The organism is Mesorhizobium sp. M0771, assembly GCF_040320155.1.
Classification (GTDB): Bacteria; Pseudomonadota; Alphaproteobacteria; order Rhizobiales; family Rhizobiaceae; genus Mesorhizobium.
Genome location: NZ_JAMYPC010000017.1, coordinates 111528 through 154950, shown reverse-complemented (window position 1 = coordinate 154950; position 43423 = coordinate 111528). Strand labels below are relative to the sequence as shown.

General features: G+C 63.6%; 46 protein-coding genes (1 of these 46 running past the window's edge). 29 read left to right on the top strand and 17 right to left on the bottom strand.

What is annotated here, in order from left to right:
* Positions 1–186: 186 nt before the first annotated feature.
* Complete coding sequence (locus tag NKI05_RS23885) at positions 187–1377, bottom strand: aq_1923 C-terminal domain (RefSeq protein WP_023697470.1); 1191 nt, start codon at positions 1375–1377, stop codon at positions 187–189.
* A gap of 404 nt (positions 1378–1781) precedes the next feature.
* Between NKI05_RS23885 and parC the strand changes: the two genes are divergently transcribed.
* Together parC and NKI05_RS23875 are read left to right on the top strand one after the other, a co-directional pair.
* Positions 1782–4034, top strand: a complete 2253-nt coding sequence (parC, locus tag NKI05_RS23880; RefSeq protein ID WP_023694915.1) for a DNA topoisomerase IV subunit A — start codon at positions 1782–1784, stop codon at positions 4032–4034.
* Positions 4035–4315: 281 nt separating this feature from the next.
* On the top strand, positions 4316–5530 hold the full coding sequence (locus tag NKI05_RS23875) for an AI-2E family transporter (protein ID WP_023727506.1): 1215 nt from the start codon (positions 4316–4318) through the stop codon (positions 5528–5530).
* On the opposite strand, the gene NKI05_RS23870 is transcribed toward NKI05_RS23875, so the two are convergent.
* The 3 genes from NKI05_RS23870 to NKI05_RS23860 all read right to left on the bottom strand — a co-directional run bounded on the left by NKI05_RS23870 (position 5518) and on the right by NKI05_RS23860 (position 7908).
* The gene (locus NKI05_RS23870; protein ID WP_023689526.1) at positions 5518–6414 is read right to left on the bottom strand and encodes a DMT family transporter; all 897 of its coding nucleotides are present in this window, start codon (positions 6412–6414) and stop codon (positions 5518–5520) included. The two genes, NKI05_RS23875 and NKI05_RS23870, sit on opposite strands and share 13 nt — an antisense overlap.
* A 119-nt stretch (positions 6415–6533) precedes the next feature.
* Entirely contained in the window at positions 6534–7298 is a 765-nt protein-coding gene (locus NKI05_RS23865; RefSeq protein WP_023682417.1) for an arginyltransferase, read from the bottom strand.
* A gap of 139 nt (positions 7299–7437) precedes the next feature.
* Entirely contained in the window at positions 7438–7908 is a 471-nt protein-coding gene (locus NKI05_RS23860) for an RDD family protein (protein ID WP_023673020.1), read from the bottom strand.
* A gap of 190 nt (positions 7909–8098) precedes the next feature.
* Between NKI05_RS23860 and sthA the strand changes: the two genes are divergently transcribed.
* Positions 8099–9487 (top strand): Si-specific NAD(P)(+) transhydrogenase, encoded by a 1389-nt coding sequence (gene sthA, locus NKI05_RS23855; protein ID WP_023682415.1) that lies wholly within the window; start codon positions 8099–8101, stop codon positions 9485–9487.
* A gap of 57 nt (positions 9488–9544) precedes the next feature.
* Here the strand turns inward: sthA and NKI05_RS23850 are convergent, their stop codons facing one another.
* Positions 9545–10216, bottom strand: coding sequence for an alpha/beta hydrolase (locus NKI05_RS23850; RefSeq protein WP_245261877.1), 672 nt, complete (start codon positions 10214–10216; stop codon positions 9545–9547).
* 217 nt (positions 10217–10433) lie between these two features.
* Here NKI05_RS23850 and NKI05_RS23845 point away from each other — a divergent pair, with 217 nt between their 5' ends.
* Entirely contained in the window at positions 10434–11669 is a 1236-nt protein-coding gene (locus NKI05_RS23845) for an OpgC family protein (RefSeq protein WP_023700562.1), read from the top strand.
* Positions 11670–11684: 15 nt separating this feature from the next.
* On the opposite strand, the gene NKI05_RS23840 is transcribed toward NKI05_RS23845, so the two are convergent.
* Positions 11685–12767 (bottom strand): LacI family DNA-binding transcriptional regulator, encoded by a 1083-nt coding sequence (locus tag NKI05_RS23840; RefSeq protein ID WP_023682412.1) that lies wholly within the window; start codon positions 12765–12767, stop codon positions 11685–11687.
* 146 nt (positions 12768–12913) lie between these two features.
* Here NKI05_RS23840 and NKI05_RS23835 point away from each other — a divergent pair, with 146 nt between their 5' ends.
* Positions 12914–13057, top strand: a complete 144-nt coding sequence (locus NKI05_RS23835; protein WP_023705079.1) for a hypothetical protein — start codon at positions 12914–12916, stop codon at positions 13055–13057.
* Between the two features lie 63 nt (positions 13058–13120).
* Entirely contained in the window at positions 13121–13264 is a 144-nt protein-coding gene (locus NKI05_RS23830; protein WP_023673014.1) for a hypothetical protein, read from the top strand.
* 39 nt (positions 13265–13303) lie between these two features.
* Here NKI05_RS23830 and NKI05_RS23825 read toward each other — a convergent pair whose 3' ends face one another.
* Positions 13304–13678: a DUF423 domain-containing protein gene (locus NKI05_RS23825; RefSeq protein WP_023673013.1), complete on the bottom strand. Its 375-nt coding sequence runs from the start codon at positions 13676–13678 to the stop codon at positions 13304–13306.
* Between the two features lie 43 nt (positions 13679–13721).
* Entirely contained in the window at positions 13722–14987 is a 1266-nt protein-coding gene (locus NKI05_RS23820; RefSeq protein ID WP_023815671.1) for a multidrug efflux MFS transporter, read from the bottom strand.
* A 149-nt stretch (positions 14988–15136) separates the two neighbouring features.
* On the opposite strand from NKI05_RS23820, the gene NKI05_RS23815 reads away from it, so the two are divergent.
* Together NKI05_RS23815 and NKI05_RS23810 are read left to right on the top strand one after the other, a co-directional pair.
* Positions 15137–15802 carry a GntR family transcriptional regulator gene (locus tag NKI05_RS23815; RefSeq protein ID WP_023815670.1) on the top strand — a complete coding sequence of 222 codons (666 nt, stop codon included), beginning with the start codon at positions 15137–15139 and terminating at the stop codon, positions 15800–15802.
* Positions 15803–15911: 109 nt separating this feature from the next.
* Positions 15912–16145 carry a DUF982 domain-containing protein gene (locus NKI05_RS23810; RefSeq protein ID WP_245259900.1) on the top strand — a complete coding sequence of 78 codons (234 nt, stop codon included), beginning with the start codon at positions 15912–15914 and terminating at the stop codon, positions 16143–16145.
* Positions 16146–16217: 72 nt separating this feature from the next.
* Here the strand turns inward: NKI05_RS23810 and NKI05_RS23805 are convergent, their stop codons facing one another.
* The gene (locus NKI05_RS23805; protein ID WP_023673009.1) at positions 16218–16376 is read right to left on the bottom strand and encodes a hypothetical protein; all 159 of its coding nucleotides are present in this window, start codon (positions 16374–16376) and stop codon (positions 16218–16220) included.
* A gap of 178 nt (positions 16377–16554) precedes the next feature.
* On the opposite strand from NKI05_RS23805, the gene NKI05_RS23800 reads away from it, so the two are divergent.
* A complete protein-coding gene (locus tag NKI05_RS23800; protein WP_023736464.1) occupies positions 16555–17526 on the top strand; it encodes a glycosyl transferase family 90 in 972 nt (323 codons plus the stop codon).
* A 20-nt stretch (positions 17527–17546) separates the two neighbouring features.
* Here the strand turns inward: NKI05_RS23800 and NKI05_RS23795 are convergent, their stop codons facing one another.
* Complete coding sequence (locus NKI05_RS23795; RefSeq protein ID WP_023736465.1) at positions 17547–18590, bottom strand: aldo/keto reductase; 1044 nt, start codon at positions 18588–18590, stop codon at positions 17547–17549.
* Between the two features lie 244 nt (positions 18591–18834).
* On the opposite strand from NKI05_RS23795, the gene ppk2 reads away from it, so the two are divergent.
* Positions 18835–19755 carry a polyphosphate kinase 2 gene (ppk2, locus tag NKI05_RS23790; protein WP_023736466.1) on the top strand — a complete coding sequence of 307 codons (921 nt, stop codon included), beginning with the start codon at positions 18835–18837 and terminating at the stop codon, positions 19753–19755.
* Between the two features lie 189 nt (positions 19756–19944).
* Here the strand turns inward: ppk2 and NKI05_RS23785 are convergent, their stop codons facing one another.
* Positions 19945–20589, bottom strand: coding sequence for a dihydrofolate reductase family protein (locus tag NKI05_RS23785; RefSeq protein ID WP_352793281.1), 645 nt, complete (start codon positions 20587–20589; stop codon positions 19945–19947).
* Between the two features lie 110 nt (positions 20590–20699).
* A complete protein-coding gene (locus tag NKI05_RS23780; protein ID WP_023682403.1) occupies positions 20700–21395 on the bottom strand; it encodes a winged helix-turn-helix transcriptional regulator in 696 nt (231 codons plus the stop codon).
* A 176-nt stretch (positions 21396–21571) separates the two neighbouring features.
* Between NKI05_RS23780 and NKI05_RS23775 the strand changes: the two genes are divergently transcribed.
* Positions 21572–21898: a DUF1330 domain-containing protein gene (locus NKI05_RS23775; protein ID WP_023693250.1), complete on the top strand. Its 327-nt coding sequence runs from the start codon at positions 21572–21574 to the stop codon at positions 21896–21898.
* A 34-nt stretch (positions 21899–21932) separates the two neighbouring features.
* On the opposite strand, the gene hemB is transcribed toward NKI05_RS23775, so the two are convergent.
* From hemB to NKI05_RS23760, 3 genes are all read right to left on the bottom strand, one after another.
* Positions 21933–22988: a porphobilinogen synthase gene (hemB, locus tag NKI05_RS23770; protein WP_023815667.1), complete on the bottom strand. Its 1056-nt coding sequence runs from the start codon at positions 22986–22988 to the stop codon at positions 21933–21935.
* A gap of 88 nt (positions 22989–23076) precedes the next feature.
* The gene (locus NKI05_RS23765; RefSeq protein WP_245260847.1) at positions 23077–23370 is read right to left on the bottom strand and encodes a hypothetical protein; all 294 of its coding nucleotides are present in this window, start codon (positions 23368–23370) and stop codon (positions 23077–23079) included.
* Positions 23330–23581, bottom strand: coding sequence for a pyridoxamine 5'-phosphate oxidase family protein (locus NKI05_RS23760; RefSeq protein WP_245260846.1), 252 nt, complete (start codon positions 23579–23581; stop codon positions 23330–23332). The genes NKI05_RS23765 and NKI05_RS23760 overlap by 41 nt, the downstream gene beginning before the upstream one ends.
* Positions 23582–23760: 179 nt before the next feature.
* Between NKI05_RS23760 and NKI05_RS23755 the strand changes: the two genes are divergently transcribed.
* The 3 genes from NKI05_RS23755 to ldtR all read left to right on the top strand — a co-directional run bounded on the left by NKI05_RS23755 (position 23761) and on the right by ldtR (position 25936).
* Positions 23761–24798 carry an enoyl-CoA hydratase/isomerase family protein gene (locus tag NKI05_RS23755; protein WP_023734151.1) on the top strand — a complete coding sequence of 346 codons (1038 nt, stop codon included), beginning with the start codon at positions 23761–23763 and terminating at the stop codon, positions 24796–24798.
* Entirely contained in the window at positions 24795–25217 is a 423-nt protein-coding gene (locus tag NKI05_RS23750) for a DUF6163 family protein (RefSeq protein ID WP_023734150.1), read from the top strand. The genes NKI05_RS23755 and NKI05_RS23750 overlap by 4 nt, the downstream gene beginning before the upstream one ends.
* A gap of 203 nt (positions 25218–25420) precedes the next feature.
* The gene (gene ldtR / locus NKI05_RS23745) at positions 25421–25936 is read left to right on the top strand and encodes a transcriptional regulator LdtR (protein WP_023672997.1); all 516 of its coding nucleotides are present in this window, start codon (positions 25421–25423) and stop codon (positions 25934–25936) included.
* On the opposite strand, the gene NKI05_RS23740 is transcribed toward ldtR, so the two are convergent.
* Positions 25937–26188 (bottom strand): hypothetical protein, encoded by a 252-nt coding sequence (locus tag NKI05_RS23740; protein ID WP_023711543.1) that lies wholly within the window; start codon positions 26186–26188, stop codon positions 25937–25939.
* Between the two features lie 127 nt (positions 26189–26315).
* Between NKI05_RS23740 and NKI05_RS23735 the strand changes: the two genes are divergently transcribed.
* From NKI05_RS23735 to NKI05_RS23665, 15 genes are all read left to right on the top strand, one after another.
* A complete protein-coding gene (locus tag NKI05_RS23735; protein ID WP_023711542.1) occupies positions 26316–27569 on the top strand; it encodes a L,D-transpeptidase family protein in 1254 nt (417 codons plus the stop codon).
* Between the two features lie 184 nt (positions 27570–27753).
* Entirely contained in the window at positions 27754–29400 is a 1647-nt protein-coding gene (locus NKI05_RS23730; protein ID WP_023700554.1) for a Na+/H+ antiporter, read from the top strand.
* 171 nt (positions 29401–29571) lie between these two features.
* Positions 29572–30885, top strand: a complete 1314-nt coding sequence (glyA, locus tag NKI05_RS23725) for a serine hydroxymethyltransferase (RefSeq protein WP_023669349.1) — start codon at positions 29572–29574, stop codon at positions 30883–30885.
* Between the two features lie 79 nt (positions 30886–30964).
* Entirely contained in the window at positions 30965–31549 is a 585-nt protein-coding gene (locus NKI05_RS23720) for an invasion associated locus B family protein (RefSeq protein ID WP_023815666.1), read from the top strand.
* Positions 31550–31687: 138 nt separating this feature from the next.
* Positions 31688–32197, top strand: coding sequence for a transcriptional regulator NrdR (gene nrdR / locus NKI05_RS23715; protein WP_023815665.1), 510 nt, complete (start codon positions 31688–31690; stop codon positions 32195–32197).
* 2 nt (positions 32198–32199) lie between these two features.
* Positions 32200–33330, top strand: a complete 1131-nt coding sequence (gene ribD / locus NKI05_RS23710; protein ID WP_352793276.1) for a bifunctional diaminohydroxyphosphoribosylaminopyrimidine deaminase/5-amino-6-(5-phosphoribosylamino)uracil reductase RibD — start codon at positions 32200–32202, stop codon at positions 33328–33330.
* A gap of 1 nt (position 33331) precedes the next feature.
* Positions 33332–33949, top strand: coding sequence for a riboflavin synthase (locus NKI05_RS23705; RefSeq protein WP_023815664.1), 618 nt, complete (start codon positions 33332–33334; stop codon positions 33947–33949).
* Between the two features lie 95 nt (positions 33950–34044).
* Complete coding sequence (gene ribH / locus NKI05_RS23700) at positions 34045–34539, top strand: 6,7-dimethyl-8-ribityllumazine synthase (RefSeq protein ID WP_023815663.1); 495 nt, start codon at positions 34045–34047, stop codon at positions 34537–34539.
* Positions 34536–35036 (top strand): transcription antitermination factor NusB, encoded by a 501-nt coding sequence (nusB, locus tag NKI05_RS23695; protein WP_023669355.1) that lies wholly within the window; start codon positions 34536–34538, stop codon positions 35034–35036. Before ribH ends, nusB begins: the two co-directional genes overlap by 4 nt.
* A complete protein-coding gene (locus NKI05_RS23690; protein WP_352793273.1) occupies positions 35033–36250 on the top strand; it encodes an MFS transporter in 1218 nt (405 codons plus the stop codon). The genes nusB and NKI05_RS23690 overlap by 4 nt, the downstream gene beginning before the upstream one ends.
* 177 nt (positions 36251–36427) lie before the next feature.
* Entirely contained in the window at positions 36428–37339 is a 912-nt protein-coding gene (osmF, locus tag NKI05_RS23685) for a glycine betaine ABC transporter substrate-binding protein OsmF (protein WP_023815661.1), read from the top strand.
* Between the two features lie 316 nt (positions 37340–37655).
* Complete coding sequence (locus NKI05_RS23680) at positions 37656–38819, top strand: ABC transporter permease (RefSeq protein WP_023669358.1); 1164 nt, start codon at positions 37656–37658, stop codon at positions 38817–38819.
* Entirely contained in the window at positions 38816–39754 is a 939-nt protein-coding gene (locus NKI05_RS23675; protein WP_023669359.1) for an ABC transporter ATP-binding protein, read from the top strand. The genes NKI05_RS23680 and NKI05_RS23675 overlap by 4 nt, the downstream gene beginning before the upstream one ends.
* Positions 39751–40518 (top strand): ABC transporter permease, encoded by a 768-nt coding sequence (locus NKI05_RS23670; RefSeq protein WP_023700549.1) that lies wholly within the window; start codon positions 39751–39753, stop codon positions 40516–40518. The genes NKI05_RS23675 and NKI05_RS23670 overlap by 4 nt, the downstream gene beginning before the upstream one ends.
* 260 nt (positions 40519–40778) lie before the next feature.
* Positions 40779–42920, top strand: a complete 2142-nt coding sequence (locus NKI05_RS23665; RefSeq protein ID WP_023689501.1) for a sodium-translocating pyrophosphatase — start codon at positions 40779–40781, stop codon at positions 42918–42920.
* Positions 42921–42997: 77 nt separating this feature from the next.
* Here the strand turns inward: NKI05_RS23665 and NKI05_RS23660 are convergent, their stop codons facing one another.
* Positions 42998–43423, bottom strand: the 3' portion of a protein-coding gene (locus NKI05_RS23660; protein ID WP_023826071.1) for a glycosyltransferase family 2 protein. 573 nt of this gene lie beyond the right edge of the window; the window shows 426 of its 999 coding nt (coding positions 574–999); the start codon falls outside the window, past its right edge; the stop codon is at positions 42998–43000.

The following is a 43423-nucleotide window of genomic DNA, read 5'->3' as shown; positions in this document are numbered from 1 at the left end:
AGACACTCCACAACAAACCGTAGCCGCTCGTCCATGATGCCAGTCTCTCGCCAAACCATTGCCGGTCCTCCGGCGGACAAGAAAACTGTCACCCACGCTATCGGTCCATTCTGTTACCTATCTATCCGGTTCGGACACCGGCACCTTCTCCCCGTATAGTGACGGGGAGAAGGGAGCGAACTTCGATCAGTCTTCGTTGGCCTTGACATGGACGCCGAGCGTCTTGGTCAGGTCGGCCGGGTTGGACATGGCACCGGCCATGATCAGCGCGAACGGCACCGCTGCCGGCGGCTCGGCCGAAATCTCGAGGCTCTTCGGATCGTCGAGGTACTTGCTCACCGCCGCCGTCACTTCGGCGGTCAGTTCGGGATTGTTGAGCTGTGCCATGCCGAACGGCACGATCGCCTTGGCCTGGTTGGCGATGTCCTTGCCCGACATGCCCTGCTGCTTGCCGACATACTCAAGCACTTTGCCGGTGAGCGAATCGTCATCGAAGCGGATCGATGCGCTGTTGAAGGAGAGCTGCTGCAACAGGCCGAGCAGGGCCATGCCTTGCGCCGAATTGTCAGCCCCTTCGGGCTGCGCCGCCATCTTCTTCTGCATCTCCTGCAGCGACTTGACGAAGTCGACCGTGTAGCCGCCGAGGCCGAAGGTCATGCCGAGCGTGCCGGCATTCTCGACCGAGATGTCGTATTTCGACAGGTCCATCTTGCCGTCGCTCGGCTGCCAGGTGCCGCCGATTTCGATATTGCCCGAGATGTTCTGGTAGCCGAGGGCCTCGATGGCTTCCTTGGATTTCGCATCGTCGACCAGGGTCAGGTCGGCGTTGAACTTTTCCGTGGTGGCGGAAAACTCCATCGCCTTGCCGTCGGCCGGCGGCGTGATCTGGACAGCAAGCCCATCCACCGAGAAGGCGGTCTTGTCGGCAACCTTGACCGTCAGGTTTTCGAGTTCGGCCGACTTGTAGATCATCATCGAGCCGAGCGGGCCTGTAGCGCCCTCAGCCGGGATGTTGGCGTCGTGGATGACGAAGGGGGTGAGGTTGAGCGTGACGCCGTCCTTGCTGTGCTCGAAGGCCGAAGTCGTGATGGTCGCGACATCGAAGCCGCCATTGGCTTCGGTCACGCCTTCGAGCTTGACGTCGCCGATCGGCAGCGCCTCCTTTTCGGCCGCCGGTTTGACCGACACGCCCTGCAGCACCATGCTGGAATTGTCGCCGGTAACGCCGGTCCAGGTGATATCGACGCCCTGGACGGCAAGTGCGGCCTTCAGTCGGTCGGCAACCGCCGTGTCTTGCGCAAAGGCGGCATTCAGCGGCAGCGTCAGCAAAAAGGTCGAAAAAGCAAGTTTCTTGAGTGTCGAACGTTGGATTGTCATCGCGAGTTCCCTGAGAGAGTCCTGAAAAAGTGTTTTCTCAATTCTACGCCATCACCATTCCGTGACGAACTGGACGGGAAAAAGGCGCTTTCCCGCAGAGTTGTCGAAAATCACGGCGAAAGGCAAATCGGAGCGGGAGCCTTCGCCCGATGCGGTGAATATGTCATGAAGGTCGGGCTCCCCTGCATACCGTCTCCTGCCTTAGAGAGGGCGTGTAACAGATTGATGTTGGTTGGCAACAGCACTGCTACCGCTGCTGTTGCACAGGGACGGCAAGGGGGAACATGAAGTCCGTCACATCCATTGTCGGACCTTGAGCCGCCCTCGTAAGCCCAAAGGCTGCAAAGTGCGGATTTCCGCAGCCCCGCCTTGCCGCGAATCACCCGCTCGGCTAGTCCAGCCGCATGGGAAAAAGGATTTTGCCGCCTGAAAATGGCGGTGGTGACCACATCGAACCGGTCGATCTGAAGAAGGCGCTGGAAGAGCGCTATCTCGCCTATGCGCTGTCGACCATCATGCACCGGGCGCTGCCTGACGTGCGCGACGGGCTGAAGCCTGTGCATCGCCGCATCATGCATGCGATGCGGCTGCTCAGGCTCAACCCCGACCAGGGCTTTGCCAAATGCGCCCGCATAGTCGGCGACGTGATGGGCAAGTTCCATCCGCATGGCGACCAGTCGATCTACGACGCGCTGGTGCGCCTGGCGCAGGATTTCTCCATGCGCTATCCCCTCGTCGACGGGCAGGGCAATTTCGGCAATATCGACGGCGATAACGCCGCCGCCATGCGCTATACCGAGGCGCGCATGACCGAGGTGGCGAGCGATTTGCTTGCCGGCATCACCGAGGACGCCGTCGATTTCCGGCCAACCTACAACGAGGAGGACGAGGAGCCCGTAGTGCTTCCCGGCGCCTTCCCGAATCTGCTCGCCAACGGTTCCTCCGGCATTGCGGTCGGCATGGCTACCTCCATCCCGCCGCACAATGCCGCCGAGCTTTGCAACGCGGCGCTGCAGTTGATCGAGCAGCCGGACGCGCCCGTGACAAAGCTGATGGAGTTCGTCCAGGGGCCGGATTTCCCGACCGGCGGCATCATCGTCGACAGCCGCGCATCCATCCTGGAGGCCTATGAGACCGGCCGCGGCGGTTTTCGCGTGCGCGCCAAATGGGGCCAGGAGGATCAGGGCAGGGGCACCTGGAGCATCGTCGTCACTGAAATCCCCTACGGCATCCAGAAGGCCAGGCTGATCGAGAAGATCGCCGAGCTTTTGATCGCGCGCAAATTGCCGCTGCTTGAGGATGTCAGGGATGAAAGCGCCGAGGACGTCCGCATTGTGCTCGTACCGAAAAGCCGTTCGGTCGATCCCGGCATTCTGATGGAATCGCTGTTCAAGCTGACCGAGCTCGAAAGCCGGTTTCCCCTCAACATGAACGTTTTGTCGCGCGGCAAGGTGCCCAACGTCCTGTCGCTGAAGGGCGTGCTGAAGGAGTGGCTCGACCATCGGCGCGATGTGCTGATCCGCCGCTCGAAGCATCGGCTTGGCGAGATCGAGAAGCGGCTGGAAATCCTTGCCGGCTACCTGATCGCCTATCTCAACATCGACGAGGTCATCAGGATCATCCGCGAGGAGGATGAGCCCAAGCAGGTGATGATGGCCCGTTGGTCGCTCACCGACACCCAGGCCGAAGCCATCCTCAACATGCGGCTGCGGGCCCTGCGCAAGCTGGAAGAGTTCGAGATCCGCAAGGAGTTCGACGGTCTCACCACCGAGAAGAAGCAGATCGAGGCATTGCTCGCATCCGACGCCAAGCAATGGTCGACGATCAAATGGGAAGTCACGCAGGTTCGCGACAAGTTCGGCCCCGAGACCGAACTCGGCAAGCGCCGCACCCAGTTCGCCGACGCGCCGGAGCATGATCTGACCGACATTGCGCACGCCATGATCGAGCGCGAGCCGGTCACCGTGGTGGTCTCGGAAAAGGGCTGGCTGCGGGCGATGAAAGGCCATCTGGCCGACCATTCCACGCTCACCTTCAAGGAAGGCGACAGCCTCAAGCTCGCCTTCCATGCCCAGACCACCGACAAGATCCTGGTCTTCACCACCGGCGGAAAATTCTACACCATCGGCGCCGACCGGCTGCCGGGCGGCCGCGGCCATGGCGAACCGATCCGCATCATCGTCGACATGGACAACGACCAGGACATCGTCACCGCCTTCGTCCACGACCCGAAGCGCAAGCTGCTGCTCGTCTCCTACGATGCCAATGGTTTCGTCGTGCCTGAGGAGGAAGTCGTCGCCAACACCCGAAAGGGCAAGCAGGTGATGAACGTCAAGGCGCCCGACGAGGCCAAGGCCTGCGTCCCGGTGTCAGGCGATCATCTCGCCATTGTCGGCGAGAACCGCAAGATGCTGGTGTTTGCGCTCTCCGAAATTCCCGAGATGGGCCGCGGCAAGGGCGTTCGCCTGCAGAAATACAAGGATGGCGGTCTGCTCGACCTGAAACCCTTCACGCTGGCGAGCGGCCTGTCCTGGCAGGATTCCGCCGACCGCACCTTCGTCAGGTCGCGCGAGGAGCTGGCGGAATGGATCGGCGCGAGAGCGTCGGCCGGACGGATGGTGCCGAAGGGATTCCCGCGGACGGGGAAATTTGGTTGAAGCTGCTGATCTCCCCCCAAGTGGGGGAGATGGCCGGCAGGCCAGAGGGGGGCGCTGTCCCGCCAGCGCATCAAATGGTCATGGCTCGCCACTCGGTCGCAACTCTTGGGTCTTCAATGTCGGGTGCCAGGCTGGCGATCCTTCGCGCCCCCCTCTGTCCTGCCGGACATCTCCCCCACAAGGGGGGAGATTGGCAGCTTCACCAACCATTTGGACTATCGTCACTATTGCTGCACTATAACAGTGCATAAACGCTGTGTAGGCCGGGGAGAATTGACCGTTTGAAGGAAGCGAAGATCCAGAAGCCGGAACGTCAGCAGCGCCTGTTCGGCCTGTCGACACCGCTGCGGGCCGCCGTCATCCCGCCGCTGTCGGCGGCGCGCTGGCTGTTGGTGCTGATCGTCGCCGCCGGCGTTTATTTCTTCCACGGGTTCCTGTTTCCCGTGCTGGCAGCCCTCGTCATTGCTTTTGCCAGCTGGCCGCTCTACCGCCGGCTGCTTGCCGGTGTCGGCGGTAACCGCACCGTCGCCGCGACGCTCGCCATCCTGTTCATCCTCGCCTTCCTGGTGGTGCCGATAGCGCTCGCCGGCACCTACGCCATCAACGAGGTCCGCGAATGGGTCGGCTGGGCGATCGAGACCAACAGGCACGGCGCGGTCACACCGCACTGGATCACCTCGCTGCCTGTCGTCGGCGAGTGGCTGAACGAACAGTGGATCGACAATTTCGGCCATCCCGGCGGCATCGGCGAGCTGATCCAGCTGGTCAGCGGCGCCAATATCGGCAGCATCTATCGCGGCGTGCTGGCTGCCGGCGGCAGCGCCTTCGGCCTGTTGCTGACGCTGCTGTTCATGATGATCGCGCTGTTCTTCGCCTACCGCGACGGCGAACACTTTGCCAGCCAGATCGACCGGCTCGGCGAACGCATCCTGCCGACGCGCTGGGAGCGGATTTCGCGCGTCGTGCCGGCGACCATTTCCTCGACCGTTACCGGCATGACCGTGATCGCCATCGGCGAGGGGCTGGTGCTCGGCATCGCCTACTGGCTGGCCGGGGTGCCGTCGCCGGTGACGCTGGGCGCATTGACCGGCGTGATGGCGCTGATCCCCGGCGGCGCGCCGCTGTCGTTTACGCTTGTGTCGATCTACCTCGCCGCCAGCGGCTCGCCGATGGCGGGTCTGGCGCTGTTCATCTGGGGCGCAGTGGAACTGTTCATCGTCGACAAGACCTTGCGCCCGAAGCTGGTCGGCGGGCCGATCAAGCTGCCCTTCCTGCCGACCTTTTTCGGCCTGATCGGCGGCGTAAAGACAATGGGCTTTCTCGGCCTGTTCATCGGCCCGGTGCTGATGGCGCTGCTCGTCGCGATCTGGCGCGAATGGCTGCGCGAGGTGGAACTGGCCGAAGACACCGTTCCCGACGCGGCGGCCGAGCTCGAAGGCGGGCCGCCGCAGATCGAGATTGTCGCCGGCCCGGCGAAGAAAAGTCAGGCTGGGTAAGCGACGGCGAGCGCTGCCCGGCGCTTGCGCCCTTCATGCAACTGCCACAGGGAATGGGCAACCAGCGTGACGATCAGGATCACGCCGCCGATCAAGCTGTTGCGCGACGGCGTCTCGGCAAAGATCATCCATATCCAGACCGGCGCCAAAACCGTTTCCAGGAGATAGAACATCGCCACTTCCGGGCCTGAAATGTATTTCGGCCCGTTGGCTAGGCAGAAGAAGGCGAACGGCATGATGACGGCGCCGTTGAAAACGATCCACCATGGCGCTTCCACCTGGAAACCGGTCCTGGAGACCATGAGCGCCGCCAGCCCGAACGGCAGCAGGACGCCGGTCAGCGCGGTGAATCCCATATCCCTGCCGCTGGCGCGTGAAACGGTGATGGCGCAGGCAATCGCCAAGGCCGAACACAGCGCCATCACATCGCCGAACAGATTTCCCGTGCCGACGGAATCGCCGACGATGATCGCGATGCCGACGATCATCAGCGCCATTGCCGCAAGCGTCAGCGGCTGCGGTCGCTCCTTCAGAAACAGCCACGACAGCAGTGCCGAGAACATGGTGGAGAAGGCGAGGATGAAAACCAGATTGGCGGTCGAGGTGTTGTAGACGGCGGTGATGAAGGCGATTGCGCCGAGCCCGTAGAGTGTGGCGACCACGAGCCCCGACCAGCCGGGTATCAGCTGCGGAGCATTCTTGCTGAACGAGCGCCAGATGGCCCATACGATCAGCCCTGCCACGAAGGTGCAGCCGGTGCGCAGCAAAAGGATCGTCCAGGCTTCGCCATGGGCGAGCCGGATCAGGGGAATGTCGATGGTCAGCGCCAGCCCGCCAAGCGCGGTGAGCAGAAGTCCTTTGGTGTGGGCATTGTGAGAGGACATGCAACGGCTTCGCAATGAGTTGAGCAGATGCCGGTCGGCGCAATCGCCCCGCCAACGGGCGGAAGACCAGCATCGTCTCGGCTGAAAATGTTTAGATCAGGATCTGGTAAGAAGAAAAATCAGCGCGTGACCGCTTCGTGGTCGTAGCGTTCCCAGCCCTTCGGGCCGAGATGCTCCTGCGGCATGAAGCGCATTTTATAGTTCATCTTGCGCGAGCCGTTGACCCAGTAGCCGAGATAGACATGGGGCAAGCCCATGGCCCGGGCGCGGGCGATATGGTCGAGGATCATGAAGGTGCCGAGCGAGCGGTCCTCGAACTCGGGATTGAAGTAGGAATAGACCATCGACAGGCCATCGGCCATCTTGTCGGTCAGCGCCACGGCGATCAGCTCGCCCTGGCCCTTGCCGGTGATAAATGTGTCGGGGCCGCGGCGCCGGTATTCGATCACCTTGGTGTCAACATGGGTATCCTCGACCATCATGGCGTAATCGAGCACCGTCATGTCGGACATGCCGCCGCGGCGGTGGCGGGCGTCGAGATAGCCGCGAAACAGCGAATACTGCTCGGTCGACGGCTGCGCGTCGTGCATGGCGCCGATGAGATCGGAATTGCGCTGGATCACCCGCTTCATGTTGCGGCTGGCGGTGAACTCCTGCGCCAGGATGCGCACCGAGACGCAGGCGCGGCAGGTCTCGCAGGCGGGACGGTAAGCGATGTTCTGCGAGCGCCGGAAACCGCCTTGCGTCAACAGGTCGTTCATCTCCGGCGCCTTGTCGCCGACCAGATGCGTGAACACCTTGCGTTCGAACTGGCCCTCAAGATACGGACACGGCGATGGCGCGGTCAGGAAGAACTGCGGCGACTGGGTCGGATGGTGCGTCATCGAACCTTGGGAACACTCCTGCGAATCGCTCTACCTTTGGCTTGGCTGGCGAAAAATTCAACAGGATTGTGAAGGCGGGGTTGAACGGACCCCTTCACATACGCGCACAAATGCCTGTTGGCGTCGGTTGAACGCCGGTTCAACGGTCGCTGCGGCTGACGACGGTGCCAAGCAGCAGGTCGTGCAGTGTGCGCTTGCGATCGGAAAACAGCGTCACCAGGAGGACGAGCGGCGTCAGGATGACCGTGCTCGCCCAGAACAGCACCGAATGGACAACGGCGGTGAGGCCGTCGATACGGCTGCCGTCGAGACGATCGAGCCGAATGCCCATCATCTTCATGCCTGATGTGGCCTGGTTGCGACCGCCCAGCGTGTTCCAGATGTAGAGAATGGCGACCGCCGGCACGAGGATGGAATACAGCGCCCAGCCAAGACCGAATGTCAAAAGGCCAAGCACGGCCACCAGGATCGCGAACGGAATGGTGAGCAGCGCCACGATGCAATAGTCGATGATGAAGGCCAGGATGCGCCGCGTGCGCACACCGTCATAGGCCCTGACGTCGTCGAGCCTGCTGGTGATGATTTCGCCGTCAAGTACGCGCGCGTTCATGTCATGTCCTCATAACAGGCGCCACGCTAGGGTGCGCCGCCACTGAAATGGTGAAGACCGCGGGCGGAATCAAGATCGGTTCGTCCATCGGTCCGGCTCGGCAGTGTGACGCGGTTGAGCCGATTGAATTTGGTGGACGGATGGCGTTAGCTTGCTGCGGCGCAACAAGACGCCGAGGGGACGGGGTTACATGGATTACGACATGCTGGTCATCGGCAGCGGCCCTTCCGGGCGCCGCGCCGCGGTGCAATCGGCCAAGCTCGGCAAATCGGTGCTGGTGGTCGACAGGGGCCGGCGCCTCGGCGGCGTCTCGGTGCACACCGGCACCATCCCGTCGAAGACGCTGCGCGAGACGGTGCTGAACCTGTCCGGCTGGCGCGAGCGGGGCTTTTACGGCCGCGGCTACCGGGTCAAGCAGGACATCTCCATCGCCGACCTGGTCGAGCGGCTGCACAAGACGCTCGACCACGAGGTCGAGGTGCTGCAGCACCAGTTTATGCGCAACGCCGTCAAAAGCGTGCGCGCCATGGCGAAATTCGTCGGCCCAAACAAGGTCAGCCTGACGGCAGACAATGGCGACTACTCGGAGGTTGGTTTCACCAATGCGCTGATCGCGGTCGGCACCAGGCCGCACCGGCCGCGCGACGTGCCTTTCGACAAGATCCGCGTCTTCGACAGCGATGAGATGCTGGAACTCGACCATCTGCCGCGCACGCTGACGGTGATCGGCGCCGGCGTCATCGGCGTTGAATATGCGACGATCTTTTCGGCGCTCGACGTGCCGGTGACGCTGGTGGAGCCGCGCAACACCATCCTCGATTTCGTCGACCGCGAGATCGTCGACGACTTCATCCACCAGATGCGCGACCGCGGCATGACCATTCGCCTCGGCAGTACGGTCAAGGAAATCGTCTCAAAACCCGACTATGCCGAAGTGACGCTCGCCGATGGCCGCACCATCCGCTCCGAGATCGTGCTTTACGCCGCCGGCCGCAGCGGCAATCTCGGCAGCCTCGGCCTCGACGTGGTCGGCATCGAGGCCGATTCCCGGGGCCGCATCAAGGTCGATCCGCAGACCTTCCAGACCAGTGCGCCCAACATCTATGCCACCGGCGACGTCATCGGTTTCCCCAGCCTTGCCTCGACATCGATGGAGCAGGGCAGGGTGGCCGCCTGCCACGCCTTCGGCGTGCAACTGCCACCGCCGCCGGAAACCTTCCCCTATGGCATCTACGCCGTGCCGGAAATCTCCACCGTTGGTCAGTCGGAGGAGCAGGTGCGCGAGAGCGGCGCTGCTTATGAAGTCGGTCTGGCGCGGTTCCGCGAAACCTCGCGCGGCCACATAATGGGCGTCAACTCCGGCTTTCTGAAACTGCTGTTCTCGGTCGAAACGCGCCGCCTGCTCGGCGCCCACATCGTCGGCGAAGGCGCCACCGAACTGATCCATATCGGCCAGGCGGTGATCAACCTCGGCGGCACGGTTGATTTCTTCGTCAACAACACCTTCAACTATCCGACGCTGGCCGAAGCCTACAAGATCGCCGGGCTCGATGCCTGGAACCGGATGGGACAGGGCTAGGCGACGAGCATCTGCTCAGCCGTTCCGCCGGGCGCCGATGCGGTCTACCAAGGTCTCTTAGCCTGCCTGGCGTGCGACCAATGCTGGTCCCGCCAGCCATTGCCGGACGATGGCGGCATCCGGGTCGCCGATTTCGTGACCTGAAGGCACGATGCGCGCATCGACCTCGGCGCCATGTTTGTTGAGCAGCCTCACCAGTGGCGGCGCAAACGGCCCGTAGGTCTCATCGGCGGCACCGGCGACAATCAGGACGCGCCTTCCGGTCAGATTGGTTGCCGGCGCATCGTCAAGCACGGGCATTGCTCTCAGCAACGCCGCTTTTCGGACGAGGCCGGAGTTGAGCAGCATCAGGCTGGAAACCAGATTGGCGCCGTTGGAATAGCCGAGGAAAGTCGCCCGGGCGAGGTCGAGCCCGTGGCGCTTTGCGGCCTCGCTTGCGAAGGCGGCAAAGGCCAATGTTTCGGCACGGATGCTCGCCTGTTCGAAACTGGTCGGCGTGATCCGCTCGAACCAGCGGAAGCCGTCTTCTTGGCGGATGCGGCCACGCACCGCGACCAGCGTGGCGTTAGGGGCGATCTGCCTCGCAATCGGGACCATCGTCGTTTCGTCGACACCCGATCCGTGCAGTAAAAACAGGCTCTCGCCGCCGGCATTCTCCGGCTTGAGGAGGCGGTAGGGAAAGGCCAGATCCTGGTGCAGAAAGGCGTTCTCGTCGCTATATCGATGCACGCTCATATCTCGTTGTTTTCACGGAGACATTGGTCCTTTGCCAGCTTCAAAACGGAATATTTTCACGCTCCGCCAAATGTGATTGCAACAGGCTCATTTCAGACCGTTTCTGCGCCGATATGCTCCCTGCGGGAGGAATCGAAGCGGTGTGCGCCGATGGTCGCATCCCGGCATGAACAACGCGAGCATCCTTGCTCTCCTTTGAGGCCTTTTGTCGATGACCCTGCCAGTCCCGCCCGATCGCGCCCCGCGTATCGCCGATCGCGCTCCGCGTATCGCCGATCGCGCTCCGCGTATCCCCGATCGCGACACGCGCATTGACGTGTTCCGTGCGCTCGCACTCCTGACCATCTATATCGACCACGTGCCGGGCACCGTCTTCGAAACGCTGACCTACAAGAATTTCGGATTCTCGGACGCGGCGGAAGCCTTCGTGCTGATTTCCGGCATGTCGGTCGCACTCGCATATGGCACCAAGTTCCAGCCGGGCGGCCGGCTGCTGGCGATGTTGAAGATGTGGCGCCGGGCCGGCGTGCTTTACAGCGCCCACATCGTCACCACCATGGTTGTGATGGCGTTGTTCTGCGCCGCGGCGGTGTTCGGCCGGCGGCCGGAACTGCTCAAGCTGATCAACATCGAGCCGCTGATGAAGAACACGCCGGAGGTCATGATCGGCATTGTCACGCTCGGCCACCAGCTTGGCTACAACAACATCCTGCCGGTCTATGCGGCGCTGCTGTTGATGGCGCCGCTCTTCCTGCTCTTCGTCAGCTACCGGCCGCTGCCGGCGCTGGTCTTTTCCGGCGCGCTGTGGCTCGTCGCCGGCCTCTGGCAGATCGCGCCGCCGAACTATCCCGAGCCCGGCTTCTGGTTCCTCAACCCGCTGTCCTGGCAATTCCTGTTCAACATCGGCCTTGCCGGCATGCTGCATGTCAGGCGCGGCGGCACAATTCCCGTCAATCGTTGGCTGGTGGGCGCCGCGGCGACCTATGTCGCGGCAGCGGCGGTCTGGGTGCACAGCCCGCTCTGGGGCGAGATAACGTGGTTTAACCTGCCCGTGGTGATCGGCGGCTTCGACAAGACGTTCCTGTCGCTGCCGCGGCTCCTGCACATATTGGCGGTGAGCTATCTGATCGTCGCCCTGCCGGCTTTCTCGAACCTGTTCCGTCTCAGCCCGGACCATCCGCTTGCCCTGCTCGGCAAGCGCTCCTTGCCGGTGTTCCTCGCCGGCACGCTGATCGCCATGGCGGCGCAGGTGATGAAGCTGATCAATCCGGGCGGCTTTGCCTATGACGTCTTGCTGATTTCGGCCGGCATCGCCATGCAATTCGCGCTCGCCTTCTATCTTGAGTGGCTGTCCGGCATCGGCTTGGGCAAAAAGCCGGTTCGCAAAGAAGCGCCAGCCGTTCACCAGACCTTCGGCATGCCCGCGATGCCAAGGCTAAGCCGATGATCCCACATCAGCCGCCTAGCTAGCAGGCGAGGGGCCGGACGACCCCCGCACCACAAGATCGACCGGCAGCAATTGCCGGTGCTGCGAGCCGTCATTTTCGAGGATCGCCTTGACGGCCAGCCGGCCCATCTCGGCGATCGGCTGGGCGACAGTGGTTAGTGGCGGCTCGGAGTCGGCGCCTTCCGGCACGCCGTCGAAGCCGACGATTGACACATCGCCCGGCACGGCAATGTTACGCTCGCGCAGCCAGTCGAGCGCATGCAGCGCGATCTTGTCCGACATGGCCAGGATTGCCGTCGGCGTCTGCGGCAGCGCGAAAATATGATCGAGGCCGGCCCGAACGCTCGCCTCGTCATTGAGGGTTTCGTAGATTGGCACTTGCGAGACGTCGATGCCGAAGCGGGAGAGCTCGCCGAAATAGCCACGCAGACGGTCGCGTGTGCCCGAGTAGAGGGATGTCGTCTCGACTTGCTCCTGCGTGACGGGACCAAAGCCAGCGTCGGCAGATTCCAGGGCGAGTACGGCAAAGCTGCGATGGCCGAACTCGGCCAGATGGCGCGCCGCCAGACCCGCGCCGGCGACGTTGTCGACGCCGATCGCAGCGACCGCCTCATTTTCCGAATCGAGATCAAGCGCCACGAAAGGCAGTTTGCGTTCGCGCGCCAGTTCGACCAGCCGCGACCCACCCTCGATGCAGAACACGATGAAGCCGTCGACCAGGGCGCTCTGGATGTTCCAGGCGAGCTGCTCGCTGTTGGCGGCCGAGACCAGCGAAATTCCGGCGCCGGTGGCGTCGCAGGCCTGCGAAATGCTGGCCATCATGACGCGGGCAAAGGGATCGTCGAAGAAATAGGACAATGGTTCTGCCGTTGCCACGCCGATGGCGTTGACCTTGCCGGCGCGCAGCAGCCGGCCCTTGGGATCCGGGCCGGCATAGCCCATCGCTTCCGCCGCCGCCTTGACCCGCTCGCGGACCTCTTCGCGCACGATTTCCGGGCGAGCGAACACGTTGGACGCGGTACCGTGCGAGACCCCGGCCGCCTTGGCGATGTCGGCAAGCCGCACTGGTCTCGTCTTGCCGGAGGTCAATGCCGTCATTTTCGTCTCCTGAACCGGAGCCTGTTTAGCACTTTCGTTGGATCGGTTCAAATTTTCCCTTGATCGGACGGCGGAGAGAGTCTATGTTTGAATCGATCCAAGGGATTCACCAAGTACAACTTGGATCGATTCAAGAGGAGGGTGCCATGCATCCCGTGAATTATCTGTTCGAAGACATCTATGGCAATGATTGGGGCATAGTCTCCGACGCCGCCACCCGCAAGCGCCGCGACAAGGTCGGGCCGTGGAGGCGTGACCTGCAATACCTTGTGAAACGCAAGCGCAGCTGATCGGCCCCGGCATTTTCGTGCCAGCTGATTGGATCGATTCAAGTTCTTAAAGAGGAGACGAACATGCATCCCGTGAAGCATCTGTTCGAAGACATTTATCGCAACTACTGGGGTATCTCGCCTGCCACGGAGCAGCCGGAAAGGCGGCGGCCGACCAAGTCTGCCAAGCGCAACCGCGACCTGCTGCCGCAAAACCGGCAGGATTAAGCCTCGTGTGATATCTGATGGGGCAGGGTTCTTGGCTCGTCAGGACCGTTGCCGCACGAGCGCCGAGGCCGCGATCACCAGCCAGCCCGCGATGAGCAAGGTGCCGCCGATCGGCGCCGACATCGGGAACAGCCGCGATCCCACGAAATCCCGTGCCAGCAGATCGCCGCAGAACAGAACAAGCCCGACGAGCAGCACCAGGCTGCCGATCCGCAAGATCCGGTTTGCGCCGGCGAGGCCGACGGCCAAAAACACCGGCGCATGCATGAGCAGGAAGGATGCGGCCGTGCCGACGAACGCGCCGCCGAGATGCGCTGAAGCCGCCGACAGCGCCACGCCCGCCGCGCCGGCAATGCCGCCGGCGAAAACGAGGATGCGCGCGCTGTTTGCTGGTGCTGACTCGGCGATGCTCATGTCTCGGGCTCCGTGATTGACGATAGGCGGCGCGACCTGTCTGTCAGGATTTTTCCGATATCGCCAGCATGTCGCGCGTGCGGCGCGCCTGGGCCAGCCAATTATACGCGGCACCGCCCGCCATCAGCACCGACGTGCCGAGAAACACCGCGCGCATGCCGAAATGGCCGCCGACGAAGCCGCCCAGCAGCGGCCCCACGACCTGGCCGACATATTGCGCCGAGATTGCCAGGCCCAGCACATTGCCGCCGACCCCATCGGGAACATTGTGGCGGATGACGCTGGTGATGCAGGGCAACAGCCCGCCCAGCACCAGACCCATAAGGAACCGCAGCCCGACCAACTGCCAGCTCTCGGTGACGAAGGCCTGCGGTATCAACAGCAGCGCCGAGACGGCCAGCGATGCGACGATGACGTTCCAGTGGCCGATGCGGTCGGCGAGCTTACCCAGCCGTGACGCCGACAGGATGGCGCCCAGCGCCGCCGCCGACATGACGACACCGGAGACCAGCGTCACCCGGCTTGCGTCCGCGACCAGTTGCTGGACGTAGACGGTGATGATCGGCTCGATCGACATGTTGGCGAAGGTGAACAGCATGCCGGTTGCCAGCATCGCCACGACAGGGCGTTTGTCGGGGATCTGCGCCCAACCGCCCTTTGGTTTCTCCTTGGGTTGTGCCTGCATTGGCGGGCGAGGCATCTCCTTGATCAGGAACGTCGTCGCCAGCGCCGCCAGGAAAATGACGCCGCCCGCGATGAGGAAGGTGGCGCGAATACCGATCAATGGCGGCAGCGCGCCGCCAAGCAACGGGCCGACCAGGGAGCCTGCGGTGATGCCGGCCGACAGCACGCCGAGCGCCCAGCCGGAGCGCTTCTTCGGCGTCTGCATGGCGACAAGGATCGTCGAGCCTGAGGAATAACCGCCGGCAAAGCCGATCAGCAGGCGCAAAAGCACCAATTGCCAGACGGTCTGCACCATGCCGGTCAGCGACATGCAGATCGCCATGCCGAAACTGGCGCGCACCAGCATCACCTTGCGGCCATAACGGTCACCCAGCCGTCCCCACAGTGGCGCGACAAGGGCGGCGGCAAGGAAGGTGGCGCCGAAAGCGATGCCCGACCATTGCACGATCGCCGCGTGGCCGACGGCGCCCAGTTGCTCGACATAGAGCGGCAGGAACGGCAACAACAGCGTCATCGCCACAAGCGTGCTGAACGATCCGGCAAAGCACACGAACAGGTTGCGCCGCCAATGAATGTTGTAGGTGGAAGGCGCTTCGGCGGCCTGCGCTGCACTGTCCTGCGGCATGTCCTGTCCTGTCCGCTTGCTGCGGATACCATTTTGGGATACCAACTTGGTACCTCATGGACGCAAAGCCCGGCTGCTGTCAATCAGGCGCTCTCAATGTGATCGGCAAGACCAACGGGCAAGGCCGATCGCCAGCAATGGAAGCAACTATGTCGCAGATGCAGATCGTCGAAAAAGCGCTTCGCGAGATGATCCTTGGCCTCGAGATCGGTCCTGGCGAGCGGCTGACGGAGCGCTGGATCGAGAGCCGCTTCGGCGCATCGCGCACGCCGGTCAGGGCAGCCCTGCTGCGGCTGGAGACGGAAGGGCTGATCTGCCGCGACGGGCGCGGTTGGACCGTGTCGCCGATCAACCTTGCCGAACTGGAACAGATCGCGGTGTACCGCGAAGCCGTCGAGGTCGCGGCGGTCAGGCTGACTTCGGCGCTGGCCGACAGGAGCGCAGCCGATGTCATCGAGGCGATGCTGGATTCCTGCGACACTGCCACGCCGCGCGAGGAATGGCACCGCGTCGGCATGGATTTCCATATCGAACTGGCGCGGCTCTCCGGCAACGAGTTCCTGTTTCGGGCCGTGCGCGATGCCATGACGCGCCTGTCGCGGGCGCGCTGGCTGGAGGTGCGCGACGAGGCGGCCCTTGGCCGCGCCTGGAGCGAGCATCACGCCATTCTGGCGGCGGTGCGGGCCGGCGATGCCGATGCGGCGGCGGCGCGACTTTCGGCCCATATCGCCGGCAGCCGCGACCGCCTGGTGACGTCGTTGCACAATGACCGGCGCGGCCTGCGCGCCAGGGGTTTTGCCGTCGTCGCCGCTTGATACTGGTCACGAAAACGAAAGAACGCCGTCGCGATCCGCTTTCGGCCTCGCTTCGCGGACGCCGATGGCGTAAGAGGCGGCCATGGAAAACAACCGATTTGAAACACCCGTGACCGTTAAGTCGGGCACGGAGGGAAGCACTCAGCTCTTGCGTACGGTGCGCGAGGCTTCCGATTACCTGCTCAACAGCTGGCCCGGCAAGCGCAGCCCCAAGCACCGCGAAGCGCTGCAGGCCTGCCATGACGCGCTGGCCGGCGACAAGCCGGCGATGATTGCAAGACGCGCCTTCATCGCCGCCGCGCGCGAGGTCAACGTCTTCGTCAGCGACAAGGCCCCGGCCTGATCACATCGGCCTGATCAGACCGGCATTTTGCCAGGATCCGGCCCGTTTCGCGGGCCGGTGATCCTGTCTTGCCTATTTTTCTGTCTCGGTGTCGGTTTTGGAACTTGCCTCGTTCTCAGGCTCGGCGCGCTCCTTGGCCGCGACCTTGGCGGCGAGCTTCTCCGCCTTCTTGGCGGCCTTCTGCCGGTCGCGCTCTTTGCGTTCCTGACCGTAATTCGGTGGTCGAGCCATATCGTTTCCTTTCGCTGTGCCTGATCCTGCCTAGAAGCATTGGCCGGCAAACACAACAGCGCCGCGAGGGCAGATGCCAGCGGTTCTGGACTTGCGTGATGGCGAACACAATGGTTTAGAAAAGGCTGCGGGACAGTTGCTGGAGCCGCCGCCGACCGATTTCGAATCAAAACGACCGATGGCCACGCTTCAAAGAAACGCACAGAAGCTGATCTACTATGCGCGCAACGCCATGCGCGACATCGCGCCGCCGGTTCTTTTCCGGCGCCGGCTCGGCCGGCTGCTCGATCAGGCCAGGCTTTCCGACGCATCGGTCCGCCAGCGGCTCAATTACTACAACACGCTGCGGGAGCCTTTTAGCCCCAGCCCCGAGGCCGTGCCGGTCAGCCGGCTGCCGTCGGACCGCAGCATGTACTATTACGATCTGAAGGAGTTCACCCGTTATTTCCACCCAGATCTGCGCATCGACCTGGAATTCGGCGACGTCATCGAAGTGCCGAAGATGCCGTCGATCGTCAAGGACCGGCCGATAGCGGGCGACAACGGCAACGGCGTCCTGTTCAAGCTGAACAAGTTCCGTCATTTCTACATGCCGGCCGACGATGTCGCCTTCGCCGACAAGCATCCGCTCGTCGTTTGGCGCGGCGAACTCAACAATCCCATCCGCACCTTGTTGCTGGATGCAGCCCGCAATCTGCCGTTCTGCGATGTCGGCACGCCGAGGGCGACAGCACCTGCGGAATACCGCAAGCCCTATCTCAGCATCGATCAGCAGCGCCGCTACCGCTACATCATCTCGCTCGAAGGCAATGATGTCGCGACCAATCTGAAATGGATCATGAGCTCGAACTCGCTCTGCCTGATGCCGCCGCCGACTTACGAGACCTGGTTCGCCGAGGGGCAACTCGAGCCCGATGTCCATTATGTGCCGCTGGCGCCCGACTTCAGCGATCTGGCCGAGCGGGTGCATCATCTCGAGCAGCATCCGGCCGAGGCCCAGCGCATCGTTGCGGCGGCCAACGCCTATTGTCGCAAATTCGCCGACGAGCGGGCCGAGCAGGCGATCTGCCTGCTCGTGCTCTACAAATATTTCGTGCTCAGCGGCCAGATCGAGCCCGATCCGCAGGTCTGGCGGTTTATCGCGGGCTAGCGGCTTCCGGCGCCCTTAAGTCAGATGACGCTGCGGTCCGTAACCAGATCGGCCGGGCCGAAGCGGTCCTTCGCCGTAAACTGCTGGTGCCAGTAGGGATAGAGCACCGGCGGCCGGCTGACGGCATCGAGACGCTGGCGTTCATCAAAGGACAGCGTCAGGCTTGCCGCGGCGAGATTGTCTTTCAACTGGGACTCATTGCGTGCGCCGATCACCAGCGAACTGACGGCCGGCCGGCCGAGCAGCCAGGTCAGCGCCACCTGGGCCGCCGAAACGCCGCGTGCCGCGCCGATGTCGACCAGCACATCGACGATCCGCCACAGACGGTCTTCGTCGCGGATCGGCGGTTCCGACCAGCCGCCGATCTGGCGCGCCGTCGGGCTGTCGCGGCGGTATTTTCCCGACAGGAGGCCGCCGGCGAGCGGGCTCCACACCAGCACGCCAAGGCCCTGGTCGACCGAGATCGGCAAGAGCTCATACTCGGCCTCGCGTGCTTCCAGCGTGTAGTGGATCTGCTGGGTGACGAAGCGCGGCTGGTGCTGGCTGTCGCTGATGCCCAGCGCCTTCATGACCTGCCAGCCGGAATAGTTGGAGCAGCCGACATAGCGGATTTTGCCCTGGGCAACCAGCGTGTCGAGCGCGGAGATGGTTTCCTCGAGCGGTGTCGCGCCGTCCCATTCGTGCAGGAAATAGATGTCGATGACATCGGTCCGTAGGCGCTTCAGGCTCTTCTCGCATTCGCGGATCAGATGATGGCGCGACAGGCCTTCGTCATTGGGGCCCTTGCCGATCCGCATGCGCGCCTTGGAGGCGATCAGCACGTCGTTCTTGCGCTTGCCGCCGAGCGCCTCGCCGATGATCTCTTCCGACAATCCGTTCGAATAGACGTTGGCGGTGTCGATGAGATTGATGCCGGCATCTATGCAAGTGTCGATGATGCGCGAGGCCTCCGCGAGATCGGAATTGCCGACGGCAGCGAACGGCCCGCTGCCGCCGAAGGTCATGGTTCCCAAGGTCAGCGCCGAAACTTTCAAGCCGGAACGGCCAAGCGTGCGGTATTCCATGTCAGATCCCTCGTAGTTTTGGTGGGGAGGCGGTTTTAGCAGGAAAGGGCGGGGAAGCCCGAACGGGTCCGCCGTTTGTAGGACAATTTGAGCGGCTTGTCGCCATCCCAGGGCGATGGATCGGCAATGCTCGCTGGTTTGCAGTGATGACCGGCTGGCCGGCGGCTTGCAATAAAACCGTCATTGGCGGCCTATATCGAGTCGGCTCAGGGTTTCATGTCAGCCGGCAAGCGGAGCAGTGGAAATGACCGAGTTGAAGCAGAATTCTCCGGCCAGGGATTGGCTGGAAGCCGAACTCGCCGACACGCTCGACGAGGACTATGAGCTTGAAATGTCGGAGCCGGCGCTGTCGCTGGAGATCGCCAAGATCTACAAGAACGCGCATCCGCCGTCGATCGACCGCATGCAGTATTTCCGCGACCTGATCGGCTTGCAGTCGGAACTGATCAAGCTGCAGTCCTGGGTCGCCTACCACAAAAAGAAGCTGGTGGTGGTTTTCGAAGGACGCGATTCCGCCGGCAAGGGCGGCGTCATAAAGCGCATTACCCAGCGCCTTAACCCGCGCATCTGCCGCGTCGTGGCGCTGCCGGCGCCGACCGAGCGCGAAAAATCACAATGGTATTTCCAGCGCTACGTGCCGCATCTGCCGGCCGGCGGCGAGATCGTGCTGTTCGACCGCTCCTGGTACAACCGCTCCGGCGTCGAGCGGGTGATGGGCTTTGCCGAACCCGATCAGGTCGAAGAGTTCTTCCGCGACGTGCCGGAGTTCGAGCGCATGCTGGTCCGCTCCGGCGTCACGCTGGTCAAATACTGGTTCTCGATCACCGACGAGGAACAGCAGATGCGCTTCATGATGCGCATCCACGATCCGATGAAGCAGTGGAAGCTGTCGCCGATGGACCTGCAGTCGCGCGTGCGCTGGGAGCAGTACACCAAGGCCAAGGAAGAGACGTTTGCCCGCACCAACATCCCAGAGGCACCGTGGTACATCGTCGAAGGCAACGACAAGAAGCGGGCGCGGCTGAACTGCATCGACCATCTCCTCAAACAACTGCCCTATGAGGACGTGCCGCACGAAGAAATCACGCTGCCCGAGCGGGTGTTCAACCCGGAGTACGAGCGCCAGGTCCTGCCGCGCGAGCTTTACGTGCCGGAGAAGTATTGAGCACTTTTCCTTCTCCCCGTTTCACGGGGAGAAGGTGCCTGAAGGGCGGATGAGGGGCAGCGCCGGCATCGACGAATTCACAGCCGTCGGACGCTGCTAACCTCCAAAAGCAGCGCTGCCCCTCATTGCCTGCCGGGCATTTCTCCCCGCAAAACGGGGAGAAAGAAGCCTGCGCCTGTTACTTCGCCACTATACCCGCTTGATCGTCACATGCGTGGCGAGCGCCGTGGCCACCTGCTCGGTGCACTGGTAACCCAGCTTCAGCATATCCAGCCCGGCAAACAGGCTCTCGCCCCTCCCGAGCAACACCGGCGACACCGCCAGATGCAACTCGTCGATGAGCTTCTCTTGCAGATATTGCCGGATGATGGAAACGCCGCCGCCGACGCGGACATCCTTGCCGCCGGCCGCGGCCTTTGCTTGTTCGAGCGCGGCGTGGATGCCGCCGGTAACGAAGTGGAAAATGGTGCCGCCTTCCATCACAATGGAGTCGCGCTTGTAGTGGGTCAGCACGAAGGTCGGCACATGATAGGGCGGGTTGTCGCCCCACCAGCCTTTCCAGCTCTCGTCTGGCCATTCGCCGCGGATTGGGCCGAACATGTTGCGGCCGAGGATCCAGGCGCCGACATTGTCGAAGCTGCGGATGGTGAACCGGTCGTCCACATCGGTGCTGCCGCCATCCTTGCCGACCATCTCGTGGAAGGTGCGGGTGCCGGTCATCCATTTGTGCAGGTATTCGCCACCAACGCCGAGCGGATTTTGCAGGTCCTGGTCAGGACCGGCGCCGAAACCGTCGAGCGACAAGGTGAAGGCATTGACGCGAAGTTTGGACATGGAGACTCCCTTTCGGTGACCAGTTGTGATTTGCAATCAGTATTCAAACTGATTGCATTTTGCAACTAGTATTTTTAGAGGCAAGCCGATCTGTGGAATGCGCAGGGACCTCAAGCCGCCACGCGCTTCGGCATCACCGCAAACGGGCTGAGCCCAAGCCAGATCTGCATCTTGCCGGCGACGTCGAGATCGCCGGTCAGGCTGATCTTGTCGCGTTCCTTGTGAACTGTCGTCAGCCCCATCCAGATCGAGGTCATGGTGCACAGATCGGTCGAGACGTAGAGATCGACGTCGAAGCCCGGATCGTACCAGCAAAGATCGACCTCGCCCTGCTTTTCGACGATCAGCCACCACGATCGTTTTGACGCCGGCAGGTCATGGTACAGGAATTGTATCACGGTGCGCCCGTCCGGCAGCGGACTGGGGTTCAGATTGCGCCGCATGTCCCACATCAGCAGCGACGGATCGAGGTTTTTGAGCGACAGCCTGGCCTCGACCCATTTCTGGCCCCAAAACCCCATCGCCTCGACAACCGGGCGCAAATCCCGGCCCGCCTCGGTCAGCCGGTATTCGAACACGCCCTTCTCGGTCGCGATCTCGGTCCGCTCGACGATGCCGCCGGCCTCGAGGTCCTTGAGCCGTTGCGACAGAAGGGTTGGCGACATTTTCGGCACGCCACGGCGCAAATCGTTGAAGCGGGTCGATCCCGCCACCAGTTCGCGCAGCAGCACCATGGTCCAGCGTGTGCAGAGCAGCTCGGCGGCCATGGAGAGCGGGCAGAATTGCTTGTAACCGGCTTGTGTCATGTGGTGAGCTCCAAAAGATGTTGCCGGACCTTATTCAGAAAACCTGAGTTCAGCCAGTACAGAAGCTGTACTGGCACCCCCGGTACAGTTCTGTGACTGGAGCGGTCCGGCGCTGCCATGCGAGGCAGCGGTCACGTCACCGGGCAGTCCGGTGCCGATCCATGAGGAGTTGGACAATGACCGCTTACGTGATCGCAGACATCAAGGTGAAGGACGACAAATGGGTGCCGGCCTATGCCGCTTCGGTGCATGACCTCGTCCACAAGCATGGCGGCAAGTATCTCGCCCGCAGCGGCAATGTGAAGACGCTGGAGGGCAAGCCGCTCGACACCAGCCTGATCGCCATCATGGCGTTTCCGTCGGCAAAGGCAGCCGAGGCCTTCACCAACGATCCGCAATACGCTCCGTTTGTGGCGGAGCGTCAGAAGGGCAGCGACAGCCGCTTCCAACTGATCGACGATACCGATCTCGCCGGAACGATTCCTTATTTGCCAAAGGCGTGAGGAAAAGCCGGAACCCGGAGCATCCAGGTTCCGGCTAACCCTTCAGCAGCTGCGCCACTTCCGGCGCGAAGTAAGTCAGGATGCCGTCGCAGCCGGCGCGCTTGAAGGCGAGCAGCGATTCCAGCATCGCCTTTTCGCCGTCGATCCAGCCATTGGCGGCCGCCGCCTTGATCATCGAATATTCGCCCGAAACCTGGTAGGCGAAGGTCGGCATTTGGAACTCATCCTTCAGCCGCCGGATAATGTCGAGATAGGGCAGGCCAGGCTTGACCATCAGCATGTCGGCGCCCTCGGCGAGGTCCTGCTCGGCCTCGCGCACCGCTTCGTCGGAATTGGCGTGGTCGAGATAATAGGTCTTTTTGTCGCCCTTGAGCAGGCCGGCGGTGCCGACCGCCTCGCGGTAGGGGCCATAGAAGGCGGAGGCGAATTTCGTCGCATAGGACATGATCGCCACATCCGAAAAACCGTTGGCGTCGAGTGCGTCGCGAATGGCGCCGATGCGGCCGTCCATCATGTCGGACGGCGCGATGATGTCGGCGCCGGCCGCGGCCTGGATGACGGCCGCGGCGGTCACCTGTTCCACCGTCTCGTCATTGACGATGATGCCGTCGCGCAAGATGCCGTCATGGCCGTGCGAGGTGAACGGATCGAGCGCGGCATCGGTGATGATGCCGATCTCCGGCACCGCGTCCTTGATGGCGCGGGTGGCGCGGTTGATGATGTTTTCCGGGTCGAGGATGTGCGATCCCGTCTGGTCGCGCAGGCTGAGTTCAACATTGGGGAAGGTGGCGATCGCCGGAATGCCGAGCTTAGCGGCCCGCTCGGCCTCCTTGACGGCGAGGTCCAGCGACAGGCGGAAGACGCCGGGCATGGCGGCGATCGGCTCGCGCGTGTTCTTGCCGTCGATCACGAAGATCGGCCAGATCAGATCGTTCACCGTAAGCCGGTTTTCCTGCACCAGGCGGCGCGACCAGTCGGCCTTGCGCATGCGCCGCAAGCGGCGGCTGCCGGTGATCTCGTCGACGCTGCGCGCACCGGCGGGCTTTGCCGGTGCGAATTTGTTGCTCGTCGCGGGGGTGAATTTGTTCATCGCAAAAACTCCGGGTCGGGGCGGCTTTTACCACGAGGCCTTGCCGCTGACCAATGCGACACGATTGTGCCAGTCGATAACGCGCTGCTTACGGCTTCGGCGGCCACGCCAGCTCGGGGCCGGTTTTGAAGAACGACACATTGTTGGTGAAGATGCTCTCCGGGGCGAGCCGGATCAGGCGCCCGTCCGGATGGTCGATGTCGGCCACATTGTCGATGAACCAGCGGTTCCAGGTCGCCTCCGGGCCGAGATATTTGTGCAGCAGCCGTTTGAAGCGGTTCGGCGCCATCGCTTCGATGGTGGCGACGCCGCGCAGGCCGAGATGCAGCAGGATGCCGGCCTCACTGTCGAAATGGACGATCTCCACGGCGCAGCGGGTCACGTTCGAGGTGTTTGACAGCACTTGCCCCGGTCGAGCCGAGCAGCCAGATCGCAGCGTCCTCCCAGATGAACCACATCGGCGCGTTGCGCGGCGCGCCGTCAGCGGTCACGGTCGCCAGATTGGCCATCAGCGGGCGGCTGAGAACATCATCCGGGTCGAACTTTTTCGGCATCTCCCAGCCATGGCTCGGCGCTGCGGTTTCAAGCGTCATGCGTTTGTCCCTGCATCAGAAGAAAGGCTGTTTCGCCGGCAATTCTGCGCGCATTTCTGCCCGGGGCAAAGCACGGTCGCGTTGCATTGCGAAAATCCAAACCGCGCCCGCCGGTTGACGCACCCATGCGCCACCTTTAGCACTTCAGTCCCGCAGGCGCGGGGAGGGATTCTCTGACGATGGACTTTGGCGGCGGCGACGAGATCCGCTTCGAACGGTTGGGCAAGGCAGGCGTCGTCACGCTGACGCGGCCGCAGGCGCTCAATGCGCTGACACATCGCATGATCAAGGCGCTGGACAAGGCGCTCGACGCTTTTGAACGCGATACCGGCGTCGATGTCGTCGTCGTCAAGGCCGAGGGCAGAGCGTTTTGCGCCGGCGGCGACATCATGCACGTCTACGAGGCCCGCGCCGGGAAGCCGCCGGTCGAGTTCTTCGCCGACGAATACCGGCTCAACGCCCGCATCAACAGTTACAAAAAGCCCTATGTCGCGCTGATCGACGGGATCGTGATGGGCGGGGGCGTCGGCATCTCTTTCCACGGCTCGCAGCGCGTGCTGACCGAGAACGCCCAGTTCGCCATGCCCGAAGTCGGCATCGGTTTCTTCCCCGACGTGGGCGGCAGCCATCTGCTGCCCGACCTTGGCGGCAGCTACGGCATGTATCTGGCGCTGACCGGCAACCGCATTCGCTATGGCGATGCGCTGTGGTCGGGCCTGGCCACCCACACCATCAAGGCCGCCGACCAGGCTGCCTTTCTCGACCGGCTTTGCGCCAATGGCGATCCGGAATCGGTGCTGCGCGGCTTCTTCGTGCCGGCCCGGCGCGAAACCGCCCAGCCGGTGCTGGAAGCCATCGCCCGGCATTTTTCCCAACCGTCGCTCGCCGAAATCCTCGAGAGCCTGGAGCGGGCGGCAGGCGCCGACGAGTTTGCCGCCAAGACGCTGGCCACCATCCGCACCCGCTCGCCGACCAGCCTCAATGTCGCGTGGCGCCAGATCAGCGCCGGGCTGACGCTGTCGATGGAAGCCTGCATGAAGATGGAGTTCCGCATCCTCAACCGCATGCTGGCCGGGCACGACTTCTATGAAGGCATCCGCGCCGTCCTCGTCGACAAGGGTTCGACGCCGCAGTGGCGGCCGGCAAGCCTGGCCGAGGTCGACGCTGCTTCGGTGGACGCCTATTTCGCGCCGCTCGAACGGGAGCTCGAACTGTGAGCGAGGTCACGTCGCGGCGCATCGTGCTGCAGCCCTCGGGCGTCGAGATCATCTTCGCCTGGTTCCTGCGCGTCATAGCGGGCTATTGCCTGCTGTTCGGCATCCTGTACTGGATCCGGCTGATCGGTTTTTATCCCGGCCCGCTGTGGCGCTTCGACCTGATGCCGGTGCACTGGCAGGTCGTGGCGGTGATGCTGGCCGTGTTCTTCCCCTTCGCCGCCGCCGGCCTGTGGATGCTGGCGTCGTGGGGCCCGGTGATCTGGTTCATCTGTGCTGTCACCGAGACCATCATGTATGCCGGCTTCCCCGATCTCTACGGCCACCGGCCGCTGATCGTCTTCTCGCATGCCGCGGTCGCGCTGCTCTACATCGCCTTCCGCGTCGTCATCTGGATGCGCAAGCGCCCTGCGCGCGCCTGAAACGCCGCCCCGCAGCCATTGGGTAAATCTTTAGGTTAATTATCCTTGCTCGGGTGACCGTTCGTTAAGCGTCTTGCGAAACCTATTACCGGTAAGCTCTTGTTAGCCCTAGCGTTTAAGTCGAATTTTATGAGTATTCGATAGTGTCGCAATCAAGGTGAAAAACAAAAAATCACCAGGGCGACAAACGAGAGGCAAAGACAATGATCAATTCGCGTCCGGCGGCGAAGACCGCCAACGTATCCGACGATCGCCGCGAGGCTATCCGTTCGCTTTACATGGAATCGCTGCAGCTGGTGGAGCGTCTGCATCGCCGTCTGCTTGACGTGATCAAGGACGAGTTCGACCGCAACGGCCGTTCCGACATCAATGCCATCCAGGCGCTGCTTCTGTTCAATATCGGCAATTCCGAACTGACCGCCGGCGAGCTGCGCTCGCGTGGCTACTATCTCGGCTCGAACGTCTCCTACAATCTGAAGAAGCTGGTCGATCTCGGCTTCATCAACCACCAGCGCTCGCGCATCGACCGCCGTTCGGTCCGCGTTTCGCTGACGCCGAAGGGCAATGAAGTGGCGGAAGTCGTCGCCGGTCTCTATGAGCGCCATGTCGGCTCGATCGAACAGGTCGGCGGCATCAACAGCGAAGAGTTCAAGCAGATGAACCGCGCGCTGCAGCGCCTCGACCGCTTCTGGAACGACACGATTGCCTACAGGATGTAATCAGCGGGCCATTGAATAGCAGCTGCGCCGGAAGAAGCGCGGCCGGAGGCAAGTCTCAGCCAACAGGCCGGTGCCGAAAAGCACCGGCCTTTTCTTTTTCGAGCCGCCTGCGCTTCCAATTCGGCGCAAAGCCACGTTGCCGCCATATTCGCGGTGGAAGCGAGGGGTGTGGGTATGCGGCGGCGAAAGCTGTTCGCGCGCCTGTAAGGTCGCATCGCCGTCCGCTTTTGACGGCCAGGTGACGCAGGTCATGGTTGGCTAATTGTTAACAGTGCCAACTTTAAAGTGCGGGCGATATCGCCCAACATCGAGCACGTAGCCGAACGCTGCAACAGCCAAACGCTACAAGCCAAACACGACAAGAATGTCTGGAACGTCCATGAGAACCAGCCGCCGCTTTTTCCTTTCTGGAGCCTCCGCGCTCGCCGTCGCCATGGTTGCCAATGCCGCCAGCGCGCAGGATGTCATCGACGATATCCTGAAATCTTCGGCCCGCGGCAATTGGGACGACCAGTTCGACGCCCGCGCCTCGGAAGGCGGCAAGGTCGCCTCGACGCTGCCGATCTTCAGCCTGCAGACGGTCGCCTTCACCGAACAGGCGGTGGCGCAGTATCAGAACATCGTCGCCCAGGGCGGCTGGGGCGAGGTGCCGGCGACCAAGAAGCTGCAGCTTGGCGTCGACGATCCGGACGTGGTGCCGCTGCGCAAGCGGCTGATGATTTCGGGCGACCTGGCGCAGAGCGCCGGCATTTCGACGTCGTTCGATTCCTACGTCGACGCCGCGGTCAAGCGCTTCCAGGCGCGCCATGGCCTGCCGGCCGACGGCGCCATGGGCAAATACACTTATGCGGCGATGAACGTTTCGGCGCAGATCCGCCTCGGTCAGCTGCAGACCAACCTGGAGCGCCTGCGCGAAAAGGCCGGCACGCTGGGCAGCCGTTATGTGCTGGTCGATATCCCGGCGGCACAGATCGAGGCGGTCGAGAACGATCGCGTCGTGCTGCGCCACACCGCAATCGTCGGCAAGATCGACCGCCAGACCCCGGTGGTCAATTCCAAGATCAACGAGATCATCGTCAATCCTTACTGGAACGCGCCGGTCTCGATCGTGCGCAAGGACATCATTCCGCTGATGCGGAAGAACCCCGACTATCTCAAGGACAGCCACATCCGGCTGTTTGCGCCTGATGGCAGCGAAGTCGATCCGATGACTGTCGACTGGTCGACGGATGATGCCGCAAAATACCGCTTCCGCCAGGATCCGGGTTCCGGCAACGCCATGGCCTCGGTGAAGATCAACTTCCCCAGCCCCGACGGCGTCTACATGCACGATACGCCGCAGCAAAGCCTGTTCGGCAAGATGATGCGCTTCGATTCCTCGGGCTGCGTGCGTGTCCAGAACGTGCGCGACCTCGTCACATGGGTCCTGCGCGACACACCCGGCTGGGACCGCCAGCATTTCGAGGCGACCATCAAGACCGGCGAGAACACGCCGGTGCAGGTCGTCAACCCGGTTCCGGTCCACTTCCTCTATGTGTCGGCCTGGTCGACGGGTCCGGGCGTCGTGCAGTTCCGCGACGACGTCTACGCGCTCGATGGCGCCAGCGAACTGCAGATCACCTCTTCGCTCTAAGCGGCTGATCTCCTTCAGGAAAGGCCACCGCAAGGTGGCCTTTTCCGTTCGACATCCCAACAGAAGAAGACTGGTGGCCGCCAGCCATGCAGGCCATGAACACCTGCCGGACGTTGCGCCGCAGGCCCATCTGGACGGACTAACGGCAATTGCGCATGGTCCTCAAAACAGCCGGAATCGCGCCATGCAGGTCGCAATCTTCATCCTCGCCGTGCTGGTCTTCGTCGCTCTTTCCGGCGCACTGGTGCGGTTGGTTCGGGTGCCGCTGCCGGTGCTGCAGATTGCCATCGGCGCCGCGCTCGCCTGGCCGGTGAAAGGCATCCATGTCGAGATCGACCCCGAACTCTTCCTGCTGGTGTTCATCCCGCCGCTTTTGTTCGGCGATGCCTATGGAGCGCCCAAACGCGAGCTGATCGCGCTGCGCGGACCGATCCTCGATCTGGCCATCGGGCTGGTCTTCTTTACCATTGTCGGCTTCGGTTATGCCTTGCACTGGTTGGTGCCGAGCATCCCGCTGGTCGTCGCCTTCGCGCTCGCTGCCGTGCTGTCCCCGACCGACGCCGTGGCGGTGTCCTCGATCGTCGACAGAAGCCTGGTGCCGGCGCGGCTGATGCATATTCTGGAAGGCGAGGCGCTGCTCAACGACGCCTCGGGCCTGGTCATGTTCCGCTTCGCCGTCGCCGCCGCCGTGACCGGCAGCTTTTCCTTCGCCGATGCATCGCTGAGCTTCTTTTATGCCGTCGCCATCGGCATCCTGGCCGGCATCGCCGCGTTGTTCATCGCCGCCAGGCTCCTGCAGCTTCTGAATCGCATCGGCGGCGTTCCGGCCGAGGCGCAGGTTCTGGTCATGGTCCTGCTGCCCTTCATTGCCTATCTCGTCGCCGAACATCTGCATGCCTCAGGCATTCTGGCGGCGGTCACCGCCGGGCTTTTGACCGGCGGCTCCGGCGTCTTCCGCTTCCTCGGCGTCTCGGCGCGCATGCAGACGATCTCGCTGTGGACAACCTTGTCCTTCGTCTACAATGGCGCGCTGTTCATCGTGCTCGGCATGCAGCTTCCCGAAATCATTCGCCGCGTGCCGCCCGAACTGACTGGCCATTACCCGATCATCCAGCCGGTCGCGACGGTGATTGCGCTGACGCTGTGCCTGATCGCGCTGCGCTTCCTCTGGATCTGGGTCGGCGACATCGCGGCAGGCCTCAAGGCAAAATGGGGAAAGCGCAAGGCCGAGCCGTTCGGGATGCGTGTGCGGCTTGCCGGCTCGGTGGCGGGCGTGCGCGGCGCGATCACGCTGGCCGGCATCCTGTCGCTCCCGCTCGCCATGCCGGACGGCTCGCCTTTTCCCGCGCGCGACCTGGTGATCTTCCTCGCCGCCGGCGTCATCATCTGTTCGCTCGCCATCGCCAGCGTGGCGCTGCCGAAGATAGCGCGCGGGCTGGTCGAGCCGGGCGAGGATGGCAGCGCCATCGAGGAGCGTCTCGCCCGCATCGGCGCCGCCAAGGCGGCCATCGCCCGCGTCGAAAGCATGGCGGGCGCCAGCGACGACGACCAGGGCGAGGTGCCCGGCGCCAGGCTTGCCGCCGCCGAAAACATCGTCGCCGGCTACCGGCGCCGGATCGCCACTTCGGACGAGGCCGACGACGCCCGGGCAGAGGCCCGCGAAGCCGGGCGGCTGGAGCTCGAAATGCGGCTTGCCGGCATCGAGGCCGAGCGCATCGCCGTGCGCGACATGTTAAGCAGCGGCGCGATCAACGACCATACGGCGCGGGCGCTGTTTACCGAGATCACGCTCACCGAAGCCTTGCTGCAGGGGCGGCAGGAGCGAAAATAGCGGTACAGGGCCGCTCTGGCGCAATCCGGCCAGCAAATTTCGCGCTGCAAACGTGGCGAGGCGAAAACAACTGTGTTAATGGCGCGGCAATGCATGTCGCCCGGAACCGTGCAGCGGTTTCGGGGCAACGATATGCATAGATAAATGCCCCGAACCGAAGGATTTCAGGCCATGGCAACTGCAGCGGCAGCGTCGAACAAGTTCGAATCCTTCTTCGAAACCACGCTGGAAGATGCCGATCCGGAGATCTTCGGCTCGATCCGCAACGAGCTTGGCCGCCAGCGTCACGAGATCGAGCTGATCGCCTCGGAAAACATCGTTTCGCGCGCCGTGCTCGAGGCGCAGGGCTCGATCATGACCAACAAATACGCCGAGGGTTATCCGGGCAAGCGCTATTATGGCGGCTGCCAGTTCGTCGACGTCGCCGAGGAACTCGCTATCGAGCGCGCCAAAAAGCTGTTCGGCTGCAACTTCGCCAATGTCCAGCCGAATTCCGGCAGCCAGATGAACCAGGCGGTCTTCCTGGCGCTGCTGCAGCCGGGCGATACCTTCATGGGCCTCGACCTGAACTCCGGCGGCCACCTGACGCACGGCTCGCCCGTCAATATGAGCGGCAAATGGTTCAAGGTCGTTTCCTATGGCGTGCGCAAGGACGACCATCTGCTCGACATGGACGCGATCGAAAAGACCGCGCATGAGACCAAGCCGAAGCTGATCCTGGCCGGCGGCACCGCCTATTCGCGCATCTGGGACTGGAAGCGCTTTCGCGAGATCGCCGATGCGGTCGGCGCCTATCTGATGGTCGACATGGCCCATATCGCCGGCCTGGTTGCCGGCGGCGTGCATCCGTCACCGCTGCCGCACGCCCATGTCGTGACCACGACCACGCACAAATCGTTGCGAGGCCCGCGCGGCGGCATGATCCTGTGCAATGACGAGGACATCGCCAAGAAGATGAACTCGGCGGTTTTCCCCGGCCTGCAGGGCGGCCCGCTGATGCATGTCATCGCCGCCAAGGCGGTCGCCTTCGGCGAGGCGCTGAAGCCGAGCTTCAAGCTCTATGCCGAGAGCGTCGCCGCCAACGCCAAGGCGCTGGCGTCGAGCCTCAAGGAAACCGGCCTCGACATCGTCTCCGGCGGCACCGACAATCATCTGATGCTGGTCGATCTCAGGCCCAAGAACGCCACCGGCAAGCGCGCCGAGGCAGCGCTCGGCCGCGCCAACATCACCTGCAACAAGAACGGCATCCCGTTCGATCCGGAAAAGCCTTTCGTCACCTCTGGCGTGCGTCTGGGCACGCCGGCTGGCACCACGCGCGGCTTCGGCCAGGCCGAGTTCCGCGAGATCGGCAAGCTGATCGCCGAAGTGCTGGACGGGCTGAAGGTCGCCAATTCCGACGAAGGCAATGCGGCTGTGGAAGCAGCCGTGAAGGCCAAGGTCGTGGCGCTGACCGATCGTTTCCCGCTCTATCCCTATCTCGGTTGACCGCCAGCGGCGCATCGTCTTTTATCCCGCGCTCTGCGCCGCTCCTGTCCGGGCGGCGCGGCCTGTTGGAGATTTGACGATGCGCATGTTCCATCCTGCCGTTCTGGCCTCCCTCGGCTCGCTTGCCGCTGTCGCCGTGTCGGGCGCGATCGCCCAGGAGCAGACGCAGCCGGGCACGGATATCCCCGCCACAAACACCTTTGGCAGGTGGACCACCATCATCGATGCGCTCGACACCGGCCAGGATTCCCACAAGACCTGCGCTGCCTCCACGGCCTTTGTCGATGGCGGCGGCAATGCCGGCACGCTGACGCTTTCGATCTCGACCGGCGACGCGCTGCCGCCCGATGCCTATCCCGCGATCATGTTCACGATCGCCAACAAGGAGCTGCCGACCGGCAAGAAGATCGCCGCGACCTTCGGTGACCCCGGCGTCAAGGTTTCCGCGACCGTCTATTCCAATGATGCCGGCCGCCCGAGCTGGACCGTCGACAACCAGGCCAAGACCAGTCTCGCTTTGTTGCGGGCAATGCGCCAGGTCATCTCGCTCGACGTGACGTTCGGCAAGCAGGCCGTCGCCAGCATCCCTATGGACGGCTTCACCAAGGCCTACCGCAACCTCGGAACGTCCTGCGGCTTCCCGACCAAGGACGTCGCGCCCTGACATATCTGGCGCGGCTGGCAATTTTCCTCCCGCCTCGCTATCTCTGAGGGCGCGAGCGGCCGTTGCCGAACCTTTGCCGTCCCGGCAAAAACCTCTAAGCCTATCGTTCCGCCAGAATCGCCAACCTGAAGGCTCTCCATGCGCTGTCCCTATTGCCAGTCCGAAGATACGCAGGTGAAGGATTCGCGCCCCGCCGAGGATGGCGCGGCGATCCGCCGGCGGCGCGTCTGTCCCGATTGCGGTGGCCGTTTCACCACTTTCGAGCGCGTCCAGTTGCGGGACCTCGTGGTGGTGAAGAAGTCCGGCAGAAAGGTGCCGTTCGACCGCGACAAGCTCTTGCGTTCGGTGGAGATCGCGGTGCGCAAGCGCAATGTCGATCCCGAGCGAATCGACCGCGCCGTCACCGGCATCGTGCGCCAGCTCGAAAGCTCCGGCGAGACGGAAATCGCCTCGGGCGAGGTCGGCCGGCTCGTGATGGAAGCGCTGAAGTCGCTCGACGACGTCGCCTATGTCCGCTTCGCCTCGGTCTATCGCAATTTTCGCGAGGCCAAGGATTTCCACGATGTGCTGGGTGAGCTCAAAGGCGACGAGCTCAAAGGCGACGAGCTCAAGGGCGACGAGCTGAAGGGCGAAGAGGACGCCGGCTGAGCATGGCAAGCCAAACGTCAGGGAAGGCCGATCAGCAGGCCCTCGATCGCCGCTTCATGGCCGCAGCGCTGAGGCTCTCGCGCAGAAATGCCGGCCGCACCTCGACCAACCCTTCGGTCGGCACCATCATCGTTCGCGACGATGGCGCCGGGCCGATGATCGTCGGCACCGGCGTCACCGCCGTCGGCGGCCGGCCGCATGCCGAGACCGAGGCGCTGGCTGAAGCCGGCGAGTTGGCGCGCGGCGCCACCGCCTATGTCACGCTGGAGCCCTGCGCCCACCATGGCCGCACGCCGCCTTGTGCCAACGCGCTGGTCAATGCCGGAGTGGCGCGGGTCGTCGGCGCCGCCAGCGATCCCGATCCGCGCGTCTCCGGCAAAGGCTATGCCATCCTGCGCGCCGCCGGCATCGAAGTGGTCGAAAAGGTGCTGGTCGAGGAAGCCGCCGGGCAGATGGCCGGCTATTTGATTCGATCCCTGAAAAAGCGCCCGGAAGTGACTCTGAAGCTTGCGCTTTCCAGCGACGGCAAGATCGGCAGGTATGGCGCCGGCCAGGTTGCGATCACCGGCGATGTCGCCCGCCGCGAAGTCTATCTGATGCGCGCCGAAGCCGATGGCATACTGGTCGGCATCGGCACGGCGCTGGAGGATGATCCGGCGCTCACCGTGCGGCTGCCGGGGCTGGAGAACCGCTCGCCGGCGCGCATCGTGCTCGACCGCCAGATCAGGCTGCCGGAAGCCTCGAAGCTGGTCTCCGGCACCGACCGAGTGCCGCTCTATGTCGCCGCGAGCCTGGGGGCCGATCCGCTGCGGCGGTCGGTGCTGGAGCGTGCCGGCGTGCGCTTCATCGGCACCGAAACCCATGAAGGCGGCGTGGCCTTGCCGGAACTGCTCGAGGATCTCGGCGCGCTCGGCATGGCCAGCGTTCTGGTCGAAGGCGGCGCCAAGGTAGCCAGCGCCTTCCTCGCCGAAGGACTGGTCGACCGCATCGTGCTGTTCCAGGGACCGGAAGCGATCGGCGAGGGCGGCATTGCATCGCCCATCGACGCCAACCATATCCCGGCAGGCTTCCGCAAATTGCGCGAGATGCGCTTCGCGGAAGACAGCTATGCCGAATGGGTGAGAGATATCTGAAATGTTCACTGGAATTGTCACCGATATCGGCACCGTCGCGGCCGTCAAGCCGCTGAGCGAAGGCGTCGGCCTGCGCATCGACACCGCGTATGATCCCGCGACCATCGCTATTGGCGCCTCGATCTCCTGCGGCGGCGTCTGCCTGACGGTGACGGCGCTGCCAGATGGCGGGTCCAACGCACGCTGGTTCGAGGTCGAAGCCTGGGAAGAGGCACTGAGGCTGACCACGGCGTCGGGCTGGAAATCAGGCACCAAGGTCAATCTTGAGCGAGCACTGAAGATCGGCGACGAACTTGGCGGGCACATCGTGTCGGGCCATGTCGACGGCATGGCCGAAATCATCGAGCGCAAGGATGAAGGCGATGCCGTTCGCTTCACGCTGGAGGCGCCGCGCGAACTGGCAAAATTCATTGCCCCAAAAGGCTCCGTCGCACTCGACGGCACCTCGCTTACCGTCAACAAGGTCGAAGGCGCCCGTTTCGACGTGCTGTTGATCCACCATTCGCTGACCGTGACGACCTGGGGCGAGCGCAAGGTGGGCGACAAGGTCAACCTCGAGATCGACACCATGGCCCGCTACGCCGCGCGACTGGTCGAGGCGGTGAAAGAGGGGCTTTGAGCCCCCCTGGGAAATTAGACCGGGCCTGAGCGTCGGACAAAGCTTGCGAATGTGACCGCTTCAGCCTAAGTCACCCGGTACCCCCGGAGACATTCATGGCAGGCACATCCCAACACGGCAAAGCGTTCATTCGCCCGAAGAAGAAGGCCCACCTTCTGATTATCGAGGCGCGCTTTCATGACGATCTTGCCGACGCGCTGCTCGACGGCGCGACGACAGCACTCGACGAAGCCGGCGCGACCTATGACGTCGTCACCGTTCCCGGTTCGCTGGAAATTCCAGCAGTGATCACTTTTGCGCTCGACGGCATGGGCGAGGGAGGCAAGGACTATGATGGTTTTGTCGCGCTCGGCACCATCATTCGTGGCGACACCTATCATTTCGACATCGTCGCCAATGAATCGAGTCGCGCGCTGATGGATCTCTCGGTGCAGGAAGCGATTGCGATCGGCAACGGCATCCTGACCACCGAGAACGACGCGCAGGCCTGGACGCGCGCCAAGCGCTCGGAGGGCGACAAGGGCGGCTTTGCCGCGCGCGCGGCGCTGACCATGATCGCGCTCAAGGAGAAGCTGGGAGCGCAATCGTGAGCGAACCCGCTTCGCCCGGCCAGCCCGCGACACGCCATGCCAATAAGCGTGGCGCCGCCCGTCTGGCCGCCGTGCAGGCGCTTTACCAGATGGACGTGGCCGGCAGCGGCGTCTTCGAGATCACCGCCGAATACGAGGCGTTCCGGCTCGGCAAGGAAGTCGACGGCGCGCTTTATCGGGAGGCCGACGCGCAGTGGTTCCGCGCCATCCTGGCCGGCGTCGTCGAGAACCAGACGACCATCGATCCGATCATACGCCAGGCGCTGACGGAAGACTGGCCGCTGTCCAGACTCGATTCGACGTTGCGCGCCATCCTGCGCGCCGGCGTCTACGAACTGATGAAGCGCGACGACGTGCCGGTGGCCGTCATCGTTTCGGAATATGTCGACATCGCCAAGGCCTTCTACGAGGAAGACGAGCCGAAGCTGACCAACGCCGTGCTCGACCGTGTGTCGCGCCGGGTGCGGGGCGAGGGGCGCGGCAAGGACGCATTGTGACCGGCACCGTCGCCGGCGCAGCACGGGACGCGCGCCGCACGGCGATCATCCTGGCGACGTCGCAGGCGATTATCGGTTCGGCCGCGCCGATTGCCATTTCCATGGGCGGGCTGGCCGGGCAATATCTGCTTGGCCCCGATAAGTCGCTGGCAACGGCGCCAATCACCGGCTTCAACATCGGCGTGGCGCTCGGCGCGTTGACGGCCGCGGCCATCATCCGTTGGCTCGGCCAGCGCGGCGGTTTCATGACCGGCACCATCGTCACCGCGCTTGGCGGCGTCATCTCCACGTTGGCTCTGTTCCACGCCAGCTTCTGGCTGTTCGCTTTCGCGCTGCTGGTGATCGGCGTCGGCGGCGCCTTCGTCCAGCAGTTCCGCTTCGCCGCCGCCGATAATGCTCCGCCCGAATTCAAGGCGCGCGCCATTTCCTTCGTGCTGGCCGGCGGCGTCATCACCGCGATTCTCGGGCCGCAGATCGTCATCTTCACCCGCGAATTGCTGGCGCCGGTGATGTTTGCCGGCTCGTTCGTGGCCATTCCGGTTCTGGCGGCGGCCGGCGCCATCATCCTGTCATTCCTGCGCATCCCGGCCAAGGCTCCCGGCCACGCGGAAGTCGCGTCAAGCGACGCCCGGCCGCTGTCCGAGATCGTCACCCGGCCGCGTTTCGTCGCGGCACTGTTTTGCGCCGTCGGCAGCTATGCGCTGATGAGTTTCGTCATGACCGGCGCGCCGCTGGCCATGGTCGGCTGCGGCCTGTCGACGGACGACGCCACGCTCGGCATTTCCTGGCATGTGATGGCGATGTTTGCGCCGAGCTTCTTCACCGGATCGCTGATCCATCGCTTCGGCGCCGAACGCATCGTCGCAACCGGCCTGGTCCTGCTCATCGGCTGCGCCGCGGTGGCATTGTCCGGCCTGCATTTGTGGCAGTTCTGGACGGCGCTGATCCTGCTTGGCCTCGGCTGGAATTTTGCCTTCATCGGCGCCACCTCCATGGTCGCCGACAGCTACCATCCGTCCGAAAAGAGCAAGGTGCAGGGCTTCCACGACTTCGTCCTGTTCGGCTCGGTCGCTTTCGCCTCGCTGATGTCGGGCGCCATCTACAATGCCTGGGGCTGGGAGATGCTGAACTGGCTGGTCTTCCCGGTCGTCGCCCTCTGCTTTGTGGCGCTTGGCGCCCTCAAGCTGACCGCATTGCGCAAAGCCCGCGCCTGATCGGTTCTATGTTTGGCTTGGCACGACCTGTCAGCATGGCGCCGGCCGAAATCGCGGCGACCGCACAAAATTATTGCGTCTGTACCCATTGTTATGAAACCGTGTGCCCCGACGGGGCGTTGAAGCCATGCTCATATGCGGCCACCGCATTTCGGTCCAAAGCAAGGGGTTTTCACAATGTTTTCAGTCAAGATTCTGGCCGGCGCGGGGTTGGCGCTCGGCATCACGGCCGCCTCCGCCAATGCCCAGGTGGTCGTCTCCTCGAAGATCGACACCGAGGGCGGCGTGCTCGGCAACATCATCCAGCTTGTGCTCAACGCCAACAACATCAAGACCACCGACCGCATCCAGCTCGGCGGCACGCCGGTGGTACGCAAAGCGATCACTGCCGGCGAGATCGACATCTATCCCGAGTACACCAGCAATGCCGCTTTCTTCTTCGAGAAGGCCGACGATCCGGTCTGGAAGGATGCCGCCAAGGCCTATGAGACCGCCAAGAAGCTCGACTATGATGCCAACAAGATCGTCTGGCTGTCGCCGTCACCGGCCAACAACACCTGGGCGATCGCGCTGCGCAAGGAGGTTGCCGAGACCAACAAGCTGGCGACCCTGACCGACTTCGGCAAATATGTCGCCGGCGGCGGCACGGTCGTTTTGGCGGCCTCGGCCGAGTTCGTCAATTCGGCGGCAGCCCTGCCGGCGTTCCAGACCACTTACGGCTTCACGCTGAAGCCCGAGCAGCTGATCACGCTTTCGGGCGGCGACACCGCCGCGACAATCGGTGCTGCCGCCAACCAGACCAACGGCGCCAACGCCGCCATGGTCTACGGCACCGACGGCGGCATCGCGCCGTCCGGCCTGGTCGTGCTCGCCGACGACAAGGGCGTGCAGCCGGTCTACCAGCCGGCGCCGATCATCCGCGAAGTGGTGCTGAAGGAGCATCCGGAGATCGAGACGCTGTTGAAGCCGGTGTTCGCCAAGCTCGACCTCGTCACGCTGCAGGAGCTGAACGGCCGCGTCCAGGTCGGCGGCGAGCCGGTCAAGGGCGTCGCCGAGGACTTTTTAAAGAAGAACGGGTTTTTGAAGTAGTCAGCGCATAGCTGATCGTGACGCTGGTGCGAGACACCCCTCTCTGGAAGCTGCTGATCTCCCCCCTTGCGGCAGAGATGTCCGGCAGGACAGAGGGGGGTGCTGTCCCGCCGACCTCACAACCGGTAGCAGGTGCGTGCCTCGACAGGGTTGCTTCTGAACAAGCCGACGCTCGAAAGCTGGCGATCCTTCACACCCCCCTCTGGCCTGCCGGCCATCTCCCCCGCAAGGGGGGAGATCGGATTTCGCGTCGGCTTTCGCCGATCACCAGCGTAGTCTGCGCAACGTGGAAAATCGCTCCTCATGAGGGGCATCCATGACCCTGCGTTTCGACAAGCTCGGCATGGTTATCGCGGCGATCGTTGCCTATGCGGCGTTTCTGGCCCCGTTCGCCACCTTCCGCGCCAATCGTATCGTTCCCGGTCAGGCGCGCTCGATCCTGGACGCGCTGCCGGCCACAGTCGGGCCGCTACTGCTGGCGACCGTCGTCGTGGCCGCAATTGTTGCCTTGCTGAAAACCCCGCTTGTCCTGCGCCTGGCCGCAAGCGTCGTGGCGCTCGCCGCCCTTGCCATCCTGATCGGTGTCGCCGGCACCTTCCTGATGCCGGCCGGCAACACCTTCGCCCGCATCTCGCCGGCTTCCGGGTTCTGGCTGTTGATCTTTGCCTTCACATTGTTGCTAGCCGACGTGCTGACCAGGCTCAACCTGTCGCCACCGGCCCGCGTCGGCGTGCTCGTCGTCGCGGCGCTGGCCATCGGCTTGTTGCTGATATCGGGGCAGTGGGACAGCCTGTCGATCCTCAAGGAATATGCAAACCGCGCCGATAGTTTCTGGGCCGAAGGCTCCAAGCACATCACACTGGCGCTGGGGTCGCTGGCGGCGGCGGTGATCGTCGGCCTGCCGCTCGGCATTCTATGCCATCGCGTCGAACGGGTGCGCGCCGGTGTGCTCAACGTGCTCAACATCGTCCAGACCATACCCTCGATCGCGCTGTTCGGCCTGCTGATCGCGCCGCTCGGCTGGGTCGCCGCGCATGTTCCGGGTGCCGCAGCGCTCGGTGTCAGAGGCATCGGCACCGCGCCGGCCTTCGTTGCCTTGTTCCTCTATTCGCTGCTGCCGGTGGTGGCCAACACCGTGGTCGGGCTTGCTGGCGTACCCCGCGCGGCCAATGATGCAGCGCGCGGCATGGGCATGACCGATGGCCAGCGCCTGTTCGGCGTCGAGTTTCCGTTGGCCTTTCCGGTGATCCTCACCGGCATCCGCATCGTGCTGGTGCAGAACATCGGCCTGGCCACCATCGCCGCACTGATCGGCGGCGGCGGCTTTGGCGTCTTCGTCTTCCAGGGCGTCGGCCAGACCGCAATGGACCTGGTGCTGCTCGGCGCCGTGCCGACGGTGGCGCTGGCCTTCGCCGCGGCCATCATCCTCGACGCAGTGATCGAAATGACCGCCACCAGGCGCAGGGTTGAAACGGCATGATCGAGATCGAAGGCATTACCAAGCGCTATGACGCGACGACCGTGGTCGACGACGTGTCCATGGTCGTCGAGCCGCGCACGGTTTGCGTCATTGTCGGTACCTCCGGTTCCGGCAAGACGACGCTGCTGCGAATGATCAACCGGCTGGTCGAGCCGACCGCCGGCGTCATCAAGCTCGACGGCAACGACAACCGCACGCTGCCCGGCTACGAGCTGCGCCGCAGCATCGGCTACGCTATCCAGGGCCACGGCCTGTTCCCGCACCGCACCGTTGCGCAGAACATCGCCACCGTGCCGGTCCTGCTGGGCTGGGACAAGGACCGCATCAAGGCCCGCGTCGATGAGTTGATGACACTCTACCAGCTCGACCCCGAGGCCTATGGCCAGCGCTACCCGCACGAACTGTCCGGCGGGCAACAGCAGCGTGTCGGCGTCGCCCGCGCGCTCGCCGCCGAGCCCAATGTGCTTCTGATGGACGAACCGTTCGGCGCACTCGACCCGATCATCCGCACCAAGGCGCAGGAGGACCTGCTGGCGATCCAGAAGCGCTTCGGCACCACCATCATCCTCGTTACCCACGACATGGAGGAGGCGGTCCACATGGGCGACAAGATCGCCGTCATGGATGCCGGAAAGCTGGTGCAATACGCCAAGCCGGAAGAGATCCTGGCGCGGCCGGCGAACGCCTTCGTCGAAACCCTGGTCGGCGCCAGCGAAAAGCCGTTCCGGCTCTTGTCGCTCGGCCGCGTGCGCGACGCCGTGGAAAAGGGGACTGCCGAAGGCGAGGCGATCCCAGGCGACGCCAGCCAGCGCGACGCGCTGGCCGAGCTTCTGTGGTCGGGCCGGCCGGCGCTGCCGGTCAAGGGCGAAGACGGCAAGCTGCTCGGCCGCGTCACCGTCGACGGGCTGGTGAAGCGCGCGGCGAGGCCGGCATGAAAGGGGCCGGTCTAAAAGCCTGGCTGCCTTCGCTGCTCAGGCTTGCCCTGGTGGTGCTTCTCATAGCCTTCGTCACCAATCCCGGCTGGTTCGAGCCGCTGTTGAAGCCGCTGACCGAAAACAATGCGCCGGCGATCTACAATCAGGGCAGCCTGCTGACGCTGACCCTGCTGCATCTCAGGACCGTGCTGATCGCTACCGTCGCCGCAACCATCGTTGCCGTGGCGCTTGCCATCCTGGTGACCAGGCCGGCGGGCGCCGAATTCCTGCCGCTGTCGCGCAGTCTGGTCAATATCGGCCAGACCTTTCCGCCGGTGGCGGTGCTGGCGCTGGCGGTGCCCGCCGTCGGTTTCGGCGAGAAGCCGACGCTGATTGCGCTGTTTCTCTACGGCCTGCTGCCGATCTTCGAGAACGCGCTGACCGGCCTCACGACGCTGCAGGGCAACATCATGGAGGCCGCGCGCGGCGCCGGCATGACCGGCTGGCAAAGGCTGATCAAGGTTGAATTGCCGCTGAGTGCGCCGATCATTCTGGGCGGCATAAGGCTGTCGGTGGTGATCAGCCTGGCCACGGCGACGATCGGTTCGACGGTTGCCGCCAAGACGCTGGGCGAGGTGATCATCGCCGGCCTGCTGTCCAACAATCTCGCCTTCGTCCTGCAAGGCGGCCTGATCGTCGCGGCGCTGGCGGTGCTGATCTATGACGGACTGTCCGCCATCGAGCGCTATACGGCGCGCAAGATGGGGCAGGAGACTGGCGACTGACCTTCGCTGGACTGCGGGCAAAGCATTGACTGACGCGGCGTCATTTCAATCGATCTAATATCAGGGCATCGGCAATGGGAATGTTGTGGCCTAAACCTTTTGGCTGAAAGCGGGGCAAAAACCGAACAATATCTTGACGTTCCGAGCCCTGTTTCGCATACACCGCTGCGAAGGACGGATTCCGCCTAGGCTTATCCGCTCCCCGCACCAACGGCCCAGGGAGGGGTTCTTTTGGGCCATCAATCGAGGAAAATTCGGCAATGACCATCATTTCTGCCGTCATCGCCTGCGGCTTGCTTTCAATCCTTTACGCCATCTGGGCGACACGATCGGTTCTTGCAGCCGATCAGGGCAATGCACGCATGCAGGAAATCTCCGCCGCCATCCGCGAAGGCGCGCAGGCCTATCTGGCGCGCCAGTACACCACCATCGCCATCGTCGGCGTGGTCGTGCTTGTGCTCGCCTGGTGGCTGCTCTCGATCACCGCCGCGGTCGGCTTCCTGATCGGCGCCGTGCTCTCTGGCGCCGCCGGTTTCATCGGCATGCACGTCTCGGTGCGCGCCAATGTGCGCACCGCGCAGGCGGCGTCCAACAGCCTCGCCGCCGGTCTCGACATCGCCTTCAAGTCGGGCGCCATCACCGGTATGCTGGTGGCTGGCCTCGCGCTGCTCGGCGTGTCGATTTACTACTATATTCTGACCGGCCCGATGGGCCTGCAGCCCAATGACCGCATCGTCATCGATGCGCTGGTTTCGCTCGGCTTCGGCGCTTCGCTGATCTCGATCTTCGCCCGTCTGGGCGGCGGCATCTTCACCAAGGGCGCCGACGTCGGCGGCGATCTCGTGGGCAAGGTCGAAGCCGGTATTCCCGAAGACGATCCGCGCAACCCGGCCACCATCGCCGATAATGTCGGCGATAATGTCGGTGATTGCGCCGGCATGGCCGCCGACCTCTTCGAGACCTATGCGGTGACCGTCGTTGCCACCATGGTGCTGGCTGCCATCTTCTTCGGCGGAACCGCCGCTCTGGGTGCGGCGATGCTCTATCCGCTCGCCATCTGCGGCGCCTGTATCCTGACCTCGATCGTCGGCACCTTCTTCGTCAAGCTCGGTTCCAACGGCTCGATCATGGGCGCCCTCTACAAAGGCCTGATCGTCACCGGCCTGCTGTCGATCGTCGGTCTCGGTGTCGCTACCTCGGCAACCGTCGGCTGGGGCGAGGTCGGCACCGTCGCCGGCATGACCATCATCGGCAAGAACCTGTTCATCTGCGGCCTGATCGGTCTCGTTGTGACCGGTCTTATCGTGGTGATCACCGAATACTATACCGGCACCAACAAGCGCCCGGTGAACTCCATCGCCCAGGCCTCGGTGACCGGTCACGGCACCAACGTCATCCAGGGACTTGCGGTGTCGCTCGAATCGACCGCACTGCCGGCAATCGTCATCGTCGGCGGCATCATCTCGACCTACCAGCTCGCCGGCCTGTTCGGCACGGCGATCGCGGTCACCACCATGCTCGGCCTTGCCGGCATGATCGTCGCCCTCGACGCCTTCGGCCCGGTCACCGACAATGCCGGCGGCATTGCCGAAATGGCCGGCCTGCCCAAGGAAGTGCGCCACTCCACCGACGCGCTCGACGCGGTCGGCAACACCACCAAGGCGGTGACCAAGGGCTATGCCATCGGTTCGGCCGGTCTTGGCGCGCTGGTGCTGTTTGCGGCCTATTCGAACGATTTGAAGTTCTTTGCCGCCAATGGCGACAAATATCCATACTTCCAGGGCATGGGCGATGTCTCCTTCGACCTCTCCAATCCCTATGTTGTCGCCGGCCTGATCTTTGGCGGCCTGATCCCGTACCTGTTCGGCGGCATCGCCATGACGGCGGTCGGCCGCGCGGCGGGCGCCATCGTCGAGGAGGTGCGCAAGCAGTTCCGCGAGGACCCGGGCATCATGGCCGGCACCTCCAAGCCGAACTATGCCCGCGCCGTCGACCTTCTGACCAAGGCGGCGATCCGCGAAATGATCATCCCCTCGCTGCTGCCGGTGCTGGCGCCGCTCGTCGTCTATTTCGGCGTGCAGCTGATCTCGGGCTCCAAGGCGTCCGCCTTTGCGGCACTCGGCGCCTCGTTGCTCGGCGTCATCGTCAACGGCCTGTTCGTCGCCATCTCGATGACTTCGGGCGGCGGCGCCTGGGACAATGCCAAGAAGTCGTTCGAGGACGGTTTTGTCGACAAGGACGGCGTCAAGCACCTCAAGGGCTCCGAAGCGCACAAGGCTTCGGTCACCGGCGACACGGTTGGCGATCCCTACAAGGACACCGCCGGCCCGGCGGTCAACCCGGCAATCAAGATCACCAACATCGTGGCGCTTCTGCTGCTGGCCGTGCTCGCGCACGGCTAAGGCAACGCCACTGCTTCAGGAACAAACCCGCGGGAGCGATCCCGCGGGTTTTTGTTTGAGATTTACGCTGGTGGCAGTCAACCCTCATCCGGCTCGGTGCCGGCATCGCCGCGCTTGCTGTAGCGATCGAGCAATTCGCTCACGCCAGGTTCGCGCTCAGGCATCGGCGCCAGGCCACGCAGGCGCCGCAGCTTGGCAAGGAAGGCGCCTCGCTTATACTTGCGGCGGAAGGCGCGGGCGCGGGGATGGATGCCAAGAGCCGCCATCAGCCTGCGCCTGAGATAACTCGATGCCGCCAGGCGAATGGGTTCGCCCGCGCAGCCAAGGATTTTCACGCGCAAGGCGTCCGGCGTCTGCATGGCGTCCAGAAGATCCTTCTGTTCCTGCGCATTGTCGCCGAGATAGGAACCCTTGCGTATGCCGGAATGCAGCTTGATCACCGTGAGGTGCGGCATCGTCGCGATCACCGCGCCCTTTCGCCATGCCCGAAACAGCCAGTCCTG

Bases quoted from the DNA above. Each gene is read 5' to 3' on its own strand.
- nrdR (WP_023815665.1), top strand. From the start codon at position 31,688: ATGCGCTGTCCCTATTGCCAGTCCGAAGATACGCAGGTGAAGGATTCG.
- NKI05_RS23795 (WP_023736465.1), bottom strand. From the start codon at position 18,590: ATGGAATACCGCACGCTTGGCCGTTCCGGCTTGAAAGTTTCGGCGCTG.
- NKI05_RS23735 (WP_023711542.1), top strand. From the start codon at position 26,316: ATGAGAACCAGCCGCCGCTTTTTCCTTTCTGGAGCCTCCGCGCTCGCC.
- NKI05_RS23835 (WP_023705079.1), top strand. From the start codon at position 12,914: ATGCATCCCGTGAATTATCTGTTCGAAGACATCTATGGCAATGATTGG.
- sthA (WP_023682415.1), top strand. From the start codon at position 8,099: ATGGATTACGACATGCTGGTCATCGGCAGCGGCCCTTCCGGGCGCCGC.
- NKI05_RS23680 (WP_023669358.1), top strand. From the start codon at position 37,656: ATGACCCTGCGTTTCGACAAGCTCGGCATGGTTATCGCGGCGATCGTT.
- NKI05_RS23720 (WP_023815666.1), top strand. From the start codon at position 30,965: ATGCGCATGTTCCATCCTGCCGTTCTGGCCTCCCTCGGCTCGCTTGCC.
- NKI05_RS23815 (WP_023815670.1), top strand. From the start codon at position 15,137: ATGTCGCAGATGCAGATCGTCGAAAAAGCGCTTCGCGAGATGATCCTT.
- NKI05_RS23865 (WP_023682417.1), bottom strand. From the start codon at position 7,298: ATGACGCACCATCCGACCCAGTCGCCGCAGTTCTTCCTGACCGCGCCA.
- glyA (WP_023669349.1), top strand. From the start codon at position 29,572: ATGGCAACTGCAGCGGCAGCGTCGAACAAGTTCGAATCCTTCTTCGAA.
- NKI05_RS23755 (WP_023734151.1), top strand. From the start codon at position 23,761: ATGGACTTTGGCGGCGGCGACGAGATCCGCTTCGAACGGTTGGGCAAG.
- NKI05_RS23775 (WP_023693250.1), top strand. From the start codon at position 21,572: ATGACCGCTTACGTGATCGCAGACATCAAGGTGAAGGACGACAAATGG.
- NKI05_RS23665 (WP_023689501.1), top strand. From the start codon at position 40,779: ATGACCATCATTTCTGCCGTCATCGCCTGCGGCTTGCTTTCAATCCTT.
- NKI05_RS23670 (WP_023700549.1), top strand. From the start codon at position 39,751: ATGAAAGGGGCCGGTCTAAAAGCCTGGCTGCCTTCGCTGCTCAGGCTT.
- NKI05_RS23845 (WP_023700562.1), top strand. From the start codon at position 10,434: ATGACCCTGCCAGTCCCGCCCGATCGCGCCCCGCGTATCGCCGATCGC.
- NKI05_RS23805 (WP_023673009.1), bottom strand. From the start codon at position 16,376: ATGGCTCGACCACCGAATTACGGTCAGGAACGCAAAGAGCGCGACCGG.
- NKI05_RS23830 (WP_023673014.1), top strand. From the start codon at position 13,121: ATGCATCCCGTGAAGCATCTGTTCGAAGACATTTATCGCAACTACTGG.
- NKI05_RS23800 (WP_023736464.1), top strand. From the start codon at position 16,555: ATGGCCACGCTTCAAAGAAACGCACAGAAGCTGATCTACTATGCGCGC.
- NKI05_RS23825 (WP_023673013.1), bottom strand. From the start codon at position 13,678: ATGAGCATCGCCGAGTCAGCACCAGCAAACAGCGCGCGCATCCTCGTT.
- NKI05_RS23780 (WP_023682403.1), bottom strand. From the start codon at position 21,395: ATGACACAAGCCGGTTACAAGCAATTCTGCCCGCTCTCCATGGCCGCC.
- NKI05_RS23675 (WP_023669359.1), top strand. From the start codon at position 38,816: ATGATCGAGATCGAAGGCATTACCAAGCGCTATGACGCGACGACCGTG.
- ribH (WP_023815663.1), top strand. From the start codon at position 34,045: ATGGCAGGCACATCCCAACACGGCAAAGCGTTCATTCGCCCGAAGAAG.
- NKI05_RS23760 (WP_245260846.1), bottom strand. From the start codon at position 23,581: ATGACGCTTGAAACCGCAGCGCCGAGCCATGGCTGGGAGATGCCGAAA.
- hemB (WP_023815667.1), bottom strand. From the start codon at position 22,988: ATGAACAAATTCACCCCCGCGACGAGCAACAAATTCGCACCGGCAAAG.
- NKI05_RS23870 (WP_023689526.1), bottom strand. From the start codon at position 6,414: ATGTCCTCTCACAATGCCCACACCAAAGGACTTCTGCTCACCGCGCTT.
- NKI05_RS23840 (WP_023682412.1), bottom strand. From the start codon at position 12,767: ATGACGGCATTGACCTCCGGCAAGACGAGACCAGTGCGGCTTGCCGAC.
- ribD (WP_352793276.1), top strand. From the start codon at position 32,200: ATGGCAAGCCAAACGTCAGGGAAGGCCGATCAGCAGGCCCTCGATCGC.
- NKI05_RS23730 (WP_023700554.1), top strand. From the start codon at position 27,754: ATGCAGGTCGCAATCTTCATCCTCGCCGTGCTGGTCTTCGTCGCTCTT.
- osmF (WP_023815661.1), top strand. From the start codon at position 36,428: ATGTTTTCAGTCAAGATTCTGGCCGGCGCGGGGTTGGCGCTCGGCATC.
- NKI05_RS23860 (WP_023673020.1), bottom strand. From the start codon at position 7,908: ATGAACGCGCGCGTACTTGACGGCGAAATCATCACCAGCAGGCTCGAC.
- ppk2 (WP_023736466.1), top strand. From the start codon at position 18,835: ATGACCGAGTTGAAGCAGAATTCTCCGGCCAGGGATTGGCTGGAAGCC.
- NKI05_RS23785 (WP_352793281.1), bottom strand. From the start codon at position 20,589: ATGTCCAAACTTCGCGTCAATGCCTTCACCTTGTCGCTCGACGGTTTC.
- ldtR (WP_023672997.1), top strand. From the start codon at position 25,421: ATGATCAATTCGCGTCCGGCGGCGAAGACCGCCAACGTATCCGACGAT.
- NKI05_RS23705 (WP_023815664.1), top strand. From the start codon at position 33,332: ATGTTCACTGGAATTGTCACCGATATCGGCACCGTCGCGGCCGTCAAG.
- NKI05_RS23740 (WP_023711543.1), bottom strand. From the start codon at position 26,188: ATGACCTGCGTCACCTGGCCGTCAAAAGCGGACGGCGATGCGACCTTA.
- parC (WP_023694915.1), top strand. From the start codon at position 1,782: ATGGGAAAAAGGATTTTGCCGCCTGAAAATGGCGGTGGTGACCACATC.
- NKI05_RS23820 (WP_023815671.1), bottom strand. From the start codon at position 14,987: ATGCCGCAGGACAGTGCAGCGCAGGCCGCCGAAGCGCCTTCCACCTAC.
- NKI05_RS23885 (WP_023697470.1), bottom strand. From the start codon at position 1,377: ATGACAATCCAACGTTCGACACTCAAGAAACTTGCTTTTTCGACCTTT.